Raw genomic sequence first — 52,482 nt, forward strand, 5'->3', positions numbered from 1 at the left:
AAGGAAGAAAATTGCAGCATAAGGGCAATTTTTGCCTCCACTCAAAATTAACCCAATAAAAATCAAAACATCATCAAATAAAAAACCGTCTCAAATTATATGTTTTGAGACGGCTTCTTTTTTTTTGGAGTCATTTTAACTGGTGAGGATTTAACCGCAAAGATCGCAAGGATTTTTAATTATAAGGATCTTTATAAACGCAGAGTTCGCAAAGCTATACTTGATAAAGCTTGGCGATTTTTGAGAACATAGCCCGTGGTTTCAACCACGGGGACGCTACGGGATATACAAATTGTGATATGCGGATTGTGATATACATTGTGTCTCCGTGGTTGAAACCACGGGCTATATTTTACAACGGAATTTATTATTATACTTTTTTAAGGCATAAAATCCGCAAAGCTTTATTAATAAAACTTTGCGTAAACCCTTGCTTTCTTTGTGGTTAGATTCGTAACTATTTCAAAACGGTTGCCAATTCTATAATTTCAAATTCGGGATCATGTGCAACAAATTCTCTCAACATGGCCGTATGTCCCGCTCCCAATAAAACCATTATTTTATCGTCTTTGCTTTCTGTTAGTTTCTGGATTAGAGCATACATATAAAGATTTCTTCTGTACCATTCTGAAACTAAAAAAGCACCCACAAAATTATCTGTTTTACCGCCTTTATTCGCCGTTTCGAGATACCAGCCAATATTATCTTCATTGGACGCTTTTGTATTAATATCTAGAAGAAGTTCAGTTAAATTGTATTTAGCAATTTTTTTATTTTGATCTGTTTCATAATGTTTCATTGACTCTTCATTTTTTTTAATCAGGTCAAACTGATTGGCTGCTTCTATTCCCTTTACTAAACTATCATAAGGAAAGTCAGTGTCTTTATAATCAATTCCGTATAGCTTTTTGTGTTCTAATTTTTTAGCCGATCTTAATGCAACTTGTACAATTTCGCTGGCATTTTTATGGAGTAAACTATCCGTGTTTTTGTTATAGAATTTATCCAGTTTGTCCTGTTTTTGATAATTCCATTCTACAAAAATTTTATCAGGACCAAATTTTTTGATTTTATTGGTAATGTTTTCAAGCTCTTTCTGGCTCTTGTCTGTCATTACATTAAAGGTATTGATTTTGGCAACATCAAGCCCGGGATTTTCAAAATGGAAAGTTCCAAGCAGTAAGATTTGTTTCTTTTTTTGTTGAGCAGAAACGGTGTTGAATACAATTGTAAAAACTAATAGTAAAGCGATTTTTTTCATGATGATTGTTTTAAATTCATGACAAATGTAGAGCAGCTTTTCAGTTGGATTTTTAGTTTTTGATGAACACCACATTCCGGATTGCAAACAATGATAATTGGCTGGTAAAAAATTTCGTGTACTATTTTGGATAGTTCATCCAAGGAAATGACCATTTTATATAAATATAGTATTCATGTAAAGTCATAGTTGTATTTTTGAAATAATAACAACATCATTATGAAGTCAAAAATCCCGTTTTATTATCATGTTCTTCTTTTTTTAGGGCTATTTATACTTCTTTATCTGTGGGATATAGGAGTTAACAATCGTGGGTTAGATTCCGTTTTTAGTAGTTTGTATTTTGCATTTAATATCGGTTTCTTTCTGTCTATTTTCGTTGTTTATATTCTGAATTTCTATACCTTTTGTAATTGGTTTTTAAATAAAAAGAAAGCTTTTTTGTATTTATTGAGTATTCCGGTTTCATTAGTGATTTTTGCCGGCGTACGCTATTTTTTGCAAGAAGTTGTTATTTTTGAAATTACAGGAATTCATAATTATGGAGAGAAAGCGCGAGAAATAACCTATTACATCCGTGACAACTTTTTCTTTGGATTGCCATCTGTTATTTTAAGTGCTGTGAGTTACTTATTTTGGCAATTTCAAAATACCTACAAGCAAAATCAGCAATTAGTATTAGAAAATAAAAAAGCACAGCTTCAAATGCTAAAGTCACAAGTAAGCCCGCATTTTTTGTTTAATACACTTAATTCCTTCTACAGTCAGTTGATTCTGAAAGATGATAAAATGGCATCAGATATTTTAGTATTGTCAGATTTACTTCGTTATGTCATTACAGAGACAGAAAAAGAGGAGGTATTGCTCTCTAAAGAAATTCAGTTTCTACAAAATTATATTCATTTGCAGCAAAAACGATTTGAAGATCAGCTTTATTTAGATTTTGAAATTGAAGGAAATTTTTCGACTGAAAAAATCCTTTCTTCGGCATTAATACATTTTATCGAAAATGTTTTTAAACATGCAAAACTTAATAATCCCGATGAAAAAGCCATTATTCTGATCAAAATAAAAGAAGGTTTTTTAGAACTTTTAACTTTTAATTATAATGTGGGAGGAGAGAATTATTCGTCGACCGGAATTGGTTTTGAAAACCTGACCAAACGATTAGAGTTTACTTATATAGATCAATTTATACTCGAAAAAACAGCAGAAAATAATACCTTTAAAACCTATTTGAAAATACCACTAAAAAAATAATTTATGACCTTTAAATGTATCATTGTTGATGATGAACCGCCAGCAACCCGCATTCTCGAGAATTACATCGAAAAAGTATCTTTTCTGGAAAAGGTGGGAGTTTTCAATGATTCATTAAAAGCATTAGAGTTTCTGAATACACAAAGCGTTGATGTTATTTTTTTAGACATTCAAATGCCGCAATTAACAGGTTTACAGATTTCAAGGATAATTTCTAAAGATATTAAGGTCATTTTTACAACGGCTTATCCTGATTTTGCATTAGAAGGATTTGAATTAAATGCTATTGATTATTTATTGAAACCAATTGCTTTTGAACGTTTCTATCAGGCCGTTTCGAAGCTGAATTCCGACCCTAAAACAGAAGTTGTAATGAATAATTCATCTGATTTTATTTTCATAAAAACAGACGGAAAAAACAAATTTCAGAAGTTGTTTTTAGAAGAAATTTTATACATAGAAAGTCTTCAGAATTATGTTTGTATCCATACTCATAAACAACAAATTATCACCCATTCGTCTTTAAAAAATGTAATAGAATCATTGCCTGAAAAAGATTTTATTCAAATCCATAAGTCATTTATCGTTGCCTTAAAACAAATAGAATCTACGGATAGTTTTTCGGTTTTTATTAATGCAAAAGAATTGCCAATTGGAGCGACTTTTAAAGATGCTTTTTTTGATCGAATTGATCAGAATAAGATATAAAGAAAACCTAATCATTAATTTTATTTAACCGCAAAGTACGCCAAGTTTTTATCTCGGACTTATGCTGATAAACGCAAAGTTCGCAAAGCTTTATCAATAAAAACTTTGCGAACTTTGCGTAAAACCTTGCGACCTTTGCGGTTAATTATTTTTTATTCTTACCGTTTTTGTAAATCACTTTTTCTACAACCTGTACTTTAGGAGCAGTTTTAGTGTTATTCTTCTTGAAAGGTTTTTTAGCTGCAGGTCCTGATTTAGAAGGTGCTTTATCGCCTCTTCCTTTTTCAGCATCTTTTGCACTAGCTTTAAATTCAGGTCTTTCTTTCGTACTGTCTTTTTTAGGAATCTCTGCTTTATGTTTTGCTAAAACATCGTTTGGGTTTTTAGGATTTTCTTTCGTTCCTCTTAAATGAATTACCAATCCGTTTAAGAAATTACGTAAAACCTGATCGCCACATTCCATGTAATTTTCATGATCTTCGGCTCTAAAAAAAGCTCCCAATTCTGATTTTGTAATTCTAAAATCTACTAATTCTAAAATTTCAACTATTTGGTCGTCACGGAGCATCAAAGCCACGCGAAGTTTTTTTAGGATATCGTTATTTGTCATTTTTTGTTTTTTAATTTCAATTGTTTCAAGTTTCAAGTTCCCCAATCTTTGTCATTCATATAATAGAGGAATCTTCGCAATGTAAGCAAACAACGAAGATTGCTCTTTCGCGTGATAACAAACTATGCACTTATTTTCTACAAAGGTACGTTTTAAAACTAATTTGATTACAATTTATTCAGTTGTGCCTGGTTTTTTTGCCACGAATTACACGAATTTTTACTAATTGAAATTTACGCGCAATGCAATTCGTGAAAATTAGTGTAATTCGTGGCAACTTTTTTTGCTTTTACTTAAAATTAGAATCGTTTAAGATATTTACTAATTTATCTAAATCTTCGTGAAGATGATTGGCGGTAATCACTATTCGATTTAGGTTGTTAGCATTTTTTTGATATTTGAAATTGGCTATAATAATCTTATTTTCTTTTAATATTTCGATTAGATTGTCATTTTCTAAATAAATTAAAGGATAGGTTTTGTCAAATTTGATAGTGTCATTTTTGATTAACTTTTGATCAATATAATTCAGGTTTTCAATCAATTTTTGATGTTGATTTTTGTAAAGAACTGAAGCATCGGCCAGAGTCTGGACAAAAGCAGGATTCATTCCAGCAGCAGAAACAAAAGTGTCTTGTTCTTTTATTTGGTTGATAAAAGAAGCATCGCTTGCAATAACGCCACCGTTTAAGCCAAATGCTTTCCCCAAGGACGAAATCATGATTTTTTTTTTGATGGGAAGATCGATTTGTGAATAAATTCCACAGCCATCTCTGCCTAAAATTCCAAACGAATGCGATTCATCAATAAGAAGTGTAATTTCTTTATGATTAGGAATTGCTGCCAGCATTGATAAATCAACTGCCCGGGTTTGGAAAGACGGAACTCCATCAGTCAGAATTGTAATTCTTTCCGGTTGAGAATCCAGTAATCTCGGGTTTATTTTCTCGTTTATAAACAACGGTAAACTATTCGTTTTGATGGCAGTATGAATATCTGAAAAATGGAAAAATCGATCCGTGCTTTTATTCAGTATATCAATTACTAATTTGCCGGCGAGCATTCCGGACGAAACTGTAACGGCGCTTTCTGATTTTATATGTGTGGCTAAGAAAGTTTCGCCGCTCTCATAAGCCGTTAGATTTATATTGGCACTTCTGGAACTCCCGTAAGTAGTTCCCCATTTTCGTATGTTTTTAATCACCAATTCCTGAAATTCCTTATTTGTTGGTAATCCCAAATAAGCCGTTCCTCCAAAATACAAATATTCTTCGTGATCGATTTCGATAATTCTATCCGGAAACTGATTGACATTCATAACGTTTAGATTAAGGTAACTCCCGTTCCGTTAAGGTCAGAATAATGAATAACACCATCTTTTATTGTTACGCCGGTTGCAATATCTTCGGCTAAAAGCAAAGCACCATCCATATCAACATAATCTAGTTGAGGTAATAAATGTGCAATGGCAGAAATTCCCACCGTTGATTCCGTCATACAACCCACCATTGTTTTTAAACCGAGTTTTTTAGCTTCTTCGATCATACGTTTGCCCGGAGTTAATCCGCCACATTTTACCAATTTTACATTTACACCATGAAAATGGTTGAAACATTTGGCAACATCTTCTTCGATAATACAGCTTTCATCAGCAATTACAGGTAAAACTGAGTGTTTGAAAACTTCTTTATGCGCTTCCCAATTATCAGCTTTCATGGGTTGTTCCAAAAATTCTACGCCTAATTTTTTTAGTTCAATCGCATTATTAATCGTTTCCTCAACACCCCAGCCACAATTGGCGTCGATCCTAAAAATAGCATTCGTGTGTTTGCGGAGTTCTTTTACAATCGCAAGATCTTCTTTCGTTCCCAGTTTGATTTTGTAGATAGGCCACGGAAGTTCCTGCATTTTCGAAACCATTTTGTCTATAGAAGCAATTCCGATCGTATAATCAGTAAGCGGATTATTTGCGATATTATAATTCCATAATTCATATAATTTCTTGCCTTTTTTACGAGCATATAAATCATTATAAGCTAAATCTAAAGCGCATAAAGCAAACATATCGCCTTTTAAATAAGGATAGATTTTTGCCCAAAAAATATGGGGAGTTTCATTATCTGTAGTTTCAATAACAGTTCTGATTTTTTCTAAATCCTGCATCATTACCGGAACCGTTGTTTTGTAATACGGATTCGAAGTGGCTTCTCCAAAACCCGAAAAGCCATCACTTTTGAGTTCGACAATCAGTGAAGGCTGAAAATCAATAGATTCTCTTGAAATGGTAAAAGTATGTTTTAGTTTTAGATTGTATTCTCTTAAAATAAGTTTCATAGCGAGTTTGATTGCTTTTTATATTTCATATAAAATATTTGTTATCCACAACAATACAAAAGAGAAAGATCTGTAATCATGAGTTGTGTTGCGTTTTAGGTTTAAAAACAATATTTTAGCTAAAAATAATAAATTGATGAATACCGAAACAGAAAAGAGAAGTTTACTTTTAGAAATGATTGCTTTTTCTACCGTTGATGGGCAACTGCATAAAAGGGAGTATGATTTTTTGTGGCTGGTAGCTCAGGAATTGAGCATCGAGTATGTCGATTTTAAAGATTTATTTCATCAGGAGCATACTGCTCAAATTATAAAATCGGAGTTTCAGCGCATACAGCAATTTTACAGACTCGCTTTAATCATGTATTGTGATGGTATTTTGCACGAAAAAGAAGCCAAAGCAATTCAGCAAATTTCAATCGAAATGGGGTTGAACCCAAATGCAACCAAACGTGTTTTAGATTTGATGAAAAATGCTCCAAACGCAATAATAGACCCTAACGTTTTATTGAGAGTTTTTCAGGAACAACACAATTAAGCCAATTGTTCCTGTAGTTTTTTGATATCATCACGCAACTTAGCCGCTTGCAAAAAGTCCAGTTCTTTTGCCGCTTTCTCCATTGATTTTCGTTTTTCGCGAATCATTTTTTCTAATTCGGTTTTCGATAGATAAGCAGTTTCCGATTCGGCAGCGGCAGATAGAGTATGTCCTAACTCATATTCTACCAAAGGATTTTTAGTAAAGGCACTGTCAATCTTTTTATTCAGAGCTTGTGGTGTAATTCCGTGTTCTGTATTATAGTTAATCTGTTTAGTTCTTCGATATTCTGTTTCGTCCATTGTTCGTTGCATACTCGCCGTAACTTTATCCGCATACAAAATTGCCTTTCCGTTAAGGTTTCTTGCAGCACGACCAATAGTTTGTGTTAAAGACCTGTGATTACGAAGAAAACCTTCTTTATCAGCATCTAAAATTGCAACTAGCGAAACCTCTGGTAAATCAAGACCTTCACGAAGTAAGTTTACTCCAATAAGAACATCAAAAATACCTTTTCGTAAATCCTGCATAATTTCGATACGTTCCAGCGTATCTACTTCAGAATGTATATAACGACAACGAATGTTTACTTTAGTTAAATATTTTGCGAGTTCTTCGGCCATTCTTTTGGTCAGCGTGGTTACTAAAACTCTTTCGTCTAATTCGCAGCGTACCTGAATTTCTTCAATCAGATCATCGATTTGATTCAAACTGGGTCTTACTTCGATAATAGGGTCTAATAGTCCCGTTGGACGAATAATTTGTTCTACATAAACACCATCTGTTTTTTGTAATTCGTAATCTGCCGGTGTTGCAGATACATAAATTACCTGATTTTGTATGGCTTCAAACTCTTCAAATTTCAAAGGTCTGTTATCCATGGCGGCCGGTAAACGGAAACCGTACTCCACCAAATTTTCTTTACGGCTCCTGTCGCCTCCGTACATGGCGTGAACCTGAGAAACGGTTACGTGACTTTCGTCAACAACCATCAAATAATCACTTGGGAAATAATCTAATAAACAGAACGGTCTTGTTCCGGCCTGTCTTCCGTCAAGGTATCTGGAATAATTTTCGATTCCGGAGCAATACCCCAATTCACGAATCATTTCTAAGTCAAAATTAGTACGTTCTTCCAGACGTTTGGCTTCGAGGTGTTTTCCTATTTCTTTGAAATAATCGACTTGTTTAACCAAATCTTGCTGAATTTCCCAAATAGCGCCTTGCAAAACATCCGGAGAAGTCACAAACATATTAGCGGGATAGATAGTAAGTCTTTTGAATTTTTCTATAACTTGTGAGGTCTTCACATCAAATGATTCTATTTCTTCGATTTCGTCGCCAAAAAAGTGAATTCTGTAAGCGTCATCGGCATAACTTGGATATACTTCGACCGTATCGCCTTTGATTCTGAAAGTTCCCGGATTAAAATCGGCCTCGGTTCTGGCGTATAAACTCTGAACCAGACTATGAAGTAATTTAGTTCTCGAAATAACCTGATCTCTGCTTATTTCTATTACATTTTTTTTAAATTCAACCGGATTCCCAATACCATATAAACACGAAACAGAAGCGACAACCAAAACATCCCGACGTCCCGAAAGGAGGGAAGAAGTTGTGCTTAAACGCATCTTTTCGAGCTCTTCATTGATGGATAAATCTTTTTCGATAAAAACCCCTGTTACAGGCATAAATGCTTCGGGCTGATAATAATCGTAGTAGGAAACAAAATATTCGACCGCATTATTGGGGAAAAATTGTTTGAACTCAGAATATAATTGCGCTGCCAAAGTTTTATTGTGGGCCAAAACTATGGTTGGTCTTTGAACTTCCTGAATGACATTGGCTACCGTAAATGTTTTTCCGGATCCGGTAACGCCTAATAATGTCTGGTATTTTTCGCCATCGATCACACCTTGTGAAAGTTTTTCGATTGCTTGTGGCTGATCACCTTTTGGACTATACTCTGAGGATACTTGGAAATTCATTTTTGAAGGATGAAAAAATTAGTTTTGTAAAGATACAAAGTTTGAATTCTATATAAAAGGGTTGCCACGAATTACATGAATTGCCCGAATTTTTACGAATTGTCTTTTGTTATTATTAATTGAATTGGTATAATCCCTACGCGATATTCTGTGTGGTTATGGTTCTTTTATCAAAATTAAACTTCTAAAGGAGTTTTTTTATTAAACTTGTCATCTCGACGAAGGAGAGATTGCACAAGAAACTCGACAAAGATTGGCGAATATCTGAACGGAAATACTAGTGTGATCTATCCTTCGTCGAGATGACAAACTTTGTGAATACTTTCTGTGTTTACTCATGTACTCATGTCTTAACTTGATTGCATTAGTTGTAGGGAATATAACTTATTTGGCTATTCTAAAAAATCAATCATCGCATCATTTACAACTTTTGGCTGATCGATGGTTAAAAAATGTCTGGCATCTTTTATAACCTGAGTTTTACTGTTACTTACATATTTTTTGGCTCTTTCTAAACTCTCTTCAGAATTTATGACATCATGATCTCCAATTAAAACCAAAACAGGATTGGTAATCGATTTTAAATCATCATCTGAAAAGGGATGCATTTTGAACATACTTGAATTTGATTTAGCATATTTATTGGCCAAATAAAATTGCTTTTTATAAATGGGACTAATTTTTTCAGGATGTGCAGAAAATGTTTTTAGTGTTTTTCCGAATTTCTTTTCGCTTGGGAAAAGTTTCAGCATTAAAGCAGAAGTCGTTTTACCTACTTTGTCAATGAATTTAAAGGTTTGCGCCGGACTTAGCAACACTACTTTATCTATTGAATTTCCTTTTTGAGTGGCTAATAATGTGGCAATCCAGCCGCCGCGGGAAGCTCCAACAATATCAAATTTCTTTAATTTGTAATGGTCGAAAATTTCATTGTATAAAATTACAATTTCTTTTGATGAAAGTGATTTTGAAGCCAGAGTCGATTTTCCCGGTTCCATCATGAAATCAATTGCGTAAATGCGATGGTTTTTGGCTAATGGTTTAATATTTGGATACCACATGGTAGAGCTCGCATCCATTCCGTGAAGTAAAACCAGATCTTTTCCATTTTTTGGACCAGCCATAATAACGTGAGCCGTGCCGTAAGTGGTTTTTATGTCTTCCTCAGTATAAGGAATATCCCAAAGTTTTAAGGCTTTGTCGTAAGAGTTAATATAAGCTTGCTTTTCACTTTTTGTTTTAAAAACATAATCGTCAAATTTTGCTTTTTTAGTCGAAGAACAGCCTGTAAGTACAAGTAATAAGAGTATTCTGAAGTATGTTTTTGGCATAGTAATAAAATTCAATTTACTTTAAAGGTACGGAAATACACTATCGATAAAGTATCAGAATTTTATTTTAAAGTATCATAATTGTAATTTCTTGAATTTACTTTCCATTTTTCAATATTATTTTTAACCTCACTGTGAGAGTAAAAACTTCCATTTTTAATTTCTTTTTCAGAACATGCCAGCTCTTTATTGTATTGTTCCAAATCAATTTTTGAAATTTCAGAAACAGTGCTGTTTTTAGTTTTACTTATGATAATAGGATTTAATAGTTAAGAATTCTCAAACTTCCACGCCTTTTGCTGACTTTCGCTTAAAAAAGTCCAGGCAATGATTCGGCTGGTTTTTTGGCCTTGAGCCATATCAATAGTTTTTATCGAAGAAGCATTTACTTTATTAAGTGTTTTGTAAATGCTGGACAGGTTTTCTCTTTTTGAAACTAATGTAGTAAACCACAAACATTGCATAGCAAATTTTGAGCTTTCGTAAATCATTTGGGTAACAAAACCAATTTCGCCGCCATCGCACCATAATTCGGCATTGTGACCTCCAAAATTCAGTACAGGATTTGTTTTCTTTCTTTCCTTTGTCAGGTTCGAAATTTTGCGAAGGGTACTTTGATTTGCATCTTCAGCAGAAGAATGAAAAGGTGGATTGCACATCGTGAACGTAAAACGATCTTCGGGTGTGATGATGTTTTTGAATATAAAACGAGCTTCAGTTTGTTGCTGTAAACTGATGGCATCAATCAATTTTGGGTTTGCTTCGATGATTTTACTACAATTTTCAATTGCATTTTCGTCGATATCCGTTCCTACGAAACTCCAATCGTAAATTGCATTTCCTAAAATAGGATAGATACAATTGGCACCTGTACCAATATCTAAACCTAAAACCGAAGATCCTTGAGGGATAACTCCGTTATTGGTTTCGGCTAATAAATCAGCCAGATAATGAATATAATCAGTTCGGCCAGGAATTGGCGGGCAAAGATAATTTTTAGGAATATCCCAGTCTTGTATATCGTAATAGGTTTGTAGTAAGGCTTTGTTAAGCGCTTTTACAGCCAAAGGATTACTGAAATCTATGGTTTCAATTCCGTGAATATTTATTGCAACGAATGGTTTTAATTCAGGACAATTCGTAATAAGAAGTTCGAAATCATAGCGGGAACGGTGAAGATTTCGAGGATGTAAATTATTTTTTTCGGAATTGTCTGTTTCTTTCATTTTGTAAATTTCCGTGCAAAGATAGTCATTCCTTTCTTAGTCTCAGTCGGTTTAAAATTCCAATGTTTAAAATCTAAATTCCAATAAAAAAAAATCCAAATTCCAAATGCGAATTAATGTAAGGGTAAGTGATTTTTTTAGAGATTTTAAACTATGTTTCTATGTGCTAATTTTTCTCGCAGATTTTAAAATAATTTAGCTGATGTACACAGATGATCATTCAAAATTTGATCTTCTATAATCTGCGTGAAACAAAATTTTTTTTAATCCATGCACTCCATCAACAATAAATCGCCCTCGTTATGGGTAATGCTGACTAAACCGTCCTGAAGAACAGAATTGCTGCTTCCGGTTCGATAACCAATTGTTAAGGTATCGTCTTTTAGAGGATATAGTAAATTGGTAGAATTAATTCCGTTGACAACACCAATGGGAATCAAAGAAATAGGTGTTTTTGCGGTGTACCATTTCTCGAATTTGTTAGGCAGCAAGAATATTTTAGAATGATCGTCGAGAATAACAATTTTAATCAGATTGCGGTAACGAACGATATTAGTAAGGTTTGTAATGGTATGATCGGCGCGTTTTCCCGTGGCCCAAACTACGTTTACGGCAGGGATTTTTCGCGCGATTAAATAATCGAAAGCTTTCTCTAAATCGGTTTTGTCCTGATCCGGAGTGTGTACAATTTCTATTGGATATTGAGATGTTTTGTAGATTTCAGGATCAAAGCCATGATCGAAATCTCCTAAAAGTACATCGACTTTTATACCTAATTCAACAACTCTTTCCATGGCAGAATCCAATACGATCACAAGTGGCGACCATTCGAGCAATTGTCCTAATAATTCAGGATTACATGCTGCTCCGTTGGCAATAATTAAAGCGGGTTCCTGGTCGTCGCGTACGATATGGTGTGAAGACATTTAGATTTTTGATTTGAAATGTGCTGCAAAGGTACGAAAGTTATAAGTTTTTTATTTTACCATTAAGAGATTAAGAAAGTTTAGTTGGCTGGCTTAATATCCTAATGGTTGTATTTTTTTTACCACAGATTATTAAGATTAAAAGAATTTTCAAATGGTTTGCTTTTTAGAATAGCAACCTAACTTTCTTAATATCTTAATGGTGAAATTTTTTTATTTTGCCTTGAAAGCGATAGCATCAACTTCGATTAGCATTCCGTCGATAGCTAATTTAGGAACGGGAATTAAAGTACTTGCCGGAAATGGATTGTTTTTCCAAACTTTTCTGATTTCTTCGTTCCATATTTTTAGTTTTTCAGGAGAATGATCTACAATCAGAATGGTTATTTTTATAATATTCTCCGGTTTTAGTTTGTAGCTATCGAGAACCGTGACTATGTTTTGTAAGGCAATCTGAGTTTGCTCTCTAAAATTATTACTTAATGTATGTTCTTTTCCTGCTCCGCCACTTTGCCCTGAAATGTAAACCAATTCTCCAGGAGCAGAAACCGATGATGCGTGACTAAATCCATAAGGAGTTGGATCGAATAGGGATTCTGGATTTTTGAATGTTTGTGCTTTTGTAGTAAACGCGCAAAGTGAAAATAGGCTAAAAAGTAAATGTTTCATGTTTTCGAAATATTGAATTAATTATTTGCAAAGTTTGCTTAATTCTAACTTCTAAACCTGTACATATGTTGAGGTTTTTTTCAGTCGCAGTTTTCAGTCTCGGTGCTTACTGTAAACTGTGACTGAAAACTGAGACTAAAAACTTAAAGTAGCCTTCGATGGTAATTGATTTGTCCTAAATGATAGGCCAAATGTGTGGAGAGATGCACTAAAAAGAATCCTGTTGTCATCTCTTTTTCGAACACAATTTGTGGATAAATGTTTTCCAGATCATCTTCGGTTAAACTGTCAAGCGTATTATTTACGACCAGAATAGTGTCGTCAATTTTGGTAATTAGCTCAGTTTTTGGAATATCTTTTAAGGAAAACTCTAAAGGACGATCACGGACATAACCTGTTTTGCCTATTTCGGCTCCAATATAAGTATTGATGTTCCCGATAAGATGTAAACAAAGATTTCCTCCGGAATTTGAAATACCTTTATCAATTGCCCAAAGTTTGCTTTCATCATGATACAATTCTATCTCGACTTTTAATTGGTGGAGATCTCGGTTGAAAAGAGATTTTAAGGTTTCAATTAGCATAACGTTTTTTTTTTTTTTTTTTGCCACAGATTTTAATGATTAATCCGGATTTCTTTTAATTAAAATAATTATAAATGGAACTTAGTACGATTTAATAATAATGTTATTGTTTTGATAATCTGTGTTTAATCATTAAAATCTGTGGCAAAAAAGTTAAGCTTTAGGCGTTATCGGAATCCAGATTTCTTCTTCAGAATCCGGATCTTCTTTTTTGTATTGATCACCCATTACTGCAAAATGCGGTCGTTCGTCTACGGTATATCTTGAATTGGGTAGCCATTCGACAAAAATAGAATGATAAGTTTTGTGTCCTTCGCTTTGTGGGCCTTTATGAACAAAGACTGCGTACAATCCGGTTGGGATAATTAAAGTTTCCATTTCTGGCGGGACTTTATCAAAATCAGAAACTTCGACAGCTGCCCATTTTTGGAAGCTGTTGTTAGGATCAAAATTATTAAAATGTCCATCAGGAAAAACTTCAAGCGAATATAAATTAGAGTCAATCGAATTCTTGATCTCTTTACGTTTTGGCATAAAAGAACTCCACAACTGGAATGTTTTATTTTCGATAAACGACATTACGATATGTTTACCAATTAATTTTTTTTCTGGTAATATTTCAATTCGGGCTTCCATTGTACTGATTATTGAATAGTGTATTTTTTATAATCTGTTTCGCTAAGTGAAAAATAACCTAACGGATAATTGGCCTTATCTATTGTGTTGATGATATTTCCTTTTACCGTAGCGGGTGGGGATTGAAATGGTCCACCAACATTACTTCCCGCAATACTTACTAAAATGCTCATATAATTATAATATTGTTTTGAGATTCCGTAATGTGTGATTTCGACTTCATTTCCAATTTTTAAATCATCATCATCTGATTTACTAAAATACTCATTTCCCTGAAAGAATTTATCTTCACCCACATAATAGGTCGAGGTCACTTTATTTGAGTAGCCGTATTTGTATAAGTAGAAATTATCAGCATCCGGAGGATCGTTATAAAATGCTCTGATTTCGATTTCATCTCCTGTAAAACCACCTTCGTTATTTTGTTCTATACGGGTTATTGGCGCAACAGATTTCATTATTTCAGTGGCTGTATAAGTAATTCCTTTGTTGATGACAGTCAAAGTATAAGTCTCGTCAATTACCGGGTTGAAGTTGGTGCAAACATATCTTCCTGTTTTGGTTACTTCTATAAAATTGAATTGGTCGTTGTGGCTGTTTTTTATAAAAATGGTTGCCCCGGAAACTGTCGGAATCACATTTTCGAAATAACCGGTCGTTGTACTCAGTTTTATAGTTTGCTGTTTTCCTGATGTTCCTTTTTGCCAGTTTATAGCAGCTTCGATTACCAATTTTGGCGGAGCAGTATCGAGATCAACGTCGACAACTTCTTCGCAGCTGGTAAAGAAAATCGAAAATAAAAGTACAAAGAATAAGGTCGCTTTTTTCATGATATATTTTTTGTTTCCTTTTTGAAGAAAATGATTCTTAAAATTTAAAATTATAACTAACCGCAGGAACCATCCCAAAAATAGAAGTTTGTACTGCTTCATTTGCACCTGTATCAACGTTCTGACGGAAATTGATCGAAGCGGCATTATGGCGATTATACAAGTTGTAAATGCTAAAAACCCATTCGCCTTTCAGTTTTCTGTCTTTGTTTTTTCTAGGCGTTAAAGTTGCCGAAACATCTAAATGGTGATACGCAGGCAGGCGATTTTCGTTTCTTGATCCATAACTAGGAACCGTAATTCCTAAATATTCGTACTGACCGTTTGGATACGTAACAGGCTGACCGGATTGTAGCGCAAAGTTAGCACCAAAAGACCATTTCTCGTTTAAAGTATAAGCACCTGTCACTGCTAAATTATGTGTTTTATCATAAGCAGAACTGTACCATTGTCCATTATTGATACCTGTTTCTTCAGGAGTTCTTCCCGGCGTTTGTTGTTGTGATTTTGACAGCGTATAAGAGATCCAACCGTTTAGTTTGCCTTCATTCTTTTTCAGCATAAATTCAACCCCGTAAGAACGCATTCTTCCGTTTAGGATTACTTGCTCGATAGCGTCATTGGCAATCAAATCAGCACCATCGATATAATCCAGTCTGTTTTGAATTTTCTTGTAATACGTTTCAACTTCTACAGAATACGCGCCGTTATTTATGTTTCTAAAATAACCCAATGCCACCTGATCTGCAATTTGTGGTTTGATATAATTGTCACTTGGCATCCAGACATCAAGAGGAGTAGGAGATGAGGTGTTTGATATTAATTGAAGGTATTGCGCCATTCGGTTATAGCTGGCCTTAATCGATTGATCATCATTTAGTTGGTAAGAAGCAGAAAAACGGGGTTCTAAATTATTGTAATTTTGAATTTCCTTGTTTTTGCCAAAATATTTGGTAGATGTTGGTATTGCTTTTTCGTAAATCTGCATGTCAGTATTGAAGATCACAGGTTCATTATTATCGTAATAATTAATTGTCGAAGCTCCTAAACGATAAAATAAACTGTAACGCAATCCGTAAGAAATCGTAATCTTTTTCGAAATTTGATTTTCTGCTTCTATATAAACAGAGGGCTCAAAAGCATATTTTCGATCTAATTGGTCCGGGTTGATTCCTGAAGTTTCATTACTTGGTTTAATAGTTCCGGGATTGAATTCGTAATAGATTCCGTTTACACCATAGTTTAATTTGAATTTATCAGAAATATAGTTCTTGAAATCATATTTGATGTTGTAATTTTTGATTCCCGAATCCCATTTGAAACCTACGAAATCCAGATCAAGGCCATAATAGTAATCACTGTAAATTAAGGATAGATTCGCAAACAATTTATCAGAATATAAATGATTCCAACGCAGGTTCAAAGTAGAGTTTCCGTAGATATTCGTAAAACTTTTGTTCAGGCTGAACACGTCACGACCAAAGTAACCGGATAAATACAAACTGTTATTGTCGTTTAGTTTATAACTTAATTTTGTGTTTAAATCATAAAAATAGGCCGAGTTGTCTTTTTGTTTTTCTGACAGTTTCAGGAATAAATGGGCATATGAAGCTCTTCCTCCAATTAAGAAAGAACCTTTGTCTTTTACAATTGGACCTTCAGCAAGAAGTCGGCTTGAAATTAATCCAATTCCTCCATTTACATGGAATTCTTTACTATTTCCGTCTTTTTGATAAATATCCAATACAGATGAAGCCCTTCCGCCATATCGAGCGGGAATTCCGCCTTTGTATAATTTTAAATCTTTTATAGCATCAGGATTAAAAACAGAGAAAAAACCAAAAACGTGAGAAGAGTTAAAGATCGTTGCTTCGTCTAATAAAATTAAATTCTGATCAGCTCCACCACCACGAACATTAAATCCAGAAGCACCTTCGCCTGCATTCGTTACTCCCGGAAGTAGTAAAATCGATTTAAGAACATCGACTTCCCCCATAACAACGGGCATTTTTTTTATGGCAGCAATAGAGAGTTTATTGGCACTCATTTCAGGCGACTTGATATTGATTTTGCCTCTGTTGTCTTTTATTACAACTTCCTGAAGCTCTTCGCCACCTTCCTTTATCCCAAAATTTGTTTTTGTATTTTGATTTAAGATAACTTTTTTGTGGATTGTCTGGTACCCCACATAACTAATTTCAATTTCATGTTCGCCTTTAGGAACCGTTAGAGAATAAAAACCATATTCGTTGGTGGTTGTTCCTATTTTTAAAGCAGGAATGTAAACATTTACGCCAATTAAAGTTTCGTTGTTTTTAAAGTCAGTGATTGTTCCGCTTAAAGTAAATTTTTCCTGAGAAAATGAAGTTAAAGTTGTTAATAGGAAGATGAGAATAAGGCCAATTTTTTTTGTAATCATTGTCTTGTATTTGAAGCACATAGTTAATAATTCTTACTAAATATTAATGCGTAACGATTGTTAAACATTAGTTAAGAATATTCTATTATTGTTACAGGCTTTTGATCCTTTAATTAGTTTGCTTATAAATTCTCGATAGATTATTCTGAAAGGCAAAAAAAAGACAACCGTTTAAAGTTGTCTTTTTATGAAGGTTCAAAGGTTTCTCTCTAGAGACGAATAGTGTTGCGTCTTTATTTGATTGTCCTTAAAATCTTATTATTTTATTTCAGCAACAATTGCGTTAAATGTTGTACTAGGACGCATTGCTTTGCTTACTAAATCAGGAGTTGGCTGGTAATAACCACCAAGAGTTTGAGGTTTTCCTTGTGCACCAATTAGTTCATCATTGATTTTTGTTTCGTTAGCTTCAAATTGAGCAGCAATAGGAGTAAAGATCGCTTTTAATTCAGCATCTTTATTTTGAGCTGCCAAAGCTTGTGCCCAATAAAAAGCAAGATAGAAATGAGAACCACGATTGTCGATCTGACCTACTTTACGGGCAGGAGATTTATCGTTTGCTAAGAATTTATCGTTTGCTTCATCTAAAGTTTCAGATAAAACAATTGCTTTAGAGTTGTCTAAAGTTTGTCCTAAATGCTCTAAAGAAGCACCAAGAGCAAGAAATTCTCCTAATGAATCCCAACGTAAATATCCTTCTTCTGTAAATTGCTCAACGTGTTTTGGGGCAGAACCTCCAGCACCAGTTTCAAACAATCCACCACCATTCATTAACGGAACGATTGATAACATTTTAGCTGAAGTTCCTAATTCTAAAATTGGGAATAAATCAGTTAAGTAATCACGTAAAACGTTTCCTGTTACAGAGATAGTGTCTAAACCTTTGATGATTCTGTCTAAAGTAAATTCAGTTGCAGCAATTGGGTTAAGGATACGGATATCTAGATTTACGGTATTGTAATCTTTTAAATATTTTTGAACTTTTACGATCAATTCTCTGTCATGCGCTCTGTTTTCGTCTAACCAGAAAACAGCAGGAGTATCAGATAAACGAGCTCTGTTTACAGCTAGTTTAACCCAGTCCTGAATAGGAGCGTCTTTAGCCTGACACATTCTAAAAATGTCATTAGCCTCAACGTTCTGCTCCATTAACACAGTTCCTTTATTATCAACTACACGAACAACTCCGTCCGCTTTTACCTGGAAAGTTTTGTCATGAGATCCGTATTCTTCAGCTTTTTGAGCCATCAAACCTACGTTAGGAACACTTCCCATTGTTTTTGGATCAAAAGCACCGTGTTTTTTACAGAAATCGATAGTTGCAGTATAAATTCCAGAATAAGCACGATCCGGAATAACAGCGATTGTATCTTGTTGTTTCCCTTCTTTATTGTACATCTGTCCAGAAGTACGAATCATTGCCGGCATAGAAGCATCAACAATAACATCAGATGGAACGTGTAAGTTTGTAATTCCTTTATCAGAATTTACCATTGCAAGAGCTGGTCCGTTTTCGATCGCTTTAGTAATGTCAGCTTCAACAGCAGCTTGCTCAGGTCTTCCCGCAATTTTTGCGTAGATATCACCTAAACCGTTTCTTGTATCTATATTTAATTCAGAGAATAAAGTGGCGTATTTTGTAAAAAGATCAGCAAAATATACTTCAACGATAGCGCCAAAGATAATTGGATCTGAAACTTTCATCATTGTAGCTTTTAAATGCACAGAAAGTAAAACTCCTTCTTTTTTAGCATCAGCAATAGCGTCAGCAACAAAGCTTTTTAGAGCTTTTAAATGCATTACAGAACTGTCGATTATTTCACCTGCCTTAAGCGGAGTACTTGCTTTAAGAACAGTTGTTGTGCCATCTTTTGCTACGAATTCGATCTTTACATCATTTGCTTCTGCTACAGTAAGTGATTTTTCGCTTCCGTAAAAGTCACCATCAGGCATAGAAGCTACTTTTGTTTTAGAATCAGCAGACCATGCACCCATTGAGTGTGGATTTGCTTTTGCAAAGTTCTTAACTGCTCTTGGAGCTCTACGGTCAGAGTTACCTTCACGTAAAACAGGATTTACAGCAGAACCTAAAACTTTAGCATATTTAGCTTTAATTTCTTTTTCAGCATCATTTTGTGGATCTTCCGGGAAATTAGGAATTTTGTAACCGTGAGACTGTAATTCTGCAATTGCAGCTTTTAATTGTGGTACTGATGCAGAAATATTTGGTAATTTGATGATATTAGCTTCAGGTTGTGTCGCTAATTGACCCAATTCAGCCAAAGCATCTCCAGTTTTTTGAGCATCTGTAAGAACATCAGGAAAATTTGATAAAATTCTACCTGCCAAAGAGATGTCTCTCGTTTCAATTGCAATACCAGCTGTAGCAGTAAATGCCTGAACAATAGGTAAAAAAGAATAAGTCGCTAACAATGGCGCCTCATCAGTTAAGGTGTAATAGATTTTTGAATTCTGTGTCATTTTTTTTTTTTTTTTTTATAATCGTATCGCCAAGATGTAGCGATGTAAAAGGTATAGTCGGCTCAGAATGAGCGGAGCAAATATAATAAAAACAGTTCGAAAACGGTGTAGTATTCCGGAGAAAAACTGAAATTATCAGATTGTTATTTCGAGGTCGTTAAATTGTCAAATCGATTATTTTGATCCTAAAAAATTATGGTTTTGATGAATCAGAGGTAAAAGTGAAAGATTCCGAAAGAGGAAAAGGCTGAAAGTTATAAAAATTCATTTTAGCTTTGGTGGTTTTTGTCTGAAAAGTTGTATTTTTGACTCAAATGCAATAAACATATAACAAATGTGAAATACATTGTTTAATATGTTTTTTACTTGTTGTTTATTATTACGCTTAATCATTTCTTTGAATTATGAGCACACTTATAAAACCAAATCATATAGGGCGAAAAATTAGCCGTATTAGTGAACTTCGTGATATGAAACAGGAAGCTTTGGTACAAGCTTTAGGAACAAACCAACAAGCTATATCTGCTATTGAAAATAGTGAAACTATAGACGAACAAAAACTTGCAGAAGTTGCAAAAGCACTTGGCGTAACCGTTGAAGCAATTAAAAGTTTTTCAGAAGAAAATATGATTAGTTATTTTAATAGTTTCCAAGACAATAGTATTAATAATGGTAATTTTGCAAATAATCATTGTACTTTCAATCCATTGGATAAATTAATTGAAACTTTTCAGGAAAAAGAAAAGCTTTACGAGCGTTTACTGCAAGCTGAAAAAGATAAAATCGAATATTTAGAAAAACTATTGAATAAATAGAATATCAATTTTTCATTAAAATACAAACCGATGCTTTAATAAGTGTCGGTTTTTTTATTTTGGGCGTGTCCCGCCGAAAGAGGCGGCTCGGGCTATCCGCTGCAAGTCCTCGCACTTCCTTCGTCATGCTGTGGGCTTTCCACTTCTATCCCTCACGTTAGGCACTAAATATTGGTAGTTAATAAAAATCGTAATAAATCTAGCGTGCAGTAGGTACGCAATAGTTACGATTTTGTTGCGTAACTACGGCACGCCCGTATTTCTAATGTATATTATCTACCAATATTTAGTGCCTAACGGCACATTTCAATTCTTGGTTCGCATTGTTCTAATTATCAATACTAAAAAGCTTTTATGTAAATGATTGCCTTAGCCCCGATAGAAGTGGAAATCCTTTTGCTTTTTTCTTTAAAAAGCAAAAGATTGTAACGAATAGCGGGATTAGCTCCTGAAAATTTTAAAAATCAGGCACAAAAAAAAGCTCGTTTCAAATAAATGAAACGAGCTTTTTTATAACAAATCGATAAATGATTATCTTCTTTTATCTTTAATCTTAGCTTTTTTACCAGTAAGTTCTCTGAAGTAGAAAATTCTAGCTCTACGAACAGCTCCTTTTTTGTTGATTTCAACTTTCTGTAAAGCTGGTAAGTTTACTGGGAAGATACGCTCAACTCCAACAGCTCCAGACATTTTACGGATAGTAAAAGTTTCTGTGTTACCAGAACCTCTTCTTTGAATAACAACTCCTTTAAAAAACTGAGTTCTTGTTTTTTCACCCTCTTTAATTTCGTAGTAAACTGTGATAGTATCTCCAGCTCCGAAAACAGGGAAATCTTTTTTAGCAACTAATTCGGTTTGAACGAATTTCATTAAATCTGCCATGATATCTTGTAATTATGGTTTTTGTATAGAGCAACATTCACGGATCTCGCCAGAGGTTAGTCTAATTCGGGTGCAAAGATAAAAAAAAAGTTTAAAGTTTAAAGTTTTTCTTGTTTAAAGTTTTTAGACTTTATAATTAAATTTGCAATATAAAATTTAAAGCTAGGTTTCTAATTTTCAGTTAGATAAAGTTAAAGTTTTATTGGTTTTAAATTTGAATTTAGGTTTTAAGAAACCTGAAACAAAAATAACCCAAAAACCTGAAACTAATCTTGTCCTTCGAGAAGATCTGGTCGTCTGTTTTTAGTATGTTCATACGCCATATCTTCGCGCCATTTATCAATTTTGGCAAAATGGCCGCTTGTTAAAACATCAGGAACTTTCCATCCTTTATAATCTGCGGGTCTTGTATATATAGGTCCTGAAAGTAAATTATCCTGAAAACTATCTGTCAATGCAGATGTTTCATCACTTAAAACACCCGGAATTAATCGGATTAAAGCATCAGATAAAACCAGAGCGCCTAATTCTCCTCCGGATAAAACATAATCGCCAATCGAAATTTCCTTAGTAATAAAGTGATCACGAACACGTTGATCTACACCTTTATAATGTCCGCATAAAATGATAATGTTTTCATACATCGACATTGTATTGGCCATTTTTTGATTCAGAGTTTCTCCGTCAGGCGACATATAGATTATCTCGTCGTATTCACGCTCACTTTTTAGATGTGTGATGCAAGCATCAATGGGCTGAACAGTCATTACCATTCCGGCGCCACCTCCAAAGGGATAATCGTCGACACTTTTTTGTTTGTTTGTAGTGTAATCTCGTAAATTATGAAAATGTACTTCGACAAGACCTTTGTCTATGGCACGTTTCATAATCGAAGCTTCAAAAGGACTTCTTAAAAGTTCAGGCAAAATCGTTACAATGTCAATTCGCATTTTTTTTTGTTCAATAGTTCTAAGCGGCAAAGATACAAAGTTAATATTTGAGAATTTTAAAGATTTAAAAATGGTGCAAGTACGTCTGTCCGCATAAAATTGTAGTTCAAAATTGATTGCTAACATTGTATTTAATTAGTAATAATTATATAATATTAAAATGATTTTGTGTAAATATTTTCTAGTTAATTTCGGCTAATATTGTTAGTGTAATCCTTGTTTAACTGTTTAAAATGAGGATATAACTTTAAAAAACAGTGATCTTATGAAGAAACTTTTACTTTTGACTATTTTGTCAGTTTTATATGCATGTTCTACAAATAAAAATTCTAGTGATAAATGGATTGGCCAATCTAAAAAAAATCTTATAAAGACCTGGGGACCTCCAATACGTACTTTGAACAATGCTGAAAAAGGAGAAATTCTTATCTATGGACAGCAGGTTTATGCGAACGCCAATAATGATGAAGGATCCAGAATTGCCGGTCCTAATCATTGGATTTATACTTATATATATGCCAATAATGATGGGAAAATTTATTTGTATAAAATAGATAAACAGCAAATGACGCCACAAGAGATTGCTGTAAAGTAATTATTTTACATTTATTATTGCCAGATGAGGTTGCGATTTTTTATTGTAATCTCTAATCATTTTATTATATTTAAATTCTTTATTATCTGATTCGTAATGATTTAAAATAAAAATTATGAGAAAAATAATGGTACTTGTTATAATTTTTGTAATTATCTCGTGTAATAATCAAAACCAGCCAAAACCTATGGAAACTTCAAAGAATGAAAAATTAATCAAACAATATTTTGAGTATTTTAATAAGCATGATTGGAAAAAGATGTCGGAAATGTATACCGAAACTGCTGATTTTAAAGATCCTTCTTTAGGACAGGGAATTGTAAAACAAACCCGAAAACAGATTGAAGATAAATATGCGGAATTGAATAAAGTTTTTCCGGATTTGAATGATAAGGTAATTCAAATTTACCCTTCTGGAGAAAAGCATATTATTGTAGAGTTTGTTTCGACCGGAACTGCACCGGATAATTCAAAGTTTGAATTGCCTATTTGTACTATTTTCACAATAGAAAACGCATTAATTACTAAAGATTTTACGTATTTCGATAATTTTGAGGATGGCGAGGAGTAAATTTTATGTATAGTCCCTACGGGACATGATATGGTGGTCAGCTTATTTTAGTTACCGATATTTTGTTCCTAGGGGAACATCAAAAAGTATGATTTATGTATTTGCTACTCTGCTATAAATTATATGTTTACAGTTTTTTTCTTAAGCTAAAGAAATTTTAAAAATATGCTCAATGTATTATTATTCCGTTAGGAATTATATGTTAATAGAAAAAAAATTGCAAATCAAAATTGTCCCGTTAGGGACTATATATTTCGATAATTTCGAGGAAGATGAAAGTTAGGATTAAATGTGTAAAGGTACTTATGTATAGTCCCTACGGGACATGATATGTTGGTCAGCTTATTTTAGTTACCGATATTTTGTTCCTAACGGAACATCGAAAAGAATGATTTATGTATTTGCTATTCTGCTAGAAATTATATGTTTATAGTTTTTTTCTTAAGCTATACTGATTTTAAAAATATGCTCAATGTATTATTATTCCGTCAGGAATTATATGTTGGTAGAAAAAAAATACAAATTAAAATTGTCCCATAGGGACTACATAGTAATGGCAAATACATATACTCAAATACACATTCATTTTGTTTTCGCAGTAAAATTTAGACAAGGTATAATTAATAAAGAGTGGAAAGAAGAACTCTATAAATATATAGCAGGAATTATAAAAAATAATAATCATAAACTTTTAGCAATCAATGGTATTTCTGACCATGTTCATATTTTAATTGGAATAAGGCCAGCACAATCTATCTCTGATTTAATGAAAAATATAAAACAAGATTCTTCAAAGTGGATTAATAATAGTAGATTTCTAGAATGTCACTTTGAATGGCAGGAAGGTTATGGCGCATTTTCATATAGTAAATCACAATTGACTGCCGTAATTAGTTATATTGAAAATCAGGAACTACACCATAAAAAGAGAACTTTCAGAGAGGAGTATATTGACTTTCTTGAAAAATTTGAAATTGATTATGAGGAAAAGTTTATTTTTAAGGAATTAATTTAAAATTGTTTTTTATTAATACATACCAGAAAATAAATGAAAAAAATAATCTTCTTCCTGCTTGTATTATTTTGTTCCTGCAATAAAGAAAAAACAAAAGCAATTACCAAAGCAACACCTAAACAAATTCCTGAACAAGCACCATATTTTGGGCAAATCAAAAGCAATGACGTTAAATTGGCTGAACCTGTTTATGGAGATTGGTTGTATTCCCGTAAAGAAAAAGGACAAACTTTTGAACAATATTTTAGGTCTAAACATATAATTCCAGCAGAAGATTCTAATATTATTTATATACTGCCTATTGGAAATTTTAATACTTTACAAAAAAAGCAAATTAAGCTTGCCAATGAATATTTAGAAATCTACTTTCAATTAAAAACAAAAACTTTAGATCCTATTTCTAATGATGTGGTTCCAAATTCTGCCAGAAGAATGATGGATGGTCATGAACAATTATTGGCAGGTTATCTTTTAACAGATGTTTTAAAAGAGCAAAAGCCATCAAAGAGAATTGCGTTAATGGGGCTTTCAGAACTTGATTTATATCCTAAACCTGAATGGAATTATGTTTTTGGTTTGGCTTCTTATCACGATAAGATTGGCGTGAGTTCAATTTATAGATTACAAGACGGGGAATTGACGTCTGAAAATTTTGATTTGTGTTTATCACGATTGCTTAAAATAAGCTCTCATGAAATTGGACATATGTTTGGCCTGCATCATTGTATTACGGCAAACTGTGTAATGAATGGGACTAATAGCATGTATGAAACAGATAAAAATACTATTCGATTGTGTTCTGTTTGTCAGCAAAAACTAAATTCATGTATACAATACGATAATAAAAAAAGACTGGAAGATTTAGAGAAATATTTTATAAGAAACAATTTAACCGATGGATTTCAGTTAATGAAAAAAGATAGAGACGTAATTAAGTAAAATGCAAAAAGAAACAATAAAAATCTTCGCCATAACGGGAAGTACAAGAAGAAATTCTAGTAATTACAAAATTCTAAAATATATTTCGGAAAATATAAAAACCGAATTTAAAATTGAAATTTTTGAAGATCTGGCTGGTTTTCCTCATTTTAATCCGGATTTAGATAATGATGATGCGCCCAAAGAAGTCAAAGAATTCAGGGATAAAATTAGTGAGGCCGACGGAGTTCTAATTTGCACTCCGGAATATGTTTTTAGCATACCCGGAAGTTTAAAAAATGCTTTAGAGTGGTGTGTTTCGACTATTATTTTTTCAGATAAAAAGACGGGTTTGATAACGGCTTCGGCTTCGGGAGAAATGGGACATGAGCAATTGACATTAATAATGAAAACCCTTGAAGCTAAATTCGAGGATGAAACCAGACTTTTGATACAGGGAATTCGCGGAAAAATTAATGAAGAGGGGGAAATTGTAATCGAAGAAACGGAAGTTGCTCTTCAGGATTTTATATGTAATTTCGAAAAACAATTTATAGAGGTTTAAGATTGATTTAAATAGATTAATTTTATTTCCGGATTTTTAAAATGAACGAATGATTACAAGGAGAAAATTTATACTAAATACAGGTCTGGCTACGACATTAGTTATGACTTTGCCATCATTAGCTTTTACTATGGATAAAAAAGAAATTGGTTTGCAATTATATACATTACGGGATGAACTCCCTAAAAATGTGGGGTTAACTTTTGAAAAAGTTGCCGCTGCCGGATTTACAACTGTAGAAACGTATGGTTTTTCGATTAAAGATCAGTTTTGGGGTGTTACGCCAATCGAATTAAAGAAGATACTGGACAAAAACGGGCTCAAAGCGATTAGCGGACATTATAATCTGGGAAGTTTTTTGTATGATGGAAATACATCAGAATTAATTGCTGCGATAGAAGCGGCAAAGGTTCTAAAAAGTGAATTTTTGACAATTCCATGGTTAGATGAGTCTTTCAGGAGAAATATTCAGGATTATAAAAATATTGCAGCCCGAATAAATGAAGCGGCGAAAATGTGTGCAGCCGCAGGTTTAAAAATAGCTTATCACAATCATGATTTTGAATTTCAGAAACATGATGGGATTACAGGTTATGAAATTCTCTTAAAAGAAACTAATAAGGATTTGGTTTATTTTGAATTGGATTTGTATTGGGTTGTTCGTTCAGGAAATGATCCGCTAAAATTGTTTGCAGCAAACCAGGGACGTTTTAAATTGTGGCATGTAAAAGATATGGACAAGGCAAATCAGGCTTTAAACACAGAAATAGGTTCCGGTTCTATTGATTTTAGAACTATTTTTAAGGAAGCAAAACAATCCGGAATGAAACATTTTTTTGTAGAACAGGAGAATAATTATAATCCCGATGCTTTTGAATCTATAAAAACAAGCAGTGGTTTTATTTCTAAAAAATTGATTTAAAAATAAAATCATCTAAAAGTATTATTTTTGTACCAATTCAATTAAAAAACAGATATGCAAACTTTCGGAACAAGCAAAGAATTTATAAAAGGGGATGAAATAGAGTGGGAAGTGGTTGGTGAAGGAATCAAACGCAAAATTCTGGCATACGACGACAGAGTGATGTTGGTGAACGTTCATTTTGAAAAAGGCGGAATTGGTGTTTTGCACGAACATTATCATACGCAAGTAACGTATGTTTCGAGTGGTAAATTTGATGTAACTATAAATGGCGTAACTCAAACCTTAAAAGAAGGAGACAGTTTCTACATTCCGCCTCATGCAATTCATGGAGTAGTTTGTTTAGAAAGCGGATTTTTGACTGATGTTTTTAGCCCTGCCAGAGAAGATTTTTTAAAATAGAATTAAATAAAGAAAATCATTAAGTATCCGTGTTTTTGCGATAACGAATGGGATTAAGCAGCGTCAATTTCCAGAAAATTAATGGTGCAGATTCTCTATTGCAAAGATGCAGATTTACACAGATTTTATAAAAAAAATAACTTTAATTATAAGTTTAGATTAAATATTGATGGTATTTTTGCAAAATGAATTTATCCAAAACGAATGTCTTATTTATGGCAGCTTGCACTGGACTTATAGTTGCAAATCTGTATTACTGCCAACCTCTAATTGTTTTAATTGCCAACGAATTTAAAATTCCCGAAGCCAGCGCTGGAACAATAACATATCTTACTCAGGCAGGTTATGCGATTGGGTTGTTTTTTATGGTTCCTTTAGGCGATAAAATTGAAAGAAAAAAACAAATTTTAATGACCACTTTTGCTTCTGTAATTGCCTTGATTCTGGCAGCTACGGCTAAAAGCTTTTTTCTTTTACAGATTGCCTCCTTATTAATCGGAATTACTTCAATTGTACCACAACTTATTTTGCCTTTGGCCGCTTCATTATGTGCGCCCGAACAACGGGGTAAAGTAGTGGGAACAATCATGAGCGGATTACTTGTTGGTATTTTGCTTTCAAGAACTTTAAGCGGGTTCATTGGTCAGTATTTAGGATGGAGATCAATGTTTTATATCGCTTCAGGAATTTGTCTTTTGATCTTTTTTGTTATTCAGAATAAATTTCCGGTTAATAAACCTCAGTTTAAGGGAAGTTATGGAGAATTAATTAAATCCCTTTTTACACTTATAAAAACACAACCAATTTTAAGAGAAGCGACAATCATAAATGTATTTAGTTTTGCTCAATTTGGTGCTTTCTGGACCACAATGGTTTTATTGCTTTCAGGAGAACCTTTTCATTATAATAGTGCAACAATCGGTTTATTCGGGATTGTTGGTGCATCAGGAGCTTTAGCAGCGCCTTTAGTGGGTAAACTTGGTGATAAAGGAGGATCTAGAGTTGCTGTGGGCTACGGTTGCTTGTTGATTTTGATAAGCTTTCTGGTTTTTTATTTTTCAGTAGAAAGCGTAATCGGAATTGCTATCGGAATCGTATTTATTGATATAGGAATCCAGGGCGTTCATATTTCTAATCAAACCCGGGTATACTCGTTGCTTCCCGAAGCCAGAAACAGATTAAATACCGTATTTATGTCATTTAGCTTTTTAGGAACAGCAGCAGGATCAGCTTACGGATTGTTTTTGTGGAAATTAGGCGGATGGCATGCTGTAACAATTGGGTGTGTTGCTTTATCAGTATTATCATTATTAGTATACGGACTTACTTATAAAGTAAAGTCTAAAAATAAAGTAAAGTCTAAAAATAAAGTTTAAGATGAAAATAATAACGGCAATTGCTAGTTTGTTTTTGATTTTAAGTTGCCAAAAAACACTTTCTGACAATGAAATAAAAGAATATGTTTGGAAATGCGGGATTCCATGCGGATTGGGTGATATCATAGTCTTTAATCAAAATACAGTTCTTAGAAATGATACGATATTTTTAAAGAATATACCTTACGGGAAAATAGTGAAGCGTACATGTGATTTTGATGAAGGGACTAAAATTTCGGTTATCAATCTCGAAAATTCAGTAATTAAAGATACTTGTATTTTTCACGCAAAATGATATAAAATTAATTTTGTAAATTTGCATTTAAATAAAAAATAATAACAATGGAAAACGGAATATACGCTAAATTCAATACAAGCAAAGGTTCGATTTTAGTAAAACTAACTCACGATTTAACACCAGGAACCGTAGGGAATTTTGTAGCTCTTGCAGAAGGAAATATGGAAAATAAAGTAAAACCTCAAGGACAAAAATTCTATGACGGATTAACATTTCATAGAGTAATTCCTGATTTTATGATTCAGGGTGGATGCCCAAAAGGAACAGGAACTGGTGATCCTGGTTATAAATTTGATGATGAATTTCACCCAAGTTTAAAACACGATCGTCCGGGAGTTTTAGCAATGGCAAATTCAGGACCTGCAAGTAACGGTTCTCAATTTTACATTACTCACGTTCCAACTTCTTGGTTAGACGGAAAACATACTGTTTTTGGTCATGTAATCGAAGGACAGGATATCGTTGATGCTGTTGCACAAGGCGATGCTCTTGAAAATGTAGAAATTATCAGAGTTGGAGAAGAAGCAGAAAAATTTAATGCTATCGAAGCTTTTGTTGGTTTAAAAGGTGCTCGTCTAAAAAGAGATGCAGCTTTAAAAGCAGAGTCTGAAGCAAAAATGGAACAATTAGCTGCTGGTTTTGAAAAAACAGAAAGTGGTTTACGTTATAAAATGATTCAAAAAGGAGAAGGTAAACAAGCAGAAGCTGGTAAAACAGTTGCAGTTCATTACGAAGGTTCTTTAGAAAACGGAAAAGTCTTTGATTCATCTTATCCACGTAAAAAACCAATCGAATTTAGATTAGGTCAGGGACAGGTTATCGAAGGATGGGATGAAGGTGTTGCTTTATTGCAAGTAGGAGACAAAGCTCGTTTTGTAATTCCTTCTGACTTAGCTTACGGGGCTGCCGGAGCTGGAGGAGTTATTCCGCCAAATGCAACTTTGATTTTCGATGTTGAATTAATGGAAGTAAAATAAGAAATATAGAGACAATTTAGTATTGTTTTAAATTAGAATCCCGTATGTCAAGGCATATGGGATTTTTTTATATTTACTTATAAATTAAAGCAAAACAATGAAATCAAAAATCTTAATTCTAACTGCTGCGGTATTACTTTTAGTTTCTTGCGGAACCCAAAAGAATGCTTCTACTGCGTCAACAGTACCTGTAACCGAAACTGCTAAAACTGTAGTATTAACACCTGAATTGGAAGAAGGTAAAAACTTATACGAGAACAGTTGTGCAAGATGTCATAAATTATATGACGCAAAGAAATTTACTGAGCAAGAGTGGAAACCAATTTTAGCAAGGATGCAGAAAAAAGCGAAGTTGGATGATACCCAGATGGCTTCGATATCAAATTATATAACTTCTCAATTGTAAGAAGTTCTTTTGTAGATTTATAAAAACTATTCAGTAACTATTATTGGATAGTTTTTTTGTTTTTAAATAGGGCATAAAAAAACACCTTCACGAATGAGGTGTTTAAAAAAGGTTAAGAATTGTCTTCGGCTATATTACTAACCGCAACTATTTTTAGAGTCTTTATTCCAGCCGGTAGTTCCCAATCGACCTCGTCATTTTCCTTAAATCCAATTATAGCAACACTCAAAGGAGCAAGAATTGAAATTTTACTTTGTTTTACATCAGCAAATGAAGGTAAAACGATTTTAATTTTCATTTGCTTTTTTGCTTTTACATCTTCGATAGTGACGTATGAATTTATTCTTATAATCGAGTTGTCTAATTCGCTTTCTTTGCTAATTACAGCGCGATCTAACTCTTGTGAAAGCTGATTGGCTTCTTTTGCATTTGTTGAATTTTTACTTTTTAATATCAATTCTCTTAAGAAATGATAATCTGTTTTACAGAAAGTGGGTGTTGGTTTCATAAATATGTTTTTATATTATTATTAATGCGTAAGTGTTTTTTAGTGTATTTCTTTACAGGCTTATAAATACATAATTGTTGTTTCAAATTGTACAGGTACAGTTGAAATTTAAAATAATGTATGTTTTGGAAACTTTTGATTGAAAAAACCAAAAAATCATTTGAGAGAGAATTTACTCTTTCAAATAAAATAAATGATTAAATCGTGGTATAAATCCTCCGCCTGAAAGAAGAAATTGGAATAGACGGAGGCCTAATTAATAAAGGCCTTACTATGTGAAATAAATACAGCAGTAATTGGTCTTCTCGTAAGAGAAAACAACAACATAAAAACTGTAATTAGGTTTATAGTGCTCACAATGAGAATAATTAATTGATCTGCAAAGATAGGTAAACTTTTTGAAATACTTCTAATTTGTTTATTTCCATTTAATACTACAGCCAATACTTGGCTTTTGTGGTTCTTTTAAACTTCGGTTATAAATGAGCGCATCAATAGCACTACGAAGATCACTTCCGCTTAACGAAATTCCGTTTCCGGGTCTTGAATCATCCATTTGACCATGATAGAATAAACGATCCTGATTGTCGAATAAATAAAAATCAGGAGTACATGCAGCATTGTAGGCTTTGGCAACTTCCTGGGTCCCGTCAAATAAATACGGAAAATCGATTTTATTTTCAAAAGCAAATTCAGTCATTAATTCAGGAGAATCTTGCGGATATTTTTCGATATCATTACTCGAAATGGCAATAACTCCAATTCCCTGAACGCGATAATCATTTGCAATCATTACGATTTCGTTGATAACATGAAGTACAAACGGACAATGATTACAGATAAAAACCACTAATGTACCTTTTGATCCTTTCAAATCATCAAACGAATATTCATTGTTAGAATTCGCATCTTTTAATTTGAATTTTGGTGCAATTGTTCCAAGCGGAATTATATTTGAAGAGGTTTGTGCCATTTTTATAGAGATAAGATCTTCAAAAATAGCTTTAATATTCTTGTAAAAGAAAGTTTACAGGATTAAAAAAAAACATCCAAAGAAACTTTAACAAAGCTCATAAGTTTCTTTGGATTTATATAGTAGTATTTTATGAATTCAAAAAATTCAATAAATCAGTGTTCAGTTTATCTTTGTTGGTATAGAATAATCCGTGTGGAGCGCCTTCGTAAACGATATAAGTGTTTTCGCGAATGGCTTTTGCAGATTTTTCAGAGGTTAGTTCAATTGGAACGATTTTATCATCGTCTCCATGAATGATTAACGTTGGGACTTTTATAAAATCTAACTCTTCTCTAAAATCAGTATAAGAAAATGATTCGGCACATTTTAGTGTAGCACGAGGAGAAGCAAATGAACATAATGCTCTGTAATATTCAAGTAATGGAGTGCTTAGAGGTTTGTTGATGATGTTGATTCCGAAAAAAGTTTTTCCAAAATTATCCACAAAACCTATTCTGTCTTCTTTGATTGCATTTGCTGTTGCTTCGCTTTTTTCCTTTGGATGTCCGTCAGGATTGTCGCTTGTCTGTAGTAAAAATGGAACTACAGAAGATATTAAGGCAGCTTTTGTTACTCCTTTTCCACCATGACGGCTAAAGTAGCGAACAACCTCGCCACCACCCATTGAAAATCCTACAAGAGTTGCGTTTTCTAATTTTAGCTGGTCAATAATTTCTTTTAAGTCATCAGTCAAAGTATCATAATCATATCCGTCATAAGGTTGAGATGATTTACCAAAACCACGGCGGTCATACACAATTACCCTATAGTTGTTCTGTACCAAAAAATCAACCTGATATTCCCACATTTCATTCGAAAGAGGCCAGCCGTGAATCAAAATAACAGGTTTTCCTTTTCCGTAATCCTTTACATAAAGCTTTACATTTTTTGCAGTTTCGATGTATTTATCAGTGTTTAATTCCTGGATATCAAATTCAAAATCTCTCAGGGATTGGTCGGTATTTAGGATAGTGTTTTCCATTTCTATATCTTTTTTAGTGTTACTTTACTCAGTGATACGTAAATTTAGAAGTAGAACTAAAAAAAACGGTTATAGAATTAGTTGTAATAATTACAAAATTAATAGGTTTGTAATTCAACATTATGAAAACGTAAATGGATTTAACCTGGAATGAATTTGAGAGAACCGATATGCGTGTCGGAACCATTATAGAAGTAAATGATTTTCCCGAAGCAAGAAAACCGGCATATCAGCTAACGATTGATTTTGGCGCTGAAATTGGCATTAGAAAATCATCGGCACAAATTACCAAACGTTATCAAAAAGAAGACTTAGTAAACAGACAAATTGTGGCGGTTGTAAACTTTCCCAGAAAGCAAATAGGAAAATTTATGAGCGAATGTCTTGTTCTTGGTGCTGTAGGCGAGGAGGGAGATGTTATTTTATTGGCTCCTGATTTTAAGATTGAAAATGGACTTAGGATTGGTTAGTTTTCTGTCACAGTTTTCAGTTTGCCACTCCCGATAGCTATCGGGATTAAAGAATTAAAATAATTTTGATTTTGCGGTTAATTTTCGCCACGAATTACACAAATTCACACGAATTATTTTTTAAGCCCAGCTTTGTGACCTTTAATCAGGCAAAAGTTCACAAACCTTCAAAAGAAACTTTGTGAACTTTGCGTAAAATCTCTGTGAAATTTGCGGTTAATTAACCTCCAGACTGAAAACTGAGACTGAAGACCGCAACTGAAAACTAAGAAATTTTCTCAATTAACTGCTGTAAAATCAACTGACCTGCTTCCCAGTATTTTAAGTCAGAGTCAGAATTGATGTGTCCTTGCTGACCTACGTTTGCGAAATCGCTTCCCCACATTTTGGCAAAATATTCTTTTCTTTCAAAAGAAGCGTACGGATCATTTTCGCTTGCGACAACTATTGAAGGAAATGGTAATTTATAAACGGGCATTGGAGAAAAATTCCGAACAGATTCAGGAGTATGTTGAGGTGAATCAACATCAGCAGGAGCTACTAATAAAGCGCCTATGATGTTTTTGTTGGTATTTGAGCCCGCCCAATGCAAAACTAAAGAAACAGCTAAGCTATGCGCAACCAAAATCGTTGGTTCATTGAGTTTTGCAACTTCTTCATTTAATCTTTCGAGCCATTCTTTACAAACAGGTTCGTCCCAATTGTCCTGAACTAAACGAATTGAGTTTTTAAACTTTTTATGCCAGAATGTTTGCCAGTGTTTTTCGCCTGAATTTCCAAGCCCGGGTAGTATTAATAATTGTGTTTCCATTGCCGTGGATTTATTTAAAGATTATTTTTTATTTTCTTTTAGGATTCTGTTTACCTCTTTTACAAGCAGCGGAAATCCAGGTTCAGTCATTCCGTGTCCGTAACCGTCAAGTTCATAAAGTTTGGTTTGTTTGTGACCGACTAATTTCATCATACGTGCCATGTAGGCATTTTCTTCATATCGTCCTAACATCTCTAATTCGCGATCTCCGGTAATTAATAAAAGTGGCGGAGCATCAGCACGAACATAAAAAAGAGGTGCGAAAGCATCAATAGTTGGTGTTGTATCAGGAATTCCGTTTTCTTTTCTAATTTCGAAATGAGTAATGCATTGACCGCTAAATGGGATAAGTCCTGCGATTTTATTAGCGTCGATTTCTTCTTTTTGCAGCCATTTTTTATCCAGACCAATCATTAAACCTAAATATCCTCCTGCAGAATGTCCTGAAACAAAAATTGAAGAAGTGTCTCCGCCGTAATTTGCAATGTTGTTAAAAGCCCAGGCAACTGCAGCAGCTGCATCTTCGATAGCTTTTGCAGCTTTTACCTTTGGTGATAATCTGTAATTGACTCCAATAATCGCAAACCCTTTGTTTTTTAGAGCTTCAGGGATTTCTTTGCTCCCGCCGGTCAATCCTCCTCCGTGAAACCAAACTATTGTAGCAAAACCTTTTGTGTTTTTAGGGTAATAAATATCAAGAACACATCTTTCATTTATATAGCTATCAGTTTTATTAATTGCCGGGTTGTAGTATTGAATATTTGATTTCGTCTCGTATTCTGTTTTTTGGGCAAAAGATGAAACTCCAATAAAGAGGAAAGTAAATAAGAGAATTAATTTTTTCATTTAAGAGATATTTGAATTCGTATAGTTAATCTGGAAAAATATAAAAACTTCAGTCCGAAATCTAAAATGATTCTCGACTAAAATTATAGAATTTAAATATATAAAAAAAGTCCAAAATGCAGGACATATTGGACTTGTACTTTTTAAAAAGTTATTTAGGACTAAATATCGTCAAAATCAATATCAGTAAAACTAGATCGTTGTCCTTCAGGTTTATCGGAACCGTATTCTTTCTTAAAATCTTTTTGGTGTCTTTCAGAAATTACTTCTTCGCCTTTGTGGTTCAAGACATATGAAGTCATTTCTTCTAGTATTTCGGCAAAAGCACTAAAATCTTCTTTATACAAGTAAATTTTGTGTTTTTTAAAATGAAAAGAACCATCTTCTTCAGTAAATTTTTTACTTTCGGTAATAGTGATATAATAATCATCAGCTTTAGTAGCTCTCACATCAAAGAAATAAGTTCTTCTTCCTGCTCGTAATACTTTAGAAAAAATCTCTTCTTTTTCTAACATGTCATTTTCTCTCATAATACGTTCTATCATTTTTGGAATTAATAGTACTCAAAAATCATAAAAAATTATCTATTACGCAACATTTAAAGTGATTCTTTTTCTGAAAGTTGTTTTAAATATAAAGAAGCATAATAGCCCTCTTGATTTATTAATTGATTATGAGAGCCTTGTTGAATGATTCTGCCATCTTCTAAAATGATTATTTTGTCGGCATTTTTTGCTGACGAAACACGATGACTGACTATTATGGTAGTTTTATCTTTACAAATTTCGAATAAATTGTTCAAAATCGTCTCTTCTGTCTCAGTATCGACTGCTGACAGGCAATCGTCAAAAAGTAGAATCGCAGGTTTTTTAATAATAGCACGTGCAATAGATACACGTTGCTTCTGGCCTCCTGAAAGTGTGATACCTCTTTCTCCCAGAACTGTGTCGTATTGTTTGTTGAATGCAATGATATTGTCATGAACGACAGCATTTTTAGCCGCCTCGATTACTTCTTTGTCTGTAGCGTTTTGATTGCCAAATTTGATATTGTTTTTAATAGTGTCAGAGAATAAAAAAGCATCCTGAGGTACGATTCCTATATTGTTTCGAAGATCATTTAAGTTCAAAGTGCTTATTTCATTCCCGTCAATTGTGATTTTTCCCGAAGTAACGTCGTATAAACGGGAAATTAAGGAAAGGATAGTCGATTTACCAGAGCCTGTTTTTCCTAAAATAGCCAATGTCTCTCCTTTTTTTACCGTAAAAGTTACATTTTTCAGCGCTTCGATATTAGTGTCTTTATACGTATAGCTTACATTTTCGAAAGCAATAGAACCTTGAATATCTGATGTGTTCTCATTGTTATTCTTGATTTCCGGTTCAATTTTCAGGAATTCATTCAAACGTTTTTGAGAAGCTTCGGCTTCCTGTACCATTGATGAAACCCATCCTAATGAGGCAACTGGCCAGGTTAGCATGTTTACATATAAAATAAACTCAGCAATTGTTCCAATGTTCGCAATCGTTCCGTTAATGTACATAAGACCACCAAAATAAATGACAACCAGATTACTGATTCCGATTAAGGCAATCATCAAAGGGCCAAATAGTGATTGGACTTTGGCTAAATCCAAACTCTTTTTTTTGCTTTCATCCGCAAGAGCTACCATGTTATTTTGATGTTGGTTTTCTAAGGAGTATGCTTTTATAACCCTGATCCCTGAAAAAATTTCCTGCGAAAAACTCGAGACTTTCGATAAATATTGCTGAAAAGTCGTACTTCGTTTATTGATTTCAGAACTTAATTTAAAAATACAATACGAAAGTACAGGTAACGGTAAAATAGTATATAGTGTTAATAACGGCGAAACATTATACATATATATTATAACGATTGCAAAACGAATAAATGTATTGATGGTGTACATTACGGCCGGACCAACGTACATACGGACCTTTGAAACGTCTTCACTGATACGATTCATTAAATCTCCGGTACGGTTTTGCTTGTAAAAGTTCTGTGAAAGATTTTCGTATTGCTTGAAAACCTCATTTTTTAAATCAAATTCAATATGACGGGACATTACAATTAAAGTCTGTCGTGTTAGGAAGAGAAAAAAGCCTGAAATTATTGCAGTAGCGATAATTAGCAATACGTTATTGATTAAACCATCTCTGTATGAGTCAATAACAACTTGCGACATCTGTTCAGATTTGGGAAGCTTATCAAAATTTTCGATAGCGTTTAGAGACTTACTAATTAATTGAGGGGTAAATAGAGCGAATATTTGTGAGATTATAGCGATTAAAATTCCTAAAGAGAAACTATATTTATATTTGATGAAATATTTGTTTAAATAGCTTAATTCTTTCATTTTTTTAAGAGATTCTATGACGAAATGTTTTGATTTTGTACAATATTGTGAATTAAAATTAACGGAAAGTATAATTTTATCAAAACAAAACGATTGTTATATTGTTATTTTAAAGATAAAAAATTAGCACATGTGTATTTTTTGTATAAATTTGAGAAGTCTTTTTGACAAATTCATAATTTATAACTAATAAATACTAGCGCTATGGATGCAACTTTCGCAACTGGAAAGGAACTTCAAAAAATGGATCCTGTTTTTGGTCAACTATCATTTGATGATCACGAACAAATTGTTTTTTGCAATGACAAAGATACAGGTTTAAAAGCAATTATTGGTATTCATAATTCAGTTATGGGGCCAGCTTTAGGAGGTACAAGAATGTGGAACTATAATACTGAATGGGAAGCATTGAACGATGTTTTGCGTCTTTCAAGAGGTATGACATATAAATCAGCCATTACCGGATTGAATATCGGTGGAGGTAAAGCAGTAATTATTGGTGATGCTAAAACGCAAAAAACACCTGAATTAATGCGCAAGTTTGGTGAGTTTGTTCACTCTTTAGGCGGAAGATATATTACTGCTGAAGATGTTGGAATGGAAACGAAAGATATGGACACTGTTAGAGATGTAACACCTTATGTTACGGGTATCTCTGAAGAAAGAGGTGGTTCAGGAAATCCTTCTCCAATAACAGCTTACGGTGTTTATTTAGGAATGAAAGCTGCTGCTAAAAGTCAGTTTGGTACTGATGTTTTAGAAGGTAAAAAAGTTTTGGTTCAGGGTATTGGCCACGTTGGTGAAGCCTTAGTTGAATATTTGACTAAAGAAGGAGCAATCGTTACTATTACAGATATTAATGAAGAAAAATTATATCAGGTAGCTGCAAAATATAATGCAACAGTTTATGCAGGTGAAGATTTGTATACTGCAGATGTTGATATTTATGCACCATGTGCGATGGGAGCAATCATTAATGATGATACTGTAAATAAAATTAAAGCTAAAGTTATTGCTGGTGCTGCCAACAATCAGTTAGCTGATGAGAATGTTCACGGTTTAAGATTGCAGGAAAGAGGTATTTTATATGCTCCGGATTTCTTAATCAACGCTGGTGGAATTATCAATGTTTATGCGGAATTAGAGCATTATGGTAAAGCTGAAATCATGACTAAAACAGAAAACATCTATAATACTACTTTAGAAATTATCGATTACGCTGTGAAAAACGGAATGACAACGCACAAAGCTGCTCTTACAATTGCTCAAAATCGTATTGATTTAAGAAAAATTGAAAACGCTGCTAAGAAGTAATTTTTAGTTTACAATTTATAGTCCCAGTATTCAGTCTCAGTTTGCAATGTAAACTGAGACTGAATACTGGGACTTTTTTTATAGGTAGCTTGATATTGCAGTTTATTTTTTACCGCAAAGTTCGCTAAGATTTTTATTTATTGCGGTTAGAAAACACAAAGTTCGCAAAGCTGGTTCAACACAAAGCTTTGCGAACTTTGTGTTTTTGCAAAACTGCTTAATTAAAAAAAACTTTTTGAACTTTGAGGTAAAAAAAAACTTCAGATTGGAATGCGTATGTAATCGTAAAGTTCGCAAAGCTGGTTCAACACAAAGCTTTGCGAACTTTGTGTTTTTACAAAACTGCTTAATTAAAAAAAACTTTTTGAACTTTGAGGTAAAAAAAACTTCAGATTGGAAGTTTTTATGCTGAAAAATAACATCTTTTTTGTTTAAAGATCTCAAAGTATTGTCCTGTGAAAAATGCGGCTTTTTATTAATATCATAAATTAATTGCTTTCTGAGAGCTTTTTTATCCATTTAAATTTTATTATCAACTGTTAAATCCTTAATTTTGCAGACTAATTTTTAAATGTTCTTACAAGGTGGTAAATAGAAGACACATACGCGTTAAAGTAATGCAATCCATTTATGCAATGCATCAAAGCGGTTCTGATAATATGGAAAAAGAAGAGAAGTTTCTTTTTTACAGCATTGATAATATTCAGGATTTATATCTTATAATGCTTTCTTCATTGATTGAAATTTGCAAAAAAGAATCCATTTTTTTACATCTATCAAGCAAAAAACATCTTGCAACTGCTGCAGAACGTAAACCGAACGAAAAATTCATCAACAATAAAATTTTTCAACTTCTTGCCGAAAGTAATTCACTTAGCATCGCTTTAGAAAATCGTAAAATCAACAACTGGTCATTAAATGATGATTATATTATTTTACTTTTAAATGATATTAAAGCAAGTGATCTGTATGTAAAATACATGAGTAGTTCTTCAGTAAATACTTTTGAAGAAGACAGACAATTTGTAATCGATTTATTTGCTGATGTAATTGTTCCTAATGAAAAATTATATGAGTATCTGGAAGATGATAAATTAACATGGGTTGATGATATTCCAGTTGTAAATACGCATATCGTTAAACAATTGAAGGCGATAAAAACACAAGATCCTGATGATTTTAGAGTGCCAAAATTGTATAAAGATGTAGAAGATAAAGATTTTGCTAAAGACTTGTTTAGAAGAACAGTTTTAAACGAAACTATTTTTGCTAAAGAATATGATGATAAGACACCAAATTGGGACAGTGACAGGATTGCTGAAATTGATACTATTATTTTGAAAATGGCAATTTGCGAGTTTTTAAAATTCCCTTCAATTCCAGTAAAAGTAACTCTTAACGAATATTTAGAAATTGCAAAAGAGTATTCTACACCAAAAAGTAGTATTTTTATCAACGGAATTTTAGATAATCTTGTTAAAGAGCTTACGGCTAATAAAAAGATGATTAAAGTTGGACGTGGTTTAATGTAAGACTAAGTCAAGGATTTCAAACTATTAATAATATAATAAATCAAAAACAGAATTTAAATTATGGGACAATTAACTCAATTTGCGCCATTTCTATTAATGTTCGTGGTAATCTATTTCTTCATGATCAGACCACAACAAAAAAGAGCAAAAAACGAAAAAGAATTTGAAAGCAGCCTAAAAGTAGGTGATAAAATAATTACTAAAAGTGGTTTTCACGGTAAAGTTGTTGAATTAGCTGATACAAGTGCAGTTATCGAAACAATGTCTGGAAAATTAAAAATTGAGCGTTCTGCTATTTCTATGGAAATGAGCGCTGCTTTGAATAAAAAAGCGTAATTATTTTTTAGAAATTCCAACTAAAATATAAATCCCAAATTCCAATTTAAACGTTGGAGTTTGGGATTTTTTTTTCTTTTATTAAACTCAATCTTGTCTTTTTCGACCAAAGGGAGAAATCACACAAGAAACTCCGTAAAGTATATCTTCAATCTTTGTCGATTAACTAGTGTGATTTCTCCCTTCGGTCGAAAGGACACGACAACTTAGTAAAAATTCCAGACTCCAAATTAGTGATTGCACTTTGTGATTTTTTTTTTACTCAATCTTGTCTTTTCGACCAAAGGGAGAAATCACACAAGAAACTCCGTAAAGTATATCTTCAATCTTTGTCGATTAACTAGTGTGATTTCTTCCTTCGGTCGAAAGGACACAACAACTTAGTGAAAATTCCAGATTCCAAATTAGTGATTGCACTTTGGTATTTTTTTTTAAACTCAATCTTGTCTTCTCGACCAAAGGGAGAAATCACACAAGAAACTCAGTAAAAGTATATCTTCAATCTTTGTCGATTAACTAGTGTGATTTCTCCCTTCGGTCGAAAGGACACAGCAACTTAGTGAAAATTCCAGACTCCAAATTAGTGATTGTACTTTGTGATTTTTTATTAAACTCAATCTTGTCTTCTCGACCAAAGGGAGAAATCACACAAGAAACTCAGTAAAAGTATGTCTTCAATCTTTGTTGATTAACTAGTGTGATTTCTCCTGTCGGTCGAAAGGACACAACAACTTAGTAAAAATTCCAGATTCCAAATTAGTGATTGCACTTTGTGATTTTTTCTAAACTCAATCTTGTCTTTTCGACCAAAGGGAGAAATCACACAAGAAACTCCGTAAAGTATGTCTTCAATCTTTGTTGATTAACTAGTGTGATTTCTCCTGTCGGTCGAAAGGACACAACAACTTAGTAAAAATTCCAGATTCCAAATTAGTGATTGCACTTTGTGATTTTTTCTAAACTCAATCTTGTCTTTTCAACCGAAGGGAGAAATCACACAAGAAGCTCCGTTAAGTATATCTTCTATCTTTGTCGATTAACTAGTGTGATTTCTCCCTTTGGTCGAAAGGACAAAAAACTTAGTACATATTCGAGACTCCAAATTAGTGATTGCACTTTTTGATTTTTTTTAAACTCAATCTTGTCTTTTCGACCAAAGGGAGAAATCACACAAGAAACTCCGTAAAGTATATCTTCAATCTTTGTCGATTAACTAGTGTGATTTCTCCCTTCAGTCGAAAGGACAAAAAACACATAAAAAAAGCCTTTTTCAAAGTTTTCAAACTTTGAAAAAGGCTTTTGCTAATAACTGGAATTTGGAATTTTTTCACCAATCTTCAAAATTGGAATTTATTTTCCTCGTATTATCTTTTTCTTTTTGGTTTTTCGGCAACATCAAAAATACTTGGAATAGCTGTTAATTCAGCGATTTTTACAATAACATCAGTTGCTTTTTGAATGCTTTCTGCGGGAACATATTCATATTTTCCATGAAAGTTATGTCCGCCTGCAAAAATGTTAGGACAAGGTAATCCCATAAATGATAATTGAGATCCATCAGTTCCGCCACGAATAGGCTTAATGATAGGTTTGATGTTTAGTTCTCTCATTGCTTTTTCAGCAATATCAACGATATGTTTTACAGGTAATACCTTTTCTTTCATATTGTAATACTGATCTTTAACTTCGGCAGTTACAATATCTTCACCAAATTGTTTGGCGAATTTTTTATTGATTTTCTTGGCGATTTTTCCAATTAAGTCTTTTCTTTTTTCGAATTTAAGCTTGTTGTGATCACGGATGATTAGTTCTAAAACTGTTTCTTCGATGCTTCCCGTTAAGTGATGTACGTGAAAAAAACCTTCATAACCTTTGGTTTCCTGTGGTGTTTCTCCTTTTGGAAGTTCGTTGATGAAATCATTGGCAATCAACATCGAATTGATCATTTTTCCTTTGGCATAACCCGGGTGAACGCTTTTTCCTTTAAAGGTTATTTTGGCTCCGGCTGCATTAAAGTTTTCATATTCTAATTCTCCAATCTGGCTTCCGTCCATAGTGTAGGCCCATTGCGCGCCAAACTTCTCCACATCAAAATGATGTGCACCACGACCAATTTCTTCATCTGGAGTAAAACCAATTCTAATTTTTCCGTGTTTAATTTCAGGATGCTGAATTAAATACTCCATTGCAGAAACAATTTCTGTAATTCCGGCCTTGTCATCTGCGCCTAATAAAGTAGTACCGTCAGTTGTGATGATAGTTTGTCCCTTATATTGTAGTAAATCCTTAAAATAGCCTGGAGATAAAATGATGTTTTTCTCAGCGTTTAGAATGATATCTTTTCCGTCGTAATTCTCAATAATTTGAGGTTTTACATTTGCACCGCTAAAATCCGGTGAAGTATCAAAATGCGAAACAAAGCCTATTACAGGAACTTCATGATCTACATTACTTGGTAAAGTAGCCATTATGTATGCTTTTTCATCTATAGTAACATCGTCAAGACCAATTGTTTTTAATTCTTCGACTAATTTATTGGCAAGATTCCATTGTTTCTCTGTACTTGGAGTGGTTTGTGAATTAGGATCTGACTCGGTATCAATAGTTACATAACTAATAAAACGATCTATAATATGTTGCATTTTTTTAATTTTCAGCAAATATAAGCAAATAATTGGGCGCTGTGAAGCTGTAAATTACGAAAACTGTAAAATCAGATAAAAAAATGCTGCGAATTTGCTTTGCCAGTTCACTAACGAGTGCGTTATGAATTTTCAGGAATAAACAGGTATTCCATAAATGCTTAAAAACGAATTTCAAGAATCTAAATTCTTGAAATTCGTTTTTATATTTAAATTAATTCGTAGAGATTCGTGTAATTTGTGGCAAAAAAACTATTGCACACATCTGAAACCAATATGGTTTGCTGGTGATTTGTAATCTCCTTTTCCTCTGGTACCTACCATGTAGCGCGTGCAATATTGATCTGTACATAAAAATGATCCTCCGCGTTGTACCTTTTTAGGTAAATTTGGTTCTCCGGGATCGTATGACGATTCAGGTCCTTGAGGGTTTCTGGCAACTTTATCTTTTTCGCTTATTACAGAATAATAATCAGCAGTATACCAATCGTTAGTCCATTCCCAGACATTTCCTCCAATGTCGTAAAGACCATACGGATTTGGTTCAAATTGAGCAGTTGGTGCAATACCTATATAGCCATCTTCGCCGGTATCTCCTTTTTCGACAGGAAAATGGCCTTGATAGATGTTAGCCTGAAATTTTCCTTTAGGTTTCAATGTGTTTCCCCAGGCATATAATTGCCCGGATTTTCCGCCACGCGCTGCAAATTCCCATTCAGCTTCAGTAGGTAATCTTTTGCCCGCCCATTTAGCATAAGCAGCAGCATCATCATATGAGACCTGAACTACCGGGTACTTTTCTCTGCCTATTATTGAGCTTCCGGCTCCTTCGGGATGTCTCCAGTCAGCTCCCTGAACATACGTCCACCATTGCATATAGTTGTTTAGGTTAACATGTGCAGATGTAGGGGTAAAAACGGCTGATCCTGCAACTAAATTTTCTACCGGAGCATCAGGATATTCTTCGTGAGTTGGTTTTATTTCTGCTAAAGTTTTATAGCCAGTAGCTTTTACAAAGGCTTCAAATTGTTCATTAGTCACTTCGGTGTGATCCATGTAAAAACCGTCAACATATACCTGATGTATTGGTGCTGCATCTTTTGTAACTCCTTTTATGCTGCATAAACTTTCATCAGCAACATTACTTCCCATAGAGAATTCTCCGCCAGGAATCCAAACCATTCCTTTAGGAGTTTTATTGGCGGCAGGTTTGTTTTTATTTTCGATCGTGGGTTTAAATAAAGAAGTGTCAGATGTATTTGCAGTTTCGGCACAATCCATTGCCGTCAACGTTTGGTCTGGGCGAATAAATTTAGTGTAACCATAGGCAATTGAAATAGCAGAGATGGTAAGAATTGCTAAAATCCAGTAAGTTTTATTTTTCATTCTTGATTTGATTTTGGTGTTGTCAATATAAGAGGGAATAAAGTTAAAAAAATAACTTTAAATTATAGTTGTCCTATAGGATTAGTTGTTTGTTTTTGCAATACGAATAGTTTTAGTGTTGTTTCTTGCTTCCGTTTGAATAAGTTGTAATGCTTTTTTAAATTTCCCATATTTAAAGGTAGTAATGGTAAGTGGTTTATTGTCATTACTTTGTCTTGTACTATTCCTTAAAATTTAAAAAATAATTTAATTGCTTAAAGAATAATTATTTTGCTGATTATTTTTTTATGAATTTCATTTTCAATCTTTTAATCCCATTAAAATTAAAAAAAAAAATAGTAATAATTGTAAAAAAATAAAAATCATTTTAGTTAATAGTTGTCTGAAGTATTATAATTAAATTTGCCATCGAAAAAACACACACAACACTCTTATGTATAAATTGATAATTCGCCCGATACTTTTTTGGTTTGATCCGGAAGAAGTTCATTACTTTACTTTTTCATTTGTTAAATTCATTTCAAAGATCCCAGGAGTTTCGTCGATTATAAGATCAATTTATGAAGTAAAAGATGCTCGCTTAGAACGTGAAGTTTTCGGAATCAAATTTAAAAACCCGGTGGGACTTGCGGCGGGATTTGATAAAGATGCCAAGTTATACAAGGAACTTTCAGATTTTGGTTTTGGTTTTATAGAAATAGGAACCGTAACTCCGGTTGGCCAGGAAGGAAATACAAAAAAACGTTTGTTCAGATTAAAGGCGGACCAGGCGATTATTAACCGAATGGGCTTTAATAATGGTGGGGTTCTTGAAGCCGTAGAACGTTTAAAAAAGAATTCAGGCGTTTTGATTGGTGGAAATATTGGTAAAAATAAAATTACACCAAATGAAAATGCTGTAGATGACTATATCATTTGTTTTGATGCCTTGTTTGATCATGTAGATTATTTTGTAGTAAATGTGAGTTCTCCAAACACACCAAATTTAAGAGCTTTGCAGGATAAGGAACCGTTAACGGCTTTATTGCAAACTTTGCAAAACAGAAATGTTGAAAAGCAGAAAACAAGTACTCAGAAAATAAAACCAATTCTTTTAAAAATTGCTCCGGATCTTACTGACGAGCAGTTATTGGATATTATTGACATTGTAAAAACGACTCAAATTGCGGGCGTAATTGCAACCAATACAACAATTTCAAGAGAAGGATTGCAGTCTGAAAACCAATCTGAAATGGGAGGTTTGTCCGGAAAACCTTTGGCGAAACGTTCGACGGAAGTGATTCGTTTTCTTTCTGAAAAAAGCAATAAAGCATTTCCAATTATTGGAGTAGGAGGAATACATTCTGCAGATGATGCTATCGAAAAGTTGAATGCAGGAGCGAGTTTGGTACAATTGTATACCGGATTTATTTACGAAGGCCCGGCTTTGATAAAAGCAATCAATAAAAAAATCTTAAACCAGTTGTAATAAAAGCGCCTGAACAAGTAATCCTGTAATAATAGCAGTTCCAAAACTGATCAAAGTACCAATTAGAACATATTCGGTAAGTTTTCTTTCTTTGGCTTCTTTTAAATCTCCAAATCTAAAGATAGATTTGGCGGCCAATAAAAATCCGATTGCTTCAAAATGTCCTGTTAGGATAAAACAAAACACAAAAAGACGTTCTAGTATTCCGATATAATTTCCTGCCGTAGCAAGTGAATTATCGTTGTGACTATTTTGACTTTCAGGATTCCAGATAGAAATAATGGTTTTAATAAAAATAGAAGTCGGTTTCGTGATGAATAAAATACCGGTAATTAAAATCCAAAATTGATTGTTAAACCATAGAAAGTTTATGGATTCTCCGTTGTAGAGTAATACAATTGCAATTAAAATAAGGATATGAGCAATTTGATCCAGAACAAACCAAGTACGTTTTGTATTTGGTTTTTGATAATTGAGTTTGATCAAATCTACTGAACCATGCGTAATGGCAATTAAAATAGCATAAGGTATAAACTTAATTTCTCCAACTAAAACTGCCGCCAGAATTGCATGCAAAAGAATATGAAAGTAGAGATAGATACTTTTATATTTCCTGGCTTCTTTATCTTTAACCCATGAGTTGGGCTGCCATATAAAATCGCCTAATAAATGTGCTAAAAGTAGTTTTATAAATAAAATCATCGCGTTTTAAGTTGTTTTATCTCTGTTCTAAAATAACGATCTAAATGTTGTACCAAATCAAACTGGGCCCTTTTTTGTCTTCGGCTTACCGCGGCCTGATTAATGCCTAATTTTTGTCCTAATTCTTCTTGAGACAAAGTAGGATTTTCTATTGCAGCGGCAACAAATTGTGCAGGTTGTGCAAGCCAGTTGTCCATGAAGGTAAGCGCCAATTGTATCATTAAATTCATTTTTTCATCGAGATTGGTATCGCCTGTTCTCATTGCTAAAGTTACCTTTTGTTTTTTTAATGTTTCAAAAAGTTCTCCGGAATGTATAAAGGCAGAACCGTTGCTCTCTGATATTTTCTCGGCATTATATGTCTTGTCGCCAAAACCAATACTCATTCGGGCGTCTAGTTTTATAGCTTTTAAATGTGCTTTTATTAAAATAGCAGACAATAAAGCATCTTCGGGATTTTTAATCTCGATCTGAAATTCATCACCTCTGTAAACTTCCCATTGACTTGGTGTTGCTCCAAAAGGAGATAAGATTTTTTTTAAATCTTCTACCCAATCTTTTGATTTTTGTTTTCTGGAGTCAATGATATCACCTGTAATTACGCTTGTCATAATTCAAATATAATTAAAAATAAATAAAGTTTAATATTACAAATATATGTAATATTATTTATTATTACGTTTTTGTGTAATGTTATGTGTTATTACAATATTGTGTAATACTGTAATTAATGAAAATTATAACTTTTATTTCTTTAAAAAAGACGTTAACTTAGCCTTCACTAAAGAATAAGCTTTGAATAAAGAAATCAAGATTATCGAATGTCCGCGTGATGCTATGCAAGGTATCAAAACTTTTATTCCTGCTAAAAACAAGGTTTCATATATACAAGCTTTGCTTAGAGTTGGGTTTGATACGATTGATTTTGGAAGTTTTGTATCTCCAAAAGCAATTCCGCAAATGCAGGATACTGCCGAGGTTTTGGCACAACTTGATTTGTCGCAAACCACAAGCAAATTGTTAGCAATAATTGCGAATACACAAGGAGCTATATCAGCGTCAGAGCATGAACCAATTCGATATTTAGGATTTCCTTTTTCGATATCTGAGAATTTTCAGATGCGAAATACACATAAAACAATAGCTGAATCTTTAGTAACACTTGAAGAAATTCTGGAGATTGCAGATAAGAAAAACAAAGAAGTGGTAACGTACCTTTCAATGGGGTTTGGAAATCCATATGGAGATCCGTGGAATGTTGAAATCGTTGGCGAATGGACAGAAAAATTAGCCGGAATGGGCGTTAAAATATTATCACTTTCAGATACTGTTGGCAGTTCGACGCCGGAAGTCATTACATATCTTTTTTCGAATTTAATTCCAAAATATCCTGAAATAGAGTTTGGGGCACATTTACATACAACGCCCAATAGTTGGTTCGAAAAAATAGATGCAGCATCGAAAGCCGGCTGTACCCGTTTTGACGGAGCGATTCAGGGTTTTGGCGGCTGCCCAATGGCTACAGATAAACTAACAGGAAATATGCCTACAGAAAAATTGATTTCTTATTTTACAGCCAATAAAAAATCAACAGGTTTAAACTCTTTAAGTTTTGAAAGTGCTTATAATGAAGCTTCAAAATTGTTTGGTAATTATCACTGATAAAGCAATTAAATATAATCTTCAGGTTTAATATGACGAAAATAATAACAAAAAGATAAACACCAATCGGGCAATATATAGTTATTAAAATACGTTTTTTGTGTATCCAAATACCACTTCTATGAAGTCAAATCTTATCAATAGGATTTTTATATTAATATTTTCATCAGTTTTGTTTCTTTCCTGTTCAAGCGATCTCGATTTTGATCAGACTAAAGATTTAAAACTAGAACCGGTTTTTGTAGCCAATCTGGCTTATTTTAATGTTCCTGCAACACAATTAGCAAATACTGGTGGAGGCCAAATAGTCTCTGATGTAGAGCAATTTGATGCTTTTAAAGAGAAGTTTTTTAGAGATAATCTTGTAAAAGCAGAACTGAATTTCGAATTAGAAAATACAATAATTAGAGCTTTTACGCTCGATATAGTGCTTTTAGATGCTAATAATAAAGTACTGGAAACCAATACCTATTCAATTCCAGCCTATTCAGGAAGTTCAAATATTGTTAAATTCCCAACTGAAGTCTATGAAAATCAAAGACTGGCACTCTTGAAAAAAACGGTTAAAATAGCTTTTTTTGTCAGAATGGCGGCTGGACCACCTCTGGATCAAAATAGTACAGGAAGTTTAAAATTACGCTCAGGTGCAACCGTTTATATGGTAATAGAATGAGAAAAGTATATCTGATTCTAATTGTAGCTTTTCAACTTTCCTCCTTTGCCCAAAACAAAGAAGTGTTGTATAATTTTACGGCTATTCCGCAATCGTCACTCGTAAATCCAGGAGCTGATGTTTCGTATAAATTCTATTTTGGAGTTCCTCTTTTGTCCGGGGTTTATGCGAATTTAGGTTCAAGTAGTTTTTCTGCTTATGATTTATTTGCTAATAACGGAGTAGATTTTAATGACAAAGTCCGTAACGTTATTAATAATTCTTCAGCCAAAGATAAGACTCAGGTCAATCAGCAACTCGAATTATTTTCAGGTGGTTTTAGAGTGGGAGGAAAGGACAGTCAATCTTATATTTCGTTTGGAGCCTATCAGGAGTTTGATTTTTTAATGTACGTTCCAAAAGATTTGGCTATATTAGCCCTAGATGGAAATCGGGATTATATAGGTAAATCATTCAATCTGGCTGATTTAAATGTCAGAGCCGAAGTGCTGTCTGTCTTTCACGTGGGATTTCATAAAAAATTAAATGATAAACTTGTTTTAGGCGGTCGTGCAAAACTGTATTCAAGTGGTGCAAATGCAACATCTACTAAAAATTCGGGTTTTATTTATACAGGACAAGCGGCAGGATCTCCAAATATCTATAATCAAATAATAGAATCAAATTTAGAACTGAAAACGTCAGGGATTGGAACATTTACAAAAGACGAATACGAAGGAAATATTCCAAAGGATATTGCACATAATACGTTCTTTAACGGAAGTTTAGGTTTGGGAATCGATGCCGGACTGACCTATTATTTTAAGGATAATCTTCAATTTACGGCAAGTATTGTCGATCTCGGTTTTATAAGACATACTAAAGATATCGAGACCCTGACATACAAAGGGACTTATAAATATGATGGAGTAAACCCTAGTTTTGATCCCACAAATAAGCCCAAAAATATATTTGATGAGTTTGAGAAAGCCATACCACGAGATACACTCTATAATAAATATACAACTTGGCGACCAACTAAATTTTATTCATCGATGCAGTATTCCTGGGGCGAATCACGCTCAGATGATGCTTGTAATTGTAAAGGAAGAACAGTCCGAAAGTATGTCAACGCAGTGGGAGGGCAATTGTTTATAATGTCTATGCCGGTAGAACCTTTTGTTGCTTTAACTGCTTTTTACAAACGAAGTGTTTTTGATAAATTAGATGTCAAAGCAACTTATACAATTGATTCGTATTCTAATAAAAATATCGGTTTAGGACTTTCAGGAACAGTCGGGAAACTCAATATGTATCTTCTTGTCGATAATGTTCTCGAATACAAAGATGTTTCAAAAGCCAATAGTATAGCATTTCAGTTCGGCTTTAATTTTGTCTTTCACGATTCAGAGGATTAGTTTTTTTGAAAATTCCAATATAAAAATTCGAAATTCCAATTTTAATTAGTAGCTGTAACAGGACTGTTAATTCGAGCGTAATCGGTAACCATATGCAAGTTATTAAATGAACTTATATATCTTATATGGTTAAAATAGTACCCATATAATTATAGGATATTTCTTGTAAAGTTAATTTTATGAATAAGTTAGTATTCAAGTTTCCAATTTATTCACTATATTTGCACGCAATTCAACTAGAAATTGCAACATGATAGCACACAACTCCAAGATTATCGGCGAAGGTTTAACTTACGACGATGTATTATTAGTACCTAACTACTCGAATGTGCTTCCTCGCGAAGTGAGTATCAAATCAAAATTTTCACGAAATATAACATTAAACGTTCCAATAGTATCAGCTGCTATGGATACCGTTACCGAAAGTTCTATGGCAATTGCTATGGCGCAAGAAGGCGGGATTGGTGTTTTGCACAAAAACATGACTATCGAGCAACAAGCTGCGAAAGTTAGAAGAGTAAAACGTGCTGAGTCTGGAATGATTATCGATCCGGTAACTTTACCAATGACTTCGACAATTGCAGATGCAAAAAATGCAATGAAAGAATTCGGAATTGGCGGAATCCCAATCGTTGATGAAAATAGAATCCTTAAAGGAATTGTAACCAATCGTGATTTACGTTTTGAAAAAAACGGAGCAAGAGCAATCGCTGAGGTAATGACAAGTACAAACTTAGTTACTGTTGCCGAAGGAACTTCATTAGAGCAGGCCGAAGTAGTTTTACAAGGACATAAAATCGAAAAGTTGCCAGTTGTAAATGCTAATTATGAATTGGTTGGTTTAATCACTTTTAGAGATATTACAAAACTGACTCAAAAACCAATCGCTAACAAAGATGTTTTTGGTCGTTTAAGAGTTGCTGCTGCAATTGGTGTTACTGGTGATGCTGTCGAAAGAGCTGCTGCATTAGTTGCTGCCGGTGTAGACGCTATCATTATTGATACTGCTCACGGACATACTGAAGGTGTAGTAAATACATTAAAAGAAGTAAAAACAAAATTCCCTAATATTGATGTAATCGTAGGAAACATTGCAACTCCGGAAGCAGCTAAATATTTAGTAGCAAACGGTGCAGACGGTGTTAAAGTAGGAATAGGACCTGGTTCTATTTGTACAACGCGTATTGTTGCAGGTGTTGGTTTTCCTCAATTCTCAGCAGTTCTTGAAGTAGCTGCGGCTATCAAAGGAACCGGAGTTCCGGTTATTGCTGATGGTGGAATTCGTTATACAGGAGATATTCCTAAAGCAATCGCTGCCGGTGCTGACTGTGTGATGTTAGGTTCATTATTAGCAGGTACAAAAGAATCTCCGGGAGAAACAATTATCTTTGAAGGAAGAAAATTCAAATCTTACCGCGGAATGGGTTCTGTTGAAGCGATGGAAGGCGGATCGAAAGACCGTTATTTTCAGGATGTTGAAGATGACGTTAAAAAACTAGTTCCGGAAGGAATTGTTGGTCGTGTTCCTTACAAAGGTGAATTGAACGAAAGTATGCTTCAATTCGTTGGTGGTCTTCGTGCCGGAATGGGATACTGCGGTTCAAAAGACATTCCGACTTTACAAGAAACGGGACGTTTTGTTAGAATCACATCAAGCGGAATTACAGAAAGTCACCCGCATAACGTTACAATTACAAAAGAAGCTCCAAATTATTCAAGATAATTTTTAGTTTTTATTATAAAACAAAAGGCATAAGAGTTTGATTCTTATGCCTTTTTTTGTTGTGTGCCCAGCATGGGCGATAACTCTAGGGTGTAAGTCCCGAACACGCCTTTACAGTGGGAAGTGTTAGCTGAATGCAAGGGTG

The 52,482-nt window shown here is 33.6% G+C and carries 51 protein-coding genes; 24 read left to right on the forward strand and 27 right to left on the reverse strand.

The window, feature by feature from the left end:
• Positions 1-457: 457 nt before the first annotated feature.
• Complete coding sequence (locus tag ACQKCJ_RS20580) at positions 458-1,261, reverse strand: DUF5694 domain-containing protein (RefSeq protein WP_271335447.1); 804 nt, start codon at positions 1,259-1,261, stop codon at positions 458-460.
• Between the two features lie 219 nt (positions 1,262-1,480).
• On the opposite strand from ACQKCJ_RS20580, the gene ACQKCJ_RS20585 reads away from it, so the two are divergent.
• Positions 1,481-2,521, forward strand: a complete 1,041-nt coding sequence (locus tag ACQKCJ_RS20585; RefSeq protein WP_427402846.1) for a sensor histidine kinase — start codon at positions 1,481-1,483, stop codon at positions 2,519-2,521.
• A gap of 3 nt (positions 2,522-2,524) precedes the next feature.
• Positions 2,525-3,229 (forward strand): LytR/AlgR family response regulator transcription factor, encoded by a 705-nt coding sequence (locus tag ACQKCJ_RS20590; RefSeq protein ID WP_271335445.1) that lies wholly within the window; start codon positions 2,525-2,527, stop codon positions 3,227-3,229.
• 145 nt (positions 3,230-3,374) lie between these two features.
• On the opposite strand, the gene ACQKCJ_RS20595 is transcribed toward ACQKCJ_RS20590, so the two are convergent.
• The 3 genes from ACQKCJ_RS20595 to ACQKCJ_RS20605 all read right to left on the reverse strand — a co-directional run bounded on the left by ACQKCJ_RS20595 (position 3,375) and on the right by ACQKCJ_RS20605 (position 6,173).
• Positions 3,375-3,839 (reverse strand): DUF1456 family protein, encoded by a 465-nt coding sequence (locus tag ACQKCJ_RS20595; RefSeq protein WP_271335444.1) that lies wholly within the window; start codon positions 3,837-3,839, stop codon positions 3,375-3,377.
• A gap of 289 nt (positions 3,840-4,128) precedes the next feature.
• Positions 4,129-5,157, reverse strand: a complete 1,029-nt coding sequence (locus ACQKCJ_RS20600; protein ID WP_427402847.1) for an aminotransferase class I/II-fold pyridoxal phosphate-dependent enzyme — start codon at positions 5,155-5,157, stop codon at positions 4,129-4,131.
• 5 nt (positions 5,158-5,162) lie between these two features.
• Entirely contained in the window at positions 5,163-6,173 is a 1,011-nt protein-coding gene (locus tag ACQKCJ_RS20605; RefSeq protein WP_271335442.1) for a dipeptide epimerase, read from the reverse strand.
• Between the two features lie 136 nt (positions 6,174-6,309).
• Here ACQKCJ_RS20605 and ACQKCJ_RS20610 point away from each other — a divergent pair, with 136 nt between their 5' ends.
• A complete protein-coding gene (locus ACQKCJ_RS20610) occupies positions 6,310-6,711 on the forward strand; it encodes an excinuclease ABC subunit B (RefSeq protein WP_271335441.1) in 402 nt (133 codons plus the stop codon).
• On the opposite strand, the gene uvrB is transcribed toward ACQKCJ_RS20610, so the two are convergent.
• The 10 genes from uvrB to ACQKCJ_RS20660 form a co-directional block, all read right to left on the reverse strand.
• Positions 6,708-8,699, reverse strand: coding sequence for an excinuclease ABC subunit UvrB (uvrB, locus tag ACQKCJ_RS20615; RefSeq protein ID WP_271335440.1), 1,992 nt, complete (start codon positions 8,697-8,699; stop codon positions 6,708-6,710). The genes ACQKCJ_RS20610 and uvrB overlap by 4 nt on opposite strands.
• 392 nt (positions 8,700-9,091) lie before the next feature.
• On the reverse strand, positions 9,092-10,030 hold the full coding sequence (locus tag ACQKCJ_RS20620) for an alpha/beta fold hydrolase (RefSeq protein ID WP_271335439.1): 939 nt from the start codon (positions 10,028-10,030) through the stop codon (positions 9,092-9,094).
• 269 nt (positions 10,031-10,299) lie between these two features.
• A complete protein-coding gene (gene rlmF, locus ACQKCJ_RS20625; RefSeq protein ID WP_427402848.1) occupies positions 10,300-11,256 on the reverse strand; it encodes a 23S rRNA (adenine(1618)-N(6))-methyltransferase RlmF in 957 nt (318 codons plus the stop codon).
• A 263-nt stretch (positions 11,257-11,519) separates the two neighbouring features.
• The gene (locus ACQKCJ_RS20630; RefSeq protein ID WP_271335437.1) at positions 11,520-12,182 is read right to left on the reverse strand and encodes a thiamine diphosphokinase; all 663 of its coding nucleotides are present in this window, start codon (positions 12,180-12,182) and stop codon (positions 11,520-11,522) included.
• 213 nt (positions 12,183-12,395) lie between these two features.
• Entirely contained in the window at positions 12,396-12,851 is a 456-nt protein-coding gene (locus tag ACQKCJ_RS20635; protein ID WP_271335436.1) for a RidA family protein, read from the reverse strand.
• Between the two features lie 143 nt (positions 12,852-12,994).
• Positions 12,995-13,435, reverse strand: a complete 441-nt coding sequence (locus ACQKCJ_RS20640; protein WP_271335435.1) for a DinB family protein — start codon at positions 13,433-13,435, stop codon at positions 12,995-12,997.
• A 153-nt stretch (positions 13,436-13,588) separates the two neighbouring features.
• The gene (locus ACQKCJ_RS20645) at positions 13,589-14,071 is read right to left on the reverse strand and encodes a GyrI-like domain-containing protein (protein ID WP_271335434.1); all 483 of its coding nucleotides are present in this window, start codon (positions 14,069-14,071) and stop codon (positions 13,589-13,591) included.
• A gap of 8 nt (positions 14,072-14,079) precedes the next feature.
• Entirely contained in the window at positions 14,080-14,901 is an 822-nt protein-coding gene (locus ACQKCJ_RS20650; RefSeq protein ID WP_271335433.1) for a DUF4249 domain-containing protein, read from the reverse strand.
• 37 nt (positions 14,902-14,938) lie between these two features.
• Entirely contained in the window at positions 14,939-17,320 is a 2,382-nt protein-coding gene (locus ACQKCJ_RS20655) for a TonB-dependent receptor (protein ID WP_427402849.1), read from the reverse strand.
• Between the two features lie 258 nt (positions 17,321-17,578).
• Positions 17,579-19,801, reverse strand: coding sequence for an NADP-dependent isocitrate dehydrogenase (locus ACQKCJ_RS20660; protein ID WP_271335431.1), 2,223 nt, complete (start codon positions 19,799-19,801; stop codon positions 17,579-17,581).
• A 404-nt stretch (positions 19,802-20,205) separates the two neighbouring features.
• On the opposite strand from ACQKCJ_RS20660, the gene ACQKCJ_RS20665 reads away from it, so the two are divergent.
• Positions 20,206-20,616, forward strand: coding sequence for a helix-turn-helix domain-containing protein (locus ACQKCJ_RS20665; RefSeq protein ID WP_271335430.1), 411 nt, complete (start codon positions 20,206-20,208; stop codon positions 20,614-20,616).
• Positions 20,617-21,147: 531 nt separating this feature from the next.
• Here ACQKCJ_RS20665 and rplS read toward each other — a convergent pair.
• Together rplS and trmD are read right to left on the reverse strand one after the other, a co-directional pair.
• The gene (gene rplS, locus ACQKCJ_RS20670) at positions 21,148-21,498 is read right to left on the reverse strand and encodes a 50S ribosomal protein L19 (RefSeq protein WP_271335429.1); all 351 of its coding nucleotides are present in this window, start codon (positions 21,496-21,498) and stop codon (positions 21,148-21,150) included.
• 266 nt (positions 21,499-21,764) lie between these two features.
• Entirely contained in the window at positions 21,765-22,448 is a 684-nt protein-coding gene (gene trmD, locus ACQKCJ_RS20675) for a tRNA (guanosine(37)-N1)-methyltransferase TrmD (protein ID WP_271335428.1), read from the reverse strand.
• A 265-nt stretch (positions 22,449-22,713) separates the two neighbouring features.
• Between trmD and ACQKCJ_RS20680 the strand changes: the two genes are divergently transcribed.
• From ACQKCJ_RS20680 to ACQKCJ_RS20730, 11 genes are all read left to right on the forward strand, one after another.
• Entirely contained in the window at positions 22,714-23,043 is a 330-nt protein-coding gene (locus tag ACQKCJ_RS20680; protein ID WP_271335427.1) for a hypothetical protein, read from the forward strand.
• A 115-nt stretch (positions 23,044-23,158) separates the two neighbouring features.
• Positions 23,159-23,614 carry a nuclear transport factor 2 family protein gene (locus tag ACQKCJ_RS20685; RefSeq protein WP_271335426.1) on the forward strand — a complete coding sequence of 152 codons (456 nt, stop codon included), beginning with the start codon at positions 23,159-23,161 and terminating at the stop codon, positions 23,612-23,614.
• A 553-nt stretch (positions 23,615-24,167) separates the two neighbouring features.
• Entirely contained in the window at positions 24,168-24,629 is a 462-nt protein-coding gene (gene tnpA / locus ACQKCJ_RS20690; RefSeq protein WP_271335425.1) for an IS200/IS605 family transposase, read from the forward strand.
• A gap of 33 nt (positions 24,630-24,662) precedes the next feature.
• A complete protein-coding gene (locus tag ACQKCJ_RS20695; protein WP_271335424.1) occupies positions 24,663-25,568 on the forward strand; it encodes a Zn-dependent protease in 906 nt (301 codons plus the stop codon).
• 1 nt (position 25,569) lies between these two features.
• Positions 25,570-26,112, forward strand: a complete 543-nt coding sequence (locus tag ACQKCJ_RS20700; RefSeq protein ID WP_427402850.1) for an NADPH-dependent FMN reductase — start codon at positions 25,570-25,572, stop codon at positions 26,110-26,112.
• A gap of 49 nt (positions 26,113-26,161) precedes the next feature.
• A complete protein-coding gene (locus tag ACQKCJ_RS20705) occupies positions 26,162-27,034 on the forward strand; it encodes a sugar phosphate isomerase/epimerase family protein (protein WP_271335422.1) in 873 nt (290 codons plus the stop codon).
• A gap of 54 nt (positions 27,035-27,088) precedes the next feature.
• Complete coding sequence (locus tag ACQKCJ_RS20710) at positions 27,089-27,436, forward strand: cupin domain-containing protein (protein WP_271335421.1); 348 nt, start codon at positions 27,089-27,091, stop codon at positions 27,434-27,436.
• 215 nt (positions 27,437-27,651) lie between these two features.
• A complete protein-coding gene (locus ACQKCJ_RS20715; protein ID WP_427402851.1) occupies positions 27,652-28,812 on the forward strand; it encodes an MFS transporter in 1,161 nt (386 codons plus the stop codon).
• A 1-nt stretch (position 28,813) separates the two neighbouring features.
• Positions 28,814-29,107 (forward strand): hypothetical protein, encoded by a 294-nt coding sequence (locus ACQKCJ_RS20720; protein WP_271335419.1) that lies wholly within the window; start codon positions 28,814-28,816, stop codon positions 29,105-29,107.
• Between the two features lie 47 nt (positions 29,108-29,154).
• Positions 29,155-30,087, forward strand: coding sequence for a peptidylprolyl isomerase (locus tag ACQKCJ_RS20725; RefSeq protein WP_271335418.1), 933 nt, complete (start codon positions 29,155-29,157; stop codon positions 30,085-30,087).
• Between the two features lie 97 nt (positions 30,088-30,184).
• Positions 30,185-30,493, forward strand: coding sequence for a c-type cytochrome (locus ACQKCJ_RS20730; protein WP_271335417.1), 309 nt, complete (start codon positions 30,185-30,187; stop codon positions 30,491-30,493).
• A gap of 112 nt (positions 30,494-30,605) precedes the next feature.
• Here ACQKCJ_RS20730 and ACQKCJ_RS20735 read toward each other — a convergent pair whose 3' ends face one another.
• The 3 genes from ACQKCJ_RS20735 to ACQKCJ_RS20745 form a co-directional block, all read right to left on the reverse strand.
• Entirely contained in the window at positions 30,606-31,001 is a 396-nt protein-coding gene (locus tag ACQKCJ_RS20735) for a GreA/GreB family elongation factor (RefSeq protein ID WP_271335416.1), read from the reverse strand.
• A gap of 418 nt (positions 31,002-31,419) precedes the next feature.
• Positions 31,420-31,974: a thioredoxin family protein gene (locus tag ACQKCJ_RS20740; protein WP_271335415.1), complete on the reverse strand. Its 555-nt coding sequence runs from the start codon at positions 31,972-31,974 to the stop codon at positions 31,420-31,422.
• Positions 31,975-32,104: 130 nt separating this feature from the next.
• Complete coding sequence (locus ACQKCJ_RS20745; protein ID WP_271335414.1) at positions 32,105-32,998, reverse strand: alpha/beta fold hydrolase; 894 nt, start codon at positions 32,996-32,998, stop codon at positions 32,105-32,107.
• Between the two features lie 134 nt (positions 32,999-33,132).
• Between ACQKCJ_RS20745 and ACQKCJ_RS20750 the strand changes: the two genes are divergently transcribed.
• Positions 33,133-33,468, forward strand: a complete 336-nt coding sequence (locus tag ACQKCJ_RS20750; RefSeq protein WP_271335413.1) for a tRNA-binding protein — start codon at positions 33,133-33,135, stop codon at positions 33,466-33,468.
• A gap of 265 nt (positions 33,469-33,733) precedes the next feature.
• On the opposite strand, the gene ACQKCJ_RS20755 is transcribed toward ACQKCJ_RS20750, so the two are convergent.
• The 4 genes from ACQKCJ_RS20755 to ACQKCJ_RS20770 form a co-directional block, all read right to left on the reverse strand.
• Entirely contained in the window at positions 33,734-34,279 is a 546-nt protein-coding gene (locus ACQKCJ_RS20755; RefSeq protein ID WP_271335412.1) for an RBBP9/YdeN family alpha/beta hydrolase, read from the reverse strand.
• Between the two features lie 21 nt (positions 34,280-34,300).
• Entirely contained in the window at positions 34,301-35,125 is an 825-nt protein-coding gene (locus tag ACQKCJ_RS20760) for an alpha/beta hydrolase (RefSeq protein WP_271335411.1), read from the reverse strand.
• Between the two features lie 161 nt (positions 35,126-35,286).
• The gene (locus ACQKCJ_RS20765; protein WP_029268690.1) at positions 35,287-35,655 is read right to left on the reverse strand and encodes a PUR family DNA/RNA-binding protein; all 369 of its coding nucleotides are present in this window, start codon (positions 35,653-35,655) and stop codon (positions 35,287-35,289) included.
• Between the two features lie 68 nt (positions 35,656-35,723).
• Complete coding sequence (locus ACQKCJ_RS20770) at positions 35,724-37,502, reverse strand: ABC transporter ATP-binding protein (protein ID WP_271335410.1); 1,779 nt, start codon at positions 37,500-37,502, stop codon at positions 35,724-35,726.
• Positions 37,503-37,706: 204 nt separating this feature from the next.
• Here ACQKCJ_RS20770 and ACQKCJ_RS20775 point away from each other — a divergent pair, with 204 nt between their 5' ends.
• The 3 genes from ACQKCJ_RS20775 (at position 37,707) to yajC (ending at position 40,684) form a co-directional block, all read left to right on the forward strand.
• On the forward strand, positions 37,707-38,816 hold the full coding sequence (locus ACQKCJ_RS20775) for a Glu/Leu/Phe/Val family dehydrogenase (RefSeq protein ID WP_271335409.1): 1,110 nt from the start codon (positions 37,707-37,709) through the stop codon (positions 38,814-38,816).
• A 617-nt stretch (positions 38,817-39,433) separates the two neighbouring features.
• On the forward strand, positions 39,434-40,348 hold the full coding sequence (gene nusB / locus ACQKCJ_RS20780; RefSeq protein ID WP_271335408.1) for a transcription antitermination factor NusB: 915 nt from the start codon (positions 39,434-39,436) through the stop codon (positions 40,346-40,348).
• Positions 40,349-40,408: 60 nt separating this feature from the next.
• On the forward strand, positions 40,409-40,684 hold the full coding sequence (yajC, locus tag ACQKCJ_RS20785) for a preprotein translocase subunit YajC (protein WP_271335407.1): 276 nt from the start codon (positions 40,409-40,411) through the stop codon (positions 40,682-40,684).
• Between the two features lie 1,364 nt (positions 40,685-42,048).
• On the opposite strand, the gene pepT is transcribed toward yajC, so the two are convergent.
• On the reverse strand, positions 42,049-43,326 hold the full coding sequence (gene pepT, locus ACQKCJ_RS20790; protein ID WP_271335406.1) for a peptidase T: 1,278 nt from the start codon (positions 43,324-43,326) through the stop codon (positions 42,049-42,051).
• A gap of 252 nt (positions 43,327-43,578) precedes the next feature.
• On the reverse strand, positions 43,579-44,712 hold the full coding sequence (locus ACQKCJ_RS20795; protein WP_427402852.1) for a formylglycine-generating enzyme family protein: 1,134 nt from the start codon (positions 44,710-44,712) through the stop codon (positions 43,579-43,581).
• A 433-nt stretch (positions 44,713-45,145) separates the two neighbouring features.
• On the opposite strand from ACQKCJ_RS20795, the gene ACQKCJ_RS20800 reads away from it, so the two are divergent.
• On the forward strand, positions 45,146-46,180 hold the full coding sequence (locus ACQKCJ_RS20800; RefSeq protein WP_427402853.1) for a quinone-dependent dihydroorotate dehydrogenase: 1,035 nt from the start codon (positions 45,146-45,148) through the stop codon (positions 46,178-46,180).
• Here ACQKCJ_RS20800 and ACQKCJ_RS20805 read toward each other — a convergent pair.
• The gene (locus ACQKCJ_RS20805; RefSeq protein ID WP_427402854.1) at positions 46,166-46,882 is read right to left on the reverse strand and encodes a DUF3307 domain-containing protein; all 717 of its coding nucleotides are present in this window, start codon (positions 46,880-46,882) and stop codon (positions 46,166-46,168) included. The two genes, ACQKCJ_RS20800 and ACQKCJ_RS20805, sit on opposite strands and share 15 nt — an antisense overlap.
• Positions 46,879-47,493 (reverse strand): SatD family protein, encoded by a 615-nt coding sequence (locus tag ACQKCJ_RS20810; RefSeq protein ID WP_271335402.1) that lies wholly within the window; start codon positions 47,491-47,493, stop codon positions 46,879-46,881. The genes ACQKCJ_RS20805 and ACQKCJ_RS20810 overlap by 4 nt, the downstream gene beginning before the upstream one ends.
• A gap of 184 nt (positions 47,494-47,677) precedes the next feature.
• Here ACQKCJ_RS20810 and ACQKCJ_RS20815 point away from each other — a divergent pair, with 184 nt between their 5' ends.
• The 4 genes from ACQKCJ_RS20815 (at position 47,678) to guaB (ending at position 52,337) form a co-directional block, all read left to right on the forward strand.
• On the forward strand, positions 47,678-48,544 hold the full coding sequence (locus tag ACQKCJ_RS20815; protein WP_271335401.1) for a hydroxymethylglutaryl-CoA lyase: 867 nt from the start codon (positions 47,678-47,680) through the stop codon (positions 48,542-48,544).
• Between the two features lie 121 nt (positions 48,545-48,665).
• Complete coding sequence (locus tag ACQKCJ_RS20820; protein WP_271335400.1) at positions 48,666-49,217, forward strand: hypothetical protein; 552 nt, start codon at positions 48,666-48,668, stop codon at positions 49,215-49,217.
• Complete coding sequence (locus tag ACQKCJ_RS20825) at positions 49,214-50,614, forward strand: DUF5723 family protein (protein WP_271335399.1); 1,401 nt, start codon at positions 49,214-49,216, stop codon at positions 50,612-50,614. Before ACQKCJ_RS20820 ends, ACQKCJ_RS20825 begins: the two co-directional genes overlap by 4 nt.
• Positions 50,615-50,864: 250 nt before the next feature.
• Positions 50,865-52,337 (forward strand): IMP dehydrogenase, encoded by a 1,473-nt coding sequence (gene guaB / locus ACQKCJ_RS20830; RefSeq protein ID WP_271335398.1) that lies wholly within the window; start codon positions 50,865-50,867, stop codon positions 52,335-52,337.
• Positions 52,338-52,482: the final 145 nt, after the last annotated feature.

Source organism: Flavobacterium sp. NPDC079362 (assembly GCF_050267765.1).
Taxonomy (GTDB): domain Bacteria; phylum Bacteroidota; class Bacteroidia; order Flavobacteriales; family Flavobacteriaceae; genus Flavobacterium; species Flavobacterium azizsancarii.

Coding starts and splice junctions, on each gene's coding strand:
- ACQKCJ_RS20580 (WP_271335447.1), bottom strand. CDS start 1,261: ATGAAAAAAATCGCTTTACTATTAGTTTTTACAATTGTATTCAACACC.
- ACQKCJ_RS20585 (WP_427402846.1), top strand. CDS start 1,481: ATGAAGTCAAAAATCCCGTTTTATTATCATGTTCTTCTTTTTTTAGGG.
- ACQKCJ_RS20590 (WP_271335445.1), top strand. CDS start 2,525: ATGACCTTTAAATGTATCATTGTTGATGATGAACCGCCAGCAACCCGC.
- ACQKCJ_RS20595 (WP_271335444.1), bottom strand. CDS start 3,839: ATGACAAATAACGATATCCTAAAAAAACTTCGCGTGGCTTTGATGCTC.
- ACQKCJ_RS20600 (WP_427402847.1), bottom strand. CDS start 5,157: ATGAATGTCAATCAGTTTCCGGATAGAATTATCGAAATCGATCACGAA.
- ACQKCJ_RS20605 (WP_271335442.1), bottom strand. CDS start 6,173: ATGAAACTTATTTTAAGAGAATACAATCTAAAACTAAAACATACTTTT.
- ACQKCJ_RS20610 (WP_271335441.1), top strand. CDS start 6,310: ATGAATACCGAAACAGAAAAGAGAAGTTTACTTTTAGAAATGATTGCT.
- uvrB (WP_271335440.1), bottom strand. CDS start 8,699: ATGAATTTCCAAGTATCCTCAGAGTATAGTCCAAAAGGTGATCAGCCA.
- ACQKCJ_RS20620 (WP_271335439.1), bottom strand. CDS start 10,030: ATGCCAAAAACATACTTCAGAATACTCTTATTACTTGTACTTACAGGC.
- rlmF (WP_427402848.1), bottom strand. CDS start 11,256: ATGAAAGAAACAGACAATTCCGAAAAAAATAATTTACATCCTCGAAAT.
- ACQKCJ_RS20630 (WP_271335437.1), bottom strand. CDS start 12,182: ATGTCTTCACACCATATCGTACGCGACGACCAGGAACCCGCTTTAATT.
- ACQKCJ_RS20635 (WP_271335436.1), bottom strand. CDS start 12,851: ATGAAACATTTACTTTTTAGCCTATTTTCACTTTGCGCGTTTACTACA.
- ACQKCJ_RS20640 (WP_271335435.1), bottom strand. CDS start 13,435: ATGCTAATTGAAACCTTAAAATCTCTTTTCAACCGAGATCTCCACCAA.
- ACQKCJ_RS20645 (WP_271335434.1), bottom strand. CDS start 14,071: ATGGAAGCCCGAATTGAAATATTACCAGAAAAAAAATTAATTGGTAAA.
- ACQKCJ_RS20650 (WP_271335433.1), bottom strand. CDS start 14,901: ATGAAAAAAGCGACCTTATTCTTTGTACTTTTATTTTCGATTTTCTTT.
- ACQKCJ_RS20655 (WP_427402849.1), bottom strand. CDS start 17,320: ATGATTACAAAAAAAATTGGCCTTATTCTCATCTTCCTATTAACAACT.
- ACQKCJ_RS20660 (WP_271335431.1), bottom strand. CDS start 19,801: ATGACACAGAATTCAAAAATCTATTACACCTTAACTGATGAGGCGCCA.
- ACQKCJ_RS20665 (WP_271335430.1), top strand. CDS start 20,206: ATGAGCACACTTATAAAACCAAATCATATAGGGCGAAAAATTAGCCGT.
- rplS (WP_271335429.1), bottom strand. CDS start 21,498: ATGGCAGATTTAATGAAATTCGTTCAAACCGAATTAGTTGCTAAAAAA.
- trmD (WP_271335428.1), bottom strand. CDS start 22,448: ATGCGAATTGACATTGTAACGATTTTGCCTGAACTTTTAAGAAGTCCT.
- ACQKCJ_RS20680 (WP_271335427.1), top strand. CDS start 22,714: ATGAAGAAACTTTTACTTTTGACTATTTTGTCAGTTTTATATGCATGT.
- ACQKCJ_RS20685 (WP_271335426.1), top strand. CDS start 23,159: ATGAGAAAAATAATGGTACTTGTTATAATTTTTGTAATTATCTCGTGT.
- tnpA (WP_271335425.1), top strand. CDS start 24,168: ATGGCAAATACATATACTCAAATACACATTCATTTTGTTTTCGCAGTA.
- ACQKCJ_RS20695 (WP_271335424.1), top strand. CDS start 24,663: ATGAAAAAAATAATCTTCTTCCTGCTTGTATTATTTTGTTCCTGCAAT.
- ACQKCJ_RS20700 (WP_427402850.1), top strand. CDS start 25,570: ATGCAAAAAGAAACAATAAAAATCTTCGCCATAACGGGAAGTACAAGA.
- ACQKCJ_RS20705 (WP_271335422.1), top strand. CDS start 26,162: ATGATTACAAGGAGAAAATTTATACTAAATACAGGTCTGGCTACGACA.
- ACQKCJ_RS20710 (WP_271335421.1), top strand. CDS start 27,089: ATGCAAACTTTCGGAACAAGCAAAGAATTTATAAAAGGGGATGAAATA.
- ACQKCJ_RS20715 (WP_427402851.1), top strand. CDS start 27,652: ATGGCAGCTTGCACTGGACTTATAGTTGCAAATCTGTATTACTGCCAA.
- ACQKCJ_RS20720 (WP_271335419.1), top strand. CDS start 28,814: ATGAAAATAATAACGGCAATTGCTAGTTTGTTTTTGATTTTAAGTTGC.
- ACQKCJ_RS20725 (WP_271335418.1), top strand. CDS start 29,155: ATGGAAAACGGAATATACGCTAAATTCAATACAAGCAAAGGTTCGATT.
- ACQKCJ_RS20730 (WP_271335417.1), top strand. CDS start 30,185: ATGAAATCAAAAATCTTAATTCTAACTGCTGCGGTATTACTTTTAGTT.
- ACQKCJ_RS20735 (WP_271335416.1), bottom strand. CDS start 31,001: ATGAAACCAACACCCACTTTCTGTAAAACAGATTATCATTTCTTAAGA.
- ACQKCJ_RS20740 (WP_271335415.1), bottom strand. CDS start 31,974: ATGGCACAAACCTCTTCAAATATAATTCCGCTTGGAACAATTGCACCA.
- ACQKCJ_RS20745 (WP_271335414.1), bottom strand. CDS start 32,998: ATGGAAAACACTATCCTAAATACCGACCAATCCCTGAGAGATTTTGAA.
- ACQKCJ_RS20750 (WP_271335413.1), top strand. CDS start 33,133: ATGGATTTAACCTGGAATGAATTTGAGAGAACCGATATGCGTGTCGGA.
- ACQKCJ_RS20755 (WP_271335412.1), bottom strand. CDS start 34,279: ATGGAAACACAATTATTAATACTACCCGGGCTTGGAAATTCAGGCGAA.
- ACQKCJ_RS20760 (WP_271335411.1), bottom strand. CDS start 35,125: ATGAAAAAATTAATTCTCTTATTTACTTTCCTCTTTATTGGAGTTTCA.
- ACQKCJ_RS20765 (WP_029268690.1), bottom strand. CDS start 35,655: ATGAGAGAAAATGACATGTTAGAAAAAGAAGAGATTTTTTCTAAAGTA.
- ACQKCJ_RS20770 (WP_271335410.1), bottom strand. CDS start 37,502: ATGAAAGAATTAAGCTATTTAAACAAATATTTCATCAAATATAAATAT.
- ACQKCJ_RS20775 (WP_271335409.1), top strand. CDS start 37,707: ATGGATGCAACTTTCGCAACTGGAAAGGAACTTCAAAAAATGGATCCT.
- nusB (WP_271335408.1), top strand. CDS start 39,434: ATGCAATCCATTTATGCAATGCATCAAAGCGGTTCTGATAATATGGAA.
- yajC (WP_271335407.1), top strand. CDS start 40,409: ATGGGACAATTAACTCAATTTGCGCCATTTCTATTAATGTTCGTGGTA.
- pepT (WP_271335406.1), bottom strand. CDS start 43,326: ATGCAACATATTATAGATCGTTTTATTAGTTATGTAACTATTGATACC.
- ACQKCJ_RS20795 (WP_427402852.1), bottom strand. CDS start 44,712: ATGAAAAATAAAACTTACTGGATTTTAGCAATTCTTACCATCTCTGCT.
- ACQKCJ_RS20800 (WP_427402853.1), top strand. CDS start 45,146: ATGTATAAATTGATAATTCGCCCGATACTTTTTTGGTTTGATCCGGAA.
- ACQKCJ_RS20805 (WP_427402854.1), bottom strand. CDS start 46,882: ATGATTTTATTTATAAAACTACTTTTAGCACATTTATTAGGCGATTTT.
- ACQKCJ_RS20810 (WP_271335402.1), bottom strand. CDS start 47,493: ATGACAAGCGTAATTACAGGTGATATCATTGACTCCAGAAAACAAAAA.
- ACQKCJ_RS20820 (WP_271335400.1), top strand. CDS start 48,666: ATGAAGTCAAATCTTATCAATAGGATTTTTATATTAATATTTTCATCA.
- ACQKCJ_RS20825 (WP_271335399.1), top strand. CDS start 49,214: ATGAGAAAAGTATATCTGATTCTAATTGTAGCTTTTCAACTTTCCTCC.
- guaB (WP_271335398.1), top strand. CDS start 50,865: ATGATAGCACACAACTCCAAGATTATCGGCGAAGGTTTAACTTACGAC.